The organism is Bordetella sp. 2513F2 (assembly GCF_054642735.1).
Map to the genome: position 1 here is coordinate 720,481 of NZ_CM137755.1, position 56,200 is coordinate 776,680.

At 64.5% G+C, this 56,200-nt stretch carries 49 protein-coding genes and 2 tRNA genes (1 of these 51 cut by a window edge); 36 read left to right on the top strand and 15 right to left on the bottom strand.

Annotation, left to right across the window (positions count from 1 at the left end; all coding sequences use genetic code 11):
- Positions 1 to 16 precede the first annotated feature (16 nt).
- The gene (locus tag ACYBYQ_RS03420) at positions 17 to 928 is read left to right on the top strand and encodes a LysR family transcriptional regulator (protein ID WP_459616980.1); all 912 of its coding nucleotides are present in this window, start codon (positions 17 to 19) and stop codon (positions 926 to 928) included.
- Positions 929 to 941: 13 nt separating this feature from the next.
- Here ACYBYQ_RS03420 and ACYBYQ_RS03425 read toward each other — a convergent pair whose 3' ends face one another.
- Positions 942 to 2,141: a M20 aminoacylase family protein gene (locus ACYBYQ_RS03425; RefSeq protein ID WP_459618700.1), complete on the bottom strand. Its 1,200-nt coding sequence runs from the start codon at positions 2,139 to 2,141 to the stop codon at positions 942 to 944.
- A gap of 75 nt (positions 2,142 to 2,216) precedes the next feature.
- On the opposite strand from ACYBYQ_RS03425, the gene ACYBYQ_RS03430 reads away from it, so the two are divergent.
- Positions 2,217 to 3,896 (top strand): AMP-binding protein, encoded by a 1,680-nt coding sequence (locus tag ACYBYQ_RS03430; RefSeq protein ID WP_459616981.1) that lies wholly within the window; start codon positions 2,217 to 2,219, stop codon positions 3,894 to 3,896.
- A 12-nt stretch (positions 3,897 to 3,908) separates the two neighbouring features.
- On the opposite strand, the gene ACYBYQ_RS03435 is transcribed toward ACYBYQ_RS03430, so the two are convergent.
- On the bottom strand, positions 3,909 to 4,796 hold the full coding sequence (locus tag ACYBYQ_RS03435; RefSeq protein ID WP_459616982.1) for an inositol monophosphatase family protein: 888 nt from the start codon (positions 4,794 to 4,796) through the stop codon (positions 3,909 to 3,911).
- 121 nt (positions 4,797 to 4,917) lie between these two features.
- On the opposite strand from ACYBYQ_RS03435, the gene mnmC reads away from it, so the two are divergent.
- The 8 genes from mnmC (at position 4,918) to ACYBYQ_RS03475 (ending at position 13,338) form a co-directional block, all read left to right on the top strand.
- Positions 4,918 to 6,771: a bifunctional tRNA (5-methylaminomethyl-2-thiouridine)(34)-methyltransferase MnmC2/FAD-dependent 5-carboxymethylaminomethyl-2-thiouridine(34) oxidoreductase MnmC1 gene (gene mnmC / locus ACYBYQ_RS03440; RefSeq protein WP_459616983.1), complete on the top strand. Its 1,854-nt coding sequence runs from the start codon at positions 4,918 to 4,920 to the stop codon at positions 6,769 to 6,771.
- Between the two features lie 187 nt (positions 6,772 to 6,958).
- Positions 6,959 to 9,184 carry a glycoside hydrolase family 31 protein gene (locus tag ACYBYQ_RS03445; protein WP_459616984.1) on the top strand — a complete coding sequence of 742 codons (2,226 nt, stop codon included), beginning with the start codon at positions 6,959 to 6,961 and terminating at the stop codon, positions 9,182 to 9,184.
- Between the two features lie 171 nt (positions 9,185 to 9,355).
- Entirely contained in the window at positions 9,356 to 10,441 is a 1,086-nt protein-coding gene (locus tag ACYBYQ_RS03450; protein WP_459616985.1) for a methionine ABC transporter ATP-binding protein, read from the top strand.
- On the top strand, positions 10,398 to 11,051 hold the full coding sequence (locus tag ACYBYQ_RS03455) for a methionine ABC transporter permease (protein ID WP_459616986.1): 654 nt from the start codon (positions 10,398 to 10,400) through the stop codon (positions 11,049 to 11,051). Before ACYBYQ_RS03450 ends, ACYBYQ_RS03455 begins: the two co-directional genes overlap by 44 nt.
- 82 nt (positions 11,052 to 11,133) lie before the next feature.
- On the top strand, positions 11,134 to 11,931 hold the full coding sequence (locus tag ACYBYQ_RS03460; protein ID WP_459616987.1) for a MetQ/NlpA family ABC transporter substrate-binding protein: 798 nt from the start codon (positions 11,134 to 11,136) through the stop codon (positions 11,929 to 11,931).
- Positions 11,932 to 12,003: 72 nt separating this feature from the next.
- Positions 12,004 to 12,795 carry a MetQ/NlpA family ABC transporter substrate-binding protein gene (locus tag ACYBYQ_RS03465; protein WP_459616988.1) on the top strand — a complete coding sequence of 264 codons (792 nt, stop codon included), beginning with the start codon at positions 12,004 to 12,006 and terminating at the stop codon, positions 12,793 to 12,795.
- Positions 12,796 to 12,851: 56 nt separating this feature from the next.
- Positions 12,852 to 12,927, top strand: a tRNA-Lys gene (locus ACYBYQ_RS03470).
- A gap of 129 nt (positions 12,928 to 13,056) precedes the next feature.
- Positions 13,057 to 13,338, top strand: coding sequence for a hypothetical protein (locus ACYBYQ_RS03475; RefSeq protein ID WP_459616989.1), 282 nt, complete (start codon positions 13,057 to 13,059; stop codon positions 13,336 to 13,338).
- Between the two features lie 30 nt (positions 13,339 to 13,368).
- Here ACYBYQ_RS03475 and ACYBYQ_RS03480 read toward each other — a convergent pair whose 3' ends face one another.
- Positions 13,369 to 13,842: a low affinity iron permease family protein gene (locus ACYBYQ_RS03480; protein WP_459616990.1), complete on the bottom strand. Its 474-nt coding sequence runs from the start codon at positions 13,840 to 13,842 to the stop codon at positions 13,369 to 13,371.
- A gap of 133 nt (positions 13,843 to 13,975) precedes the next feature.
- Here ACYBYQ_RS03480 and ACYBYQ_RS03485 point away from each other — a divergent pair, with 133 nt between their 5' ends.
- Complete coding sequence (locus ACYBYQ_RS03485; protein ID WP_459616991.1) at positions 13,976 to 14,884, top strand: manganese catalase family protein; 909 nt, start codon at positions 13,976 to 13,978, stop codon at positions 14,882 to 14,884.
- 48 nt (positions 14,885 to 14,932) lie between these two features.
- Here ACYBYQ_RS03485 and ACYBYQ_RS03490 read toward each other — a convergent pair whose 3' ends face one another.
- From ACYBYQ_RS03490 to ACYBYQ_RS03500, 3 genes are all read right to left on the bottom strand, one after another.
- Positions 14,933 to 15,460, bottom strand: coding sequence for a ferritin-like domain-containing protein (locus ACYBYQ_RS03490; RefSeq protein WP_459616992.1), 528 nt, complete (start codon positions 15,458 to 15,460; stop codon positions 14,933 to 14,935).
- Positions 15,461 to 15,781: 321 nt separating this feature from the next.
- Positions 15,782 to 16,243 carry a YkgJ family cysteine cluster protein gene (locus ACYBYQ_RS03495; RefSeq protein ID WP_459616993.1) on the bottom strand — a complete coding sequence of 154 codons (462 nt, stop codon included), beginning with the start codon at positions 16,241 to 16,243 and terminating at the stop codon, positions 15,782 to 15,784.
- A 157-nt stretch (positions 16,244 to 16,400) separates the two neighbouring features.
- Positions 16,401 to 17,582, bottom strand: coding sequence for an IS110 family RNA-guided transposase (locus ACYBYQ_RS03500; RefSeq protein ID WP_459616964.1), 1,182 nt, complete (start codon positions 17,580 to 17,582; stop codon positions 16,401 to 16,403).
- 233 nt (positions 17,583 to 17,815) lie between these two features.
- On the opposite strand from ACYBYQ_RS03500, the gene ACYBYQ_RS03505 reads away from it, so the two are divergent.
- From ACYBYQ_RS03505 to ltrA, 4 genes are all read left to right on the top strand, one after another.
- The gene (locus tag ACYBYQ_RS03505) at positions 17,816 to 18,427 is read left to right on the top strand and encodes a DNA-3-methyladenine glycosylase I (RefSeq protein WP_459616994.1); all 612 of its coding nucleotides are present in this window, start codon (positions 17,816 to 17,818) and stop codon (positions 18,425 to 18,427) included.
- Between the two features lie 129 nt (positions 18,428 to 18,556).
- Complete coding sequence (locus tag ACYBYQ_RS03510; protein ID WP_459616995.1) at positions 18,557 to 20,749, top strand: AsmA family protein; 2,193 nt, start codon at positions 18,557 to 18,559, stop codon at positions 20,747 to 20,749.
- A gap of 81 nt (positions 20,750 to 20,830) precedes the next feature.
- Positions 20,831 to 20,906, top strand: a tRNA-Lys gene (locus ACYBYQ_RS03515).
- A gap of 503 nt (positions 20,907 to 21,409) precedes the next feature.
- A complete protein-coding gene (gene ltrA, locus ACYBYQ_RS03520) occupies positions 21,410 to 22,807 on the top strand; it encodes a group II intron reverse transcriptase/maturase (protein WP_459616217.1) in 1,398 nt (465 codons plus the stop codon).
- Positions 22,808 to 22,947: 140 nt separating this feature from the next.
- Here ltrA and ACYBYQ_RS03525 read toward each other — a convergent pair whose 3' ends face one another.
- Complete coding sequence (locus tag ACYBYQ_RS03525) at positions 22,948 to 23,580, bottom strand: cupin domain-containing protein (protein WP_459616996.1); 633 nt, start codon at positions 23,578 to 23,580, stop codon at positions 22,948 to 22,950.
- A gap of 156 nt (positions 23,581 to 23,736) precedes the next feature.
- Here ACYBYQ_RS03525 and ACYBYQ_RS03530 point away from each other — a divergent pair, with 156 nt between their 5' ends.
- The 3 genes from ACYBYQ_RS03530 (at position 23,737) to ACYBYQ_RS03540 (ending at position 26,257) form a co-directional block, all read left to right on the top strand.
- Entirely contained in the window at positions 23,737 to 24,723 is a 987-nt protein-coding gene (locus ACYBYQ_RS03530; RefSeq protein WP_459616997.1) for a Bug family tripartite tricarboxylate transporter substrate binding protein, read from the top strand.
- 94 nt (positions 24,724 to 24,817) lie between these two features.
- A complete protein-coding gene (locus ACYBYQ_RS03535) occupies positions 24,818 to 25,522 on the top strand; it encodes a DUF1028 domain-containing protein (protein WP_459616998.1) in 705 nt (234 codons plus the stop codon).
- Between the two features lie 24 nt (positions 25,523 to 25,546).
- Entirely contained in the window at positions 25,547 to 26,257 is a 711-nt protein-coding gene (locus ACYBYQ_RS03540) for a DUF1028 domain-containing protein (protein ID WP_459616999.1), read from the top strand.
- Between the two features lie 88 nt (positions 26,258 to 26,345).
- On the opposite strand, the gene ACYBYQ_RS03545 is transcribed toward ACYBYQ_RS03540, so the two are convergent.
- Positions 26,346 to 27,569: an ABC transporter substrate-binding protein gene (locus ACYBYQ_RS03545; protein ID WP_459617000.1), complete on the bottom strand. Its 1,224-nt coding sequence runs from the start codon at positions 27,567 to 27,569 to the stop codon at positions 26,346 to 26,348.
- A 269-nt stretch (positions 27,570 to 27,838) separates the two neighbouring features.
- Positions 27,839 to 29,560, bottom strand: coding sequence for a sigma-54 interaction domain-containing protein (locus tag ACYBYQ_RS03550; RefSeq protein WP_459617001.1), 1,722 nt, complete (start codon positions 29,558 to 29,560; stop codon positions 27,839 to 27,841).
- Positions 29,561 to 29,770: 210 nt separating this feature from the next.
- Between ACYBYQ_RS03550 and ACYBYQ_RS03555 the strand changes: the two genes are divergently transcribed.
- From ACYBYQ_RS03555 to ACYBYQ_RS03640, 18 genes are all read left to right on the top strand, one after another.
- Positions 29,771 to 30,937: a CaiB/BaiF CoA transferase family protein gene (locus ACYBYQ_RS03555; RefSeq protein ID WP_459618701.1), complete on the top strand. Its 1,167-nt coding sequence runs from the start codon at positions 29,771 to 29,773 to the stop codon at positions 30,935 to 30,937.
- Positions 30,938 to 30,976: 39 nt separating this feature from the next.
- Complete coding sequence (locus ACYBYQ_RS03560; RefSeq protein WP_459617002.1) at positions 30,977 to 32,683, top strand: class I adenylate-forming enzyme family protein; 1,707 nt, start codon at positions 30,977 to 30,979, stop codon at positions 32,681 to 32,683.
- Complete coding sequence (locus ACYBYQ_RS03565; RefSeq protein ID WP_459617003.1) at positions 32,680 to 33,450, top strand: enoyl-CoA hydratase/isomerase family protein; 771 nt, start codon at positions 32,680 to 32,682, stop codon at positions 33,448 to 33,450. The genes ACYBYQ_RS03560 and ACYBYQ_RS03565 overlap by 4 nt, the downstream gene beginning before the upstream one ends.
- 3 nt (positions 33,451 to 33,453) lie before the next feature.
- Entirely contained in the window at positions 33,454 to 34,200 is a 747-nt protein-coding gene (locus ACYBYQ_RS03570; RefSeq protein WP_459617004.1) for an SDR family NAD(P)-dependent oxidoreductase, read from the top strand.
- Between the two features lie 97 nt (positions 34,201 to 34,297).
- The gene (locus ACYBYQ_RS03575; protein ID WP_459617005.1) at positions 34,298 to 35,419 is read left to right on the top strand and encodes an acyl-CoA dehydrogenase family protein; all 1,122 of its coding nucleotides are present in this window, start codon (positions 34,298 to 34,300) and stop codon (positions 35,417 to 35,419) included.
- Entirely contained in the window at positions 35,416 to 36,291 is an 876-nt protein-coding gene (locus tag ACYBYQ_RS03580) for a 3-hydroxyacyl-CoA dehydrogenase family protein (protein ID WP_459617006.1), read from the top strand. The genes ACYBYQ_RS03575 and ACYBYQ_RS03580 overlap by 4 nt, the downstream gene beginning before the upstream one ends.
- Positions 36,292 to 36,296: 5 nt before the next feature.
- Positions 36,297 to 36,950: a 3-hydroxyacyl-CoA dehydrogenase family protein gene (locus ACYBYQ_RS03585; RefSeq protein WP_459617007.1), complete on the top strand. Its 654-nt coding sequence runs from the start codon at positions 36,297 to 36,299 to the stop codon at positions 36,948 to 36,950.
- The gene (locus ACYBYQ_RS03590; protein WP_459617008.1) at positions 36,947 to 38,080 is read left to right on the top strand and encodes a CaiB/BaiF CoA transferase family protein; all 1,134 of its coding nucleotides are present in this window, start codon (positions 36,947 to 36,949) and stop codon (positions 38,078 to 38,080) included. Before ACYBYQ_RS03585 ends, ACYBYQ_RS03590 begins: the two co-directional genes overlap by 4 nt.
- Positions 38,077 to 39,066, top strand: a complete 990-nt coding sequence (locus ACYBYQ_RS03595) for an NADPH:quinone oxidoreductase family protein (protein WP_459617009.1) — start codon at positions 38,077 to 38,079, stop codon at positions 39,064 to 39,066. The genes ACYBYQ_RS03590 and ACYBYQ_RS03595 overlap by 4 nt, the downstream gene beginning before the upstream one ends.
- 254 nt (positions 39,067 to 39,320) lie before the next feature.
- Entirely contained in the window at positions 39,321 to 40,145 is an 825-nt protein-coding gene (locus tag ACYBYQ_RS03600) for an SDR family oxidoreductase (protein ID WP_459617010.1), read from the top strand.
- 74 nt (positions 40,146 to 40,219) lie between these two features.
- Positions 40,220 to 41,164, top strand: a complete 945-nt coding sequence (locus ACYBYQ_RS03605) for a Bug family tripartite tricarboxylate transporter substrate binding protein (RefSeq protein WP_459617011.1) — start codon at positions 40,220 to 40,222, stop codon at positions 41,162 to 41,164.
- Positions 41,165 to 41,240: 76 nt separating this feature from the next.
- A complete protein-coding gene (locus tag ACYBYQ_RS03610; RefSeq protein WP_459617012.1) occupies positions 41,241 to 42,977 on the top strand; it encodes an FAD-dependent oxidoreductase in 1,737 nt (578 codons plus the stop codon).
- 148 nt (positions 42,978 to 43,125) lie between these two features.
- Positions 43,126 to 44,091 carry a Bug family tripartite tricarboxylate transporter substrate binding protein gene (locus ACYBYQ_RS03615; RefSeq protein ID WP_459617013.1) on the top strand — a complete coding sequence of 322 codons (966 nt, stop codon included), beginning with the start codon at positions 43,126 to 43,128 and terminating at the stop codon, positions 44,089 to 44,091.
- Between the two features lie 45 nt (positions 44,092 to 44,136).
- Complete coding sequence (locus ACYBYQ_RS03620) at positions 44,137 to 44,634, top strand: hypothetical protein (RefSeq protein WP_459617014.1); 498 nt, start codon at positions 44,137 to 44,139, stop codon at positions 44,632 to 44,634.
- 8 nt (positions 44,635 to 44,642) lie between these two features.
- Positions 44,643 to 45,692, top strand: coding sequence for an NAD-dependent epimerase/dehydratase family protein (locus ACYBYQ_RS03625; RefSeq protein ID WP_459617015.1), 1,050 nt, complete (start codon positions 44,643 to 44,645; stop codon positions 45,690 to 45,692).
- 29 nt (positions 45,693 to 45,721) lie between these two features.
- Positions 45,722 to 46,621: a LysR family transcriptional regulator gene (locus tag ACYBYQ_RS03630; protein WP_459617016.1), complete on the top strand. Its 900-nt coding sequence runs from the start codon at positions 45,722 to 45,724 to the stop codon at positions 46,619 to 46,621.
- A gap of 193 nt (positions 46,622 to 46,814) precedes the next feature.
- Positions 46,815 to 48,326, top strand: coding sequence for an FAD-dependent oxidoreductase (locus ACYBYQ_RS03635; RefSeq protein WP_459617017.1), 1,512 nt, complete (start codon positions 46,815 to 46,817; stop codon positions 48,324 to 48,326).
- 9 nt (positions 48,327 to 48,335) lie between these two features.
- Entirely contained in the window at positions 48,336 to 49,037 is a 702-nt protein-coding gene (locus ACYBYQ_RS03640) for a maleate cis-trans isomerase family protein (protein ID WP_459617018.1), read from the top strand.
- 74 nt (positions 49,038 to 49,111) lie between these two features.
- On the opposite strand, the gene ACYBYQ_RS03645 is transcribed toward ACYBYQ_RS03640, so the two are convergent.
- From ACYBYQ_RS03645 to ACYBYQ_RS03670, 6 genes are all read right to left on the bottom strand, one after another.
- On the bottom strand, positions 49,112 to 49,921 hold the full coding sequence (locus tag ACYBYQ_RS03645; protein WP_459617019.1) for an enoyl-CoA hydratase/isomerase family protein: 810 nt from the start codon (positions 49,919 to 49,921) through the stop codon (positions 49,112 to 49,114).
- Positions 49,922 to 50,024: 103 nt separating this feature from the next.
- The gene (locus ACYBYQ_RS03650; RefSeq protein ID WP_459617020.1) at positions 50,025 to 50,846 is read right to left on the bottom strand and encodes a short-chain dehydrogenase/reductase; all 822 of its coding nucleotides are present in this window, start codon (positions 50,844 to 50,846) and stop codon (positions 50,025 to 50,027) included.
- Between the two features lie 31 nt (positions 50,847 to 50,877).
- Positions 50,878 to 52,905, bottom strand: a complete 2,028-nt coding sequence (locus tag ACYBYQ_RS03655; protein WP_459617021.1) for an oxidoreductase — start codon at positions 52,903 to 52,905, stop codon at positions 50,878 to 50,880.
- Positions 52,905 to 54,089, bottom strand: a complete 1,185-nt coding sequence (locus ACYBYQ_RS03660) for an acetyl-CoA C-acyltransferase (RefSeq protein ID WP_459617022.1) — start codon at positions 54,087 to 54,089, stop codon at positions 52,905 to 52,907. The genes ACYBYQ_RS03655 and ACYBYQ_RS03660 overlap by 1 nt, the downstream gene beginning before the upstream one ends.
- Before the next feature lie 30 nt (positions 54,090 to 54,119).
- Positions 54,120 to 56,192 carry a 3-hydroxyacyl-CoA dehydrogenase NAD-binding domain-containing protein gene (locus ACYBYQ_RS03665; RefSeq protein ID WP_459617023.1) on the bottom strand — a complete coding sequence of 691 codons (2,073 nt, stop codon included), beginning with the start codon at positions 56,190 to 56,192 and terminating at the stop codon, positions 54,120 to 54,122.
- Positions 56,189 to 56,200: the 3' end of a long-chain-fatty-acid--CoA ligase gene (locus ACYBYQ_RS03670; RefSeq protein ID WP_459617024.1), read on the bottom strand. It continues 1,626 nt past the right edge of the window; only the last 12 of its 1,638 coding nucleotides appear in the window; its start codon lies off the right edge, out of view; it ends in the stop codon at positions 56,189 to 56,191. Before ACYBYQ_RS03670 ends, ACYBYQ_RS03665 begins: the two co-directional genes overlap by 4 nt.

Consider the following 56,200-nt stretch of genomic DNA (forward strand, 5'->3'; position numbering starts at 1 on the left):
AATCTGGATATCTACCATGACGCCGGACCAACTGCTCACCTTCGCCTGCGTGGCCGATACCGGCAACATCAGCCGCGCCGCGACCCAGCTGCACCTCTCGCAACCTGCCGTGTCGGGGCAACTGCGCGCGCTGCAGGACTGGTTCGGCGAGCCTCTCTACCATCGCAAGGGGCAGGGCGTGGCGCTCACTGCGGCCGGCGAGCGCCTCGCCGAGCAGGCGCGGCAACTGCGCCAGGTGTATCTGCGCGCGCAGGCGGTGCGGGAGGCGTGGCGCGGGCTGGAGGCCGGCAGACTGCGCCTGGGCGCGAGCACCACGCCGGCCAGCTACCTCCTGCCCGCCCTGGTGGCGGATTTCCGGCGGCGCCACCCCGCCGTCGGACTGCATCTGTCGGACGGCAACACCCTGCAGATCGTGGAGAGGCTGCCGGCCCTGGACCTGGCTTTCATCGAGGGCGATGTGCCGGGCGGCCTGCCTCCGGATACGGCGGTGCATCCATGGCGCCAGGACGAGGTGGTGGCCATCGTGCGCGCCGACCACCCCCTGGCGGCTCCGGCCGAAGCCAGCCTGGCCGAGCTGGCGGCCTGGCCGCTGGTGATGCGCGAGCCCGGGTCGGGCGTGCGCCGGCTGGTGGAGCGGGCGTTCGAAGGCGCGGGCCTGGCGCCGGCGGTGGGTCTGGAGCTGGCCGGGGTCGAGGGCGTGAAGCAGGCGGTGCGCGCCGGGCTGGGGGTGGGCTTCGTGTCGATCATGTCGATGCGCCACGAGGACGGCACGCTGGCGGCGGTGCGGCTGCAGCCGGGCCGGCTGACCCGCACGCTGAGCATCCTGGTGCCGCATGCCGATGCCGCTGCGCGGGCCGCGCAGCGCTTCCTGGAAACCTGCCTGGCGCTGCCCGGGACCTTGCCGGCAGCGGGCGCCGGGGGCGGCTGACGCGCCTGGCGGATCAGCGGGGGCGGGCCAGCCATTGCCGCGCCAGCTCCACCCAGTAGGTGGCGCCCAGCGGCAGCAGCTCGTCGTTGAAGTCGTAGCTGCCGTTGTGCAGCATGCACGGGCCGGCGCCGTGGCCGGCGTCGCGGTGGCTGCCCGTGCCGTTGCCCAGCCAGACGTAGCAGCCGGGGGTGGCCTGAAGCATGAAGGCGAAGTCTTCGGCGCCCATGGAGGGCTGCACGTGATCGTCGAGATTGTCCGGTCCCACGATGCCGCGGATCACCTCGGCGCAGAACGCGGCTTCGGCGGCGTGGTTGATGGTGGGCGGGTAATTGCGCTGGAAGTCGAACTCCATGTGGCAGTCCAGCGCGGCGCAGGTATGGCGGGCGATCTCTTCCATGCGCCGCTCGATCAGGTCCAGGGTTTCCAGGGTGAACGTGCGCACCGTGCCGCGCAGCTCGGCGTCGCCGGGCACCACGTTGTCGGCGCTGCCGGCGTGGATCTGGGTGATGCTGAGCACCGCCGCGTCGAGCGGATTGCGATTGCGCGTGATGATGGTCTGCAGCGACTGGGCCAGCTGCACCGCCGTCATCACGGGATCCACGCCCAGGTGCGGCATGCCCGCATGGCTGCCCTTGCCCTGGATGCGGATGCTGAACTCGTTGCTCGAGGCCATGATGGGCCCCGCCGTGAGCGCGAACCGGCCGGCAGGCAGCCCCGGCCAGTTGTGCATGCCGAAGACGGCCTCCATGGGGAAGCGCTCGAAGAGCCCGGCCTCGATCATGCGCTGGGCGCCGCCGCCGGCTTCCTCGGCCGGCTGGAAGATCACGTAGACGGTGCCGGCGAAATCGCGGTGCGACGCCAGGTAGCGCGCCGCGCCCAGCAGCATGGCGGTGTGGCCGTCATGGCCGCAGCCGTGCATCTTGCCCGGCACGCGGCTGGCATGCGCAAAGGTGTTCACTTCCTGCATGGGCAGGGCATCCATGTCGGCGCGCAGGCCCACTGTGCCGCTTCCGGGCTGGCTGCCCCGGATGACGCCGACCACGCCGGTGCCGGCGAGGCCGCGGTGGACTTCGACGCCCCATGCCTCCAGGCGGCCTGCGACCAGGTCGGCGGTGCGGAATTCCTCGAAGGCCAGTTCGGGATGGGTGTGGATGTCCCGGCGCAGGGCGGCGATTTCCTGTTGCCAGGCGACGATGGGTTCGAGGAGCTTCATGGCGATGGGGGCAGGCTGGGATGGGTGGATCAAGCGTATCATCAATCAAAACATCCAATAATGGAGACAAACGCCATGCAGCGTCCGTGGCTTGCCCACTATCCGCCGGGCGTGCCTGCCGAGATATCGCTGGACGGCCATGCCTGCCTCACCGACCTGCTGGGCCAGGCCTGCCGGCGGCATGCCGGGCGCATTGCCTGCACCGCCATGGGCGTGGACATCCGCTACGCCGCCATCGATGCGCACGCCCGTGCCTTCGCGGCCTGGCTGCAGCGCCGCGGCCTGAAGCCGGGCGCGCGCGTCGCGCTGATGCTGCCCAACGTGCCGGCCTACCTCGTCGCGCTGCTGGGAACGCTGCGCGCAGGCCTGGTGGTGGTGAACGTGAATCCCTTGTCGCAAGCCGCCGAGCTCGAGCGCCAGCTGCTGGACTGCGGCGCCGAGGCCATCGTGATCCTGGAGAATTTCGCGCATACGCTGCAGCAGGTCCCGGCGCGCGCCGTTCCCCGGCACATCGTGGTCAGCGGGCCGGGCGATCTGCTGGGCCCGGCGCGGTCATGGCTGGTGAACCTGGCCGCGCGCCACCTGAAGCGCGTGGTGCCGCCATGGCGGCTGGACGGCGCGCAGCGGCTGGAGCAGGTGCTGCGCGAGTGCGCGCGCGCTGCGCATGCCCCCGTGCCCAGGGGCCACGACGACCTGGCCGTGCTGCAGTACACCGGCGGCACCACCGGCACGCCCAAGGGCGCGATGCTGTCGCACGGCAACCTGATCGCCAACGTGCTGCAGACCGAGGCCGTGGCGGCCCCCGCATTGCGCGACCTCCAAGGCCAACCGCTCACGATACTGGGGGCGCTGCCGCTCTACCATGTCTTTGCCATGACGGTCTGCGGCCTCTATGCCATGCATGCCGGCATGCGCAACCTGCTCGTCATCAACCCGCGCGACCAGGCTGCGCTGATCGCGGCCTGGCGCCGCACGCCGGTGAACATCTTTCCCGGCGTGAACACCCTGTTCAATGCGCTGGCCCACAATCCCGATTTCGCGCGCCTGGATTTCTCGGGCCTGCGGCTCACGCTGGGCGGCGGCATGGCGGTGCAGCCGCATGTGGCCGAACGCTGGCTGGCCCTGACCGGGCGGCCGCTGATCGAAGGCTACGGCCTGTCCGAGACCTCGCCGGTGGCCACGGTGAATCCCACCGATGCCACGGCGTATTCGGGTTCGATCGGCCTGCCCGTGCCGTCGACCGACCTGGCCATCCTGGACGACGCGGGCCGGGCGCTGCCCCAAGGCGAACGCGGCGAGATCGGCATACGTGGCCCCCAGGTGATGCTGGGCTACTGGAACCGTCCGGACGAAACCCGTGCAGCCATGACGGCCGACGGCTTCTTCCGCACGGGCGACATCGGGATCATGGACGAGCGCGGCTATACCCGCATCGTCGACCGCAAGAAAGACATGATCGCCGTCTCGGGCTTCAAGGTGTATCCGAACGAGGTGGAGGCCGTGCTTGCGGCCCATCCGGGGGTGCTGGAGTGCGCCGTGGTCGGCGTGCCCGACGCGCATTCCGGCGAGGCGGTGCAGGCCTATGTGGTGAGAAAGGACGGCGGCCTCACCGAGGCCGACTTGCTGCAGTGGTGCCACGACAGGCTGGCCGGCTACAAGCGGCCGCGCACGGTGGTGTTCCGCGAGGAACTGCCCAAGACCAGCGTGGGCAAGATACTGCGCCGGGCCCTGCGCGGGGATGCGGCGCCGGTGTGATGCCCCGGCGGGCTATTCGGCGGGTTCCGCCGGCGGCCGCAGGTGCGGTTCCACCATGGCCTGCAGCGCCGCGTGCACGCCGCGGTTGCCGGCCACCACGTTGCCGTCCACGGGCCAGGGCGACCTGCGGTACATGTCGGTGCAGACGCCGCCGGCTTCGCGCAGGATGACGGTGCCCGCGGCCACGTCCCAGGGTGCCAGGCCCATTTCCCAGTAGCCGTCGTAGCGGCCGCAGGCCGTCCAGGCCAGGTCCAGGGCGGCCGCGCCCATCCTGCGCACCCCGCGGGTGCGGTTGATGGCGTCGTCCAGCATGGGCATGTACTGGTCTGCGAAGGAGAAGTCGCGGAAGGGCAGGCCGGTGGCGAGCACGGCGTCGTCGAGGCCGGTGGTGCGCGAGCACGAGATGCGCCTGCCATTGAGCCAGGCGCCGATCCCGTATACGGCGGTGTACAGTTCTTCGCGGCTGGGGTCGTAGACCACGCCCACGACGGGGGTGTCCTGCTCGGGCGATTCGCCGCCGCGCAGCCTGGCGCCGGCGTGCGCCACCAGGGCGATGGAAACCGCGTAGTGCGGGATGCCGTGCAGGAAATTGGTGGTGCCGTCGAGCGGGTCGATGTACCAGGTGGCCACGCCTTGCGGCTTGCCGCCGGTTTCTTCGGCGACAATGCCGAAGTCCGGCGTGCGTGAGCGCAGCACTTCGAGGATGGCGGCTTCCGCCTCGCGGTCGGCCTGCGATACCAGGTCGTTGCGGGCCTTGCGGTCGATCACGAGGTCGGCGCGATGGTGCGCATAGGATTGCAGGACGGCTGCGCCGGCATGCGCGGCGCATACGGCAACGTCGATGGCGGCGGCGAGGTCCAGCGCGCCGCCGGTGGCGGGGCGGGTATCGGTCGTAGACATGACCCGAGTGTAAGCCCATGCGCGCGCGCCGCCCTGCAACATGGACGATTCGAGCCTCCTGCGTGGCGCGCAGCCAACGCCGGAGCAGGATTTCTCGCGGAATGTCCGCAAAGTTGATGTCATGTCTTCGTCTCATCTGCTGCAGCCTGCAGACATCACCGTCGATGCCGACGGCCGGCTCTACAGCCCCCGCTACGGCGATATCTACCACTCGCGCGCCGGCGCGCTCGGCCAGGCCCGGCACGTGTTCCTGCAGGGCAACGGGCTGCCCGGGCGCTGGCGCGGCCGCGGCCGGTTCACGGTCTGCGAGACCGGTTTCGGCATCGGCCTGAGTTTCCTGGCGCTGTGGCATGCCTGGCGCGAGGATCCGCAGCGACCGCGCCGCCTGCACATGCTTTCGATAGAGGGATATCCTCTGGCGCGCGAAGCGCTGGAGCGGGCGCTGCGCGAGCACCTGCCCGCGCCGCTGCGCCCGCTGGGCGAAGCCCTGGCGACGCGCTGGCCGCGGCTGCTTCCCGGCCTGCACCGGCTGGAGTTCGAAGACGGCGCCGTCACGCTGACGCTCGCCTTCGGCGATGCGGCGCAGGTCGCGCCCCGCCTTGCCGCGCGGGTGGACGCGTATTTCCTCGATGGCTTCGCGCCCAGCCGCAATCCGGAGATGTGGGCGCCGCCGTTATTGGCGCAGCTGGCCCGGCTTGCCGCGCCCGATGCGACGCTGGCGACCTGGACGGTGGCGGGCCACGTGCGCCGGGCGCTGGCGGCCGCAGGCTTCGCGGTGCGGCGCGTTCCGGGTTTCGGCGGCAAGTCGCAGATGAGTGTGGGTGTACGGGCACAGGAGGCTGCCCAGCAGGCGCCGGATCTGCCGGATGACGATGGCGCGGACGTGGTGGTGGTGGGCGGCGGGCTGGCCGGCGCCGGCGTGGCGCAGGCCCTGGCGCTGCGCGGCCGGCGCGTGACGGTGCTGGCCTCGGATGGCGGAGTGGAGGCCCATGCCGGCCATCCTGCCGCCGCGCTGACGCCGGTAGTGGCGCGCGACGACAATCCCCGCGCACGCCTCTCGCGTGCCGGCAGCCAGCGGGCGCTGCAGCGCTGGGCGGGCCTGGACGACGCCGTGCAGCGCTGCGGCACATTGCAGCTGGAGCGTGACGCCGGCCGGGCCGTGGCGCTGGCGCAGGCACTGGATGCCTGCGGCCTGCCGCCGGACTGGGCGCGCGCCGTCGAGCGCGAGGAAGCCTGCGCCCTGGCCGGCATTCCGGTGGCGCGTGGCGGCGTGTTCTTCGCCGACGGACTGCTGGTGCGGCCCGGCGCCCTGATCGGCGGCCTGCTGGCAACGCCCGGCATAGATTGCCGGCGCGCCTCGGCGGCGGCCGTGCAGCCGGCAGCCGCCGGCTGGCGCGTGCTGGACGCGCGGGGGGCCGTGCTGGCCGAGGCGGCACAGGTAGTGCTGGCCAATGCCACCGGGGTGCTGCCGCTGCTGGCGGCAGGCGGCTGGCTGGCGGCGCTGCCCCGGCTGGCGCAGATGCATGCCCTGGCAGGGGAGATCACGCTGCTTCCTGCGGCCCGTCTGGGCGGCGGCCCCCGCTGCATCGTGGGCGGAGAGGGCTACCTGCTGCCTGCGCTGCAGGGCTGGTGCGTGGCCGGCAGCACTTACGTGCACGGGGCAGCCGATGCGCGGATCGGGCCCGAAGGCCAGCGCGTCAACCTGGACAAGGTGCAGCGATTGCTGGGCCGTCCGCTTCCCGACATGGCTGCCGACGGACTGCTGCCGGGCTGGGCCGGATGGCGCGCGGTAATGCCGGGGCGCCTGCCCGCCGTCGGGCCCGTCCCCGGCGTGCCGGGACTGTGGCTCGCTACGGGTTATGCCTCGCGCGGACTGAGCTGGTCGGCGCTGGCAGGCGACCTGATCGCCGCGCAAATGTGCGGCGAGCCGCTGCCGCTGGAAACCGACCTGATCGCGCAGATTGCTCCCCGTTGAGCCCCCGGCAGGCCTGCATTCAAAGGCGTTAGTGAGCGCTCTGGCCCCTGCCCGCATGCACTGAGCGTCCCGTCCGCGGACCCGGTTCGGAGCCAAAAAGGGGACCGAGTTTATTTCATAGGCCAAATCCGTCAAAATAGCGTCTTTTGAAGCTTTTTGGCTTAAAGCTTAAGCCGGGGGATGCTCTGTGCCGCCCAAGTTCGACTTTGCCCATACTAACCAGCTCGAACACGTCGAGCTGTTGACGTCGCGCCCGAGTCGCATCGATTTCGACGCGGGCGACGGCCTGCATCTGGTAGTCGAAGCGCATGCGCCGGGCGTGTTCCGGCTTCGCTGCGGCGAAGCCGCGCTGCTCGCCGACGACAAGGCCGGCCCCCGGGCCCGCGCCGTGGCCGAGATGCTGCTGGCCCGCCAGGAGGCCGTGGGCGAAGCGACTGTCGCGCCGCGCGACGACGGCGGCGGCTGGCGTATCGTCCAGGGCGACGTCGTCCTGGAACTGCTGTCGGATCCGGTGCGCATCACGCTCACGCGCGGCGACCACGTCGTGCTGTCCTCGCACGTGTCGGCGCACGCGCCGGCGTTCGGCCACGTCGGGCTCGACGAGCCTGGGCAATCGGTCTGGACGGCGAGCTTCGGCCTGGAGCCCGAGGAGGGGGTCTACGGCCTGGGCGAAACGCCCGGAGACCTCAACCGCCGCACCGAGGCCGTGGTGTCCGACGACCCCGAGCACCGTGCCCTGCCGCTGGCCTGGAGCCCGCGCGGCTGGGGCATCTACGCCAACACCATGAAGCGGGTCGAGCATGCGCCCGGCATCGGGCCCGCGGACGATGCCTACGTGCTGTCCATCGACGATACGGTGCTCGACCTGTTCCTGTTCGCCGGCGAGCCCGCCGAGATCCTCAACCAGTACACGGCCCTCACTGGCCGCGCCGGCCAGCCCGTGCTGTGGGCCATGGGGGCGTGGCTGCAGCAGGCTCCCGGCGAGATGGCCACGCAGACGGCCGCGCTGGTCGAACAGATGCGCGAACGCCAGATCCCGCTGGACGCCGTTTCGCTGGCGCTGCCCTCGGCCTGGCGCTTCCAGGCCGACAAGCCCGTGCTCGAATGGGACCCGCAGCGCTTCCCCGACGCGCGCCAGATGCTGGCCTTGTTCCACAAGCACCATGTGCACGTGGCCGCGCCGGGCTTTCCCGGCGTGCTGAAGAGCAGCCCGCTGTTCGAGGAGCTCGAAGACCGGGGATGGCTGCTCATGCGCGACGACGGCAGCGCCCAGGTCTTCGACGGCAATGCCTACACGGGCGGCCAGCCCTATGGCCTGCTCGACCTCACGTATCGCGACGCCTACAACCTGTGGGTGGAAAAGCATCGCCTGCTCGTCGAGGACGGCCTGGACGCGCCGGTGTGCGACGCGCAGATCGCCATTCCCGACGACGTCAGCGCGCGCAACGGCGAGGCCGGCCCGGCGCTGCGCACCATGTATCCGCTGCTCGCGCGCCGCGCCTTGTTCGACGCCGTGGCCGGACACAAGGTGCCGCCCGAGGGCGTGGTGCCCGGCACCGACCTGTTCCCCGCAGCCCAGCGCCTGCCGTGGCAGGCCGGACCGCGCGTCACCAACGATTGGGCCGGGCTCGAGCACAGCCTGCGCACCGCGCTGTCGATCGGCGCGAGCGGCGTGCCCGTGCAGGTGCACAACATCGGCTGTGTCGACGCCGCGCTCGACGCCATGACGCCCGAGCTGTACGTGCGCTGGGTGGCCGCCGGGGTGTTCTCGGCCAACCTGGCATTCCAGGGCGTGCCCGGGCTCATGCCCTGGGCCTTCGGCGAGGAAACCCTGGGTCATGTGCGCACCTGGATGAACTGGCGCTACCGCCTCATCCCGTACGTGCTGGGCGCCATCGAGGATTCCGTGCGCACCGGCCTGCCGGTGCAACGCTCCATGGCACTGAGCTTCCCCAACGACCCGCACGCGCATGCCTGGGACACTCAGTATCTGCTGGGGCCGGCGCTGCTGGTGGCCCCCATCCTGCGCCCCGGGCGCGAAGTGCGCGTCTACCTGCCCAAGGGCGACGCCTGGTGGGATCTGGCCACGGGGCATCGCTACGAGGGCGGCACGACCTGGACCATGCAATGCGGTCCCGAGCAGTATCCCGTGTTCGGCCGCGAGGGCCACATGCTGTGCCTGGGCCCCGCGGCCCAGCATGCCGGCGAGTTCAATTCCGCGCGGATCCTCGACGAAGTCTGGATGTTCGGCATGCCGGTCCACAACCCCGTCGTCATGCGCAATAAAATCCGCGTCATGCAGATGCAGGGGTCCAGCTACATCAAGGGCCTCGAAGGACTGCGCATCCTGCCTTCCGAAGGCCTGGAGGTCAAACGCCGAGGCGCCGAAGTGCGCATTTCGCGCGCCCGCTGATCCTGCCCCGGGCCGGTGCTGACCGGCCCGTCGTTTCGCTGCAGCGCCGTTTCCGGCGGCCCCCGATGGGGGAGGGCCGCGCCTGCCCGGCATTTCATATATCCAAAAGTGATTAAGAGAGGAATAAACGGTCGTTCTCTTTAGAAAAGAGGCGATAGACAATCGCATCCCATGATTCATATTGAAAATCTATCCAAGACGTACGCCACGCCGCATGGCCGCTTCGAAGCCCTGCGCGGCATAGACCTGCGCATCGAGCAGGGCGAGGTGTTCGGCATCATCGGGCCGAGCGGCGCGGGCAAGAGTACGCTGGTACAGTGCATCAACCTGCTGGAGCGTCCCGACAGCGGCCGCATCACGCTGGGCGGCCAGACGCTCACCGGCCTGGACGAGGCCCAGCTGCGCGCCCAGCGCCGGCGCATCGGCATGGTGTTCCAGGGCTTCAACCTGCTGGCGCGCCGTACCGTGTACGGCAACGTGGCGCTGCCGCTGGAGATCGCCGGCGTGCCCGGGGCCGAGATCCCGGCGCGCGTGGAGCGCCTGCTTGCCCTGGTGGGGCTGGAGCACCTGCGCGACCGCTATCCCAGCCAGATCAGCGGCGGGCAGAAGCAGCGCGTGGGCATTGCCCGGGCCCTGGCCAATGATCCCGACGTGCTGCTCAGCGACGAGGCCACCTCGGCCCTGGATCCCGAGACCACGCACAACATCCTGGCGCTGCTGCGCGAGATCAACCGCGCCACCGGCATCACCGTGGTCATGATCACGCACCAGATGGAAGTGGTGCGCGAGATCTGCGATCGCGTCGCCGTCCTGTCCCATGGGGAAGTGGTGGAAATGGGCCGCACCCAGGACATCTTCGCCGCGCCCAGGCACGACGTGACGCGAGCCATGGTGTCGGCCGCCACGGCCTCCGATCTCACCGACGCCACGATGGCCGCCGTGCGCGAGCGCATCGCGCGTCTGTCCGCGGCGCGGCCCGACGCGCCGGTGCGCTTGCTGCGCCTCTCATTGGCGGGCGCCGGCGCCGACACGCTGCTGTCGGACCTGGCACGCGAACACGCGCTGGACCTCAGCCTGGTGCAGGCGCGCGTCGAAGACATCCAGGGAGTGGCCGTCGGCACGATGTTCGTGCTGGCGCAGGCCGCCCCGCGGACCCTGCAGAATGCGCTGGCCGCCATGGCACGGCGCGACATCATCGTGGAAGAAATCGCTCATGAGCCCGCAACTGATAGACCTGCTGCTCACTTCGCTGCTTGAGACGCTGCTGATGGTGGGCGTCTCCGGCGCCATCTCCGTGCTGGTGGGCATTCCGCTGGGCGTGATCCTGGTCGTGACCGCGCGCGGCGCCATGCTGCAGAACCTGGGCGTGAACCGTGTGCTGGGCCTGATCGTCAACGCCACGCGCTCGGTTCCCTTCGTGATCCTGATGGTGGCCATCATCCCGTTCACGCGCTGGGTGGCCCAGACCTCCATCGGCACCACGGCCGCCATCGTGCCGCTGTCGGTGGCGGCCATTCCCTTCATGGCGCGCATCGCCGAGAACGCCATGCGCGAGATCGACCCGGGCCTGATCACGGCGGCGCGGGCCATGGGCGCATCGCCGCTGCAGATCATCGCCAAGGTGCTGCTGCCCGAATCGCTGCCCGGCCTGGTGGCCGGGGTCATCGTCACGCTGGTCAGCCTCATCGGCTACTCGGCCATGGCCGGCGCCATCGGCGGCGGCGGCCTGGGCGACCTCGGCATCCGCTACGGCTACCAGCGCTTCCTGCCCGAAGTGATGCTGGCCGTGGTGGTGGTGCTGATCCTGCTGGTGCAGGCGGTGCAAAGCCTGGGCGACTGGCTGGTGCGCCGCATGTCCCACCGCTAGGCGCCGCGTTCCCCAACCATGCCCGTCGCCGCGTGAGCAGGCGCGGCCGGGCCGTTTCTCCGCTCTCTCTGGAATCCGCAACATGAGCATCAAGTTCTTCAAGGCCCTCGGCGTCCTGGCCCTGGGCGCCGCCACGCTGTTCCAGCCCGCGCTGGGCGCCGACAAGCCGTTCAAGGTGGGCGTCACCGCCGGTCCGCACGCCCAGGTGATGGAAGCCGTCAAGCAGGAGGCTGCCAGGCATGGGCTGGATATCGAGATCGTGGAGTTCAGCGATTACATCCAGCCCAACGCCGCGCTGGCCGCGGGCGACCTCGACGCCAACAGCTACCAGCACAAGCCTTTCCTGGACAGCGCCAATGCCGATCGCGGCTACAAGCTGGTGGCCGTGGCCAAGACCGTGATGTTCCCCATGGGCATCTTCAGCAAGACGCTCAAGAGCCTGGATGCGCTGCCGGAAGGCGGCAGGATCAGCCTGCCCAACGACCCCAGCAACGAAGGCCGGGCCCTGATCCTGCTGGAGCAGCAGGGCATCATCAAGCTCGATCCCAAGGCCGGCCTGCGCGCCACGCCGCTGGACGTGGTGGAGAACCCCAGGAAGCTGCGGTTCGTGGAGCTCGAGGCGGCACAGCTGCCGCGCTCGCTCGATGACGTGGACGCCTCCGTCGTGCCCACCAACTACGCCTTGCCGGCGGGCCTGAATCCCACCACGGACGCCATTGCCAGGGAATCGGCCGACTCGCCCTATGCCGGCATCCTGGCCGTGCGCGAAGCAGACAAGGACAGCCCCAGGGTGCGCCAGCTGATCGAGGCCTTCCACAGCCAGCCGGTGAAGGACTACATCGACCGTGAATTCAAGGGCGCCCTCACCGCCGCCTGGTAAGCCCCTGTTGTGCCACGCGGGCGGGTGCAGTCCCGTTCCCGCGGGCGCCCTCGTTCCATCTGGAGACATGCAATGATCATCGCCAAAACCCTGGCCGCGCTGGCCCTGGGCCTCACCGCTTTCGCCCAGCCTGCCCTGGCGCAGGACAAGCCGCTGAAGGTGGGCGTCACTGCCGGCCCGCACGCGCAGATCTTCGAAGTGGTGAAGCAGGAGGCCGCCAGGCAGGGCCTGCAACTGCAGATCGTCGAATTCAGCGACTACGTGCAGCCCAACATGGCGCTGGCTGCGGGCGACCTGGACGCCAACAGCTACCAGCACCAGCCTTATCTCGACAACGCCAATGCCGACCGGGGCTACAAGCTGGTCAGCATCGCCAAGACGGTGATCTTCCCCATCGGCATCTACAGCAAGAAGATCAGGCAGCTGGACGAACTGAAGGAAGGCGCGCGCATCGGCATCCCCAACGATCCCACCAACGGCGGACGCGCGCTGCTCCTGCTGCAATCGGCGGGCCTGATCAAGGTGAGCCCCGAGGCGGGCCTGAAGGCCACGCCGCTGGACGTGACGGAGAATCCGAAGAAGCTGCGCTTCATCGAGCTCGACGCGGCCCAGCTGCCCCGTTCGCTGGACGACACCGATGCGTCGGCCGTGAACACCAACTTCGCGCTGGAGGCCGGCCTGGACCCCCGCAAGGACGCCATCGCCCAGGAAGCGCCGGACTCGCCCTATGCCAACGTGCTGGTGGTGCGCGAGCAAGACAAGGGTCGCCCCGAGCTGCAGCAGCTGGCCCGCATCTATCGCAGCCAGCCCGTGAAGGATTTCATCCTCGGGAAGTACAAGGGCGCCGTGGTGGCGACCTGGTAACTGCGGCTAATTTTTGACAACCCCCGCGAAACCGTGCATAATCGCGGGCTTGGTTTGGGTCGTTAGCTCAGTTGGTAGAGCACCGGACTTTTAATCCGTTGGTCGCGCGTTCGAGCCGCGCACGACCCACCAAATTCCATTCGATACGCTGCAACGCTGCGCGCCGCTACTCACAGCGGCGTTTTTCATGGCCGCGCATTCCGTGCTTGGGGCCTCTCCCCGTGCGGGGCGGGCGCCGCGAGCAGCGGTTAAAATGCCGATATGGCTTTTCTGCATTCCTCAAGCGGCGACCCTGGCACCAGGGGTGACACCAAAGGTGACACCAAAGCCCGCCAGGGCGCCCCGATCGCCCGCGAAATCCAGGTCGAGCAGTTCGGAGTCTGCGACTTCGCCTGGACCATCATTTCCACCGACACCGCCAGCGGCAAGGTCAGCGTTCGGCATGGACGGCGGGGATTCAAGTCGGAGCGCATGGCCCGCGAAGCTGCGGAGGCCGTGCTCCGGGGTTGCAGCCAGGCGCCGGCCGCACGCCGGCGTAGCTGATCGGCTGCTTCGGCCTGCTGCCCATCCCCCTCACTGCGGTGCTGCGCCGCGCCGGTCTTCCGGCGGCTCTGGAGCGTCCTTCTGGCCGGCGCGCTGCGCGAGGCGCTTGTAGCGTTCCGCCAGCTTGCGCAAGGTGTCTTCGTCCAGTTCCTCGATATCCACGATGCGGTCGTCTGCGCCCTTCATGGCCTTCAGCAATTCGTCCAGCTTCAGGTGCAGCGCGCGCGCGTCCTTGTTCTGGGCCTGCTGGATCAGGAACACCATCAGGAAGGTGACGATGGTGGTGCCGGTATTGATCACCAGCTGCCAGGTCTCGGAGTAGCCGAACAAGGGGCCGCAGGCCGCCCATACCAGCACGGCAAGCAGCGCCGACCCGAAGGCGTAGGGTGACCCCGCGCCGCGCGTCGCGCCCGCGGCAAAGTGGTCGAACATGCTGCGCAGGTGCCGCTTCCCGCGCGCCGGGGCATGGTGTCGGGATTCTTCCGGATGGGGTGTGGCCTGCATGGCAGTGAGCCCTTGCTGCTTCGACGCAGCGGTGTGCGCAAGTTCCGTACCGCGGCCGCGGGTATGGCGTTTGCGACAGCGCCGCCGTGCGTCGCCGATCCGCGGGGCGCGCGTCACTGCCAGGAGGTCATTCATGTTCGCGCACAACAAACGCTTGCAGTACACCGTCAGGGTGGGCCAGTGCAATCCCGGCCTCGCCAACCTGTTGCTGGAGCAGTTCGGCGGCCCGCAGGGAGAGCTCGCCGCCGCGTGTAGATACTTCACCCAGGCCATCGCCGAAGACGACCCGGGCCGCAAGGACATGCTGTTCGACATCGCCACCGAAGAGCTCAGCCACCTGGAAGTGATCGGCTCGCTGGTGGCCATGCTGAACAAGGGCGCCAAGGGCGAGCTGGCCGAAGCCACGGCGTCGGAGGCCGAGCTCTATCGCAGCCTCCAGGGCGCCGGCAACGATTCGCATGTGACCCAGGTGCTGTATGGCGGCGGCCCAGCCCTGACCAATTCCGGCGGCCAGCTCTGGAATGCCGGCTATATCGACACCATCGGCGATCCGTCGGCCGACCTGCGCTCGAATATCGCGGCCGAGGCCCGGGCCAAGATCATCTATGAGCGTCTCATCAACGTCACCGACGATCCCGGCGTGAAGGAGGCGCTGGGATTCCTGATGACGCGCGAGGTGGCGCACCAGCGCTCGTTCGAGAAGGCCCTGTATTCCATGCAGCCGAACTTCCCGCCGGGCAAGCTGCCGGGCGACCCGCGCTTTGCCAATGTGTACTTCAACATGTCGCAGGGGGAAGGCGACGCCCGGGGCCCCTGGAATTCCGATACGGGCTTCGAGGTGGTATCGGACCGCGAGGAGCAGTGCGCGGTCGACGGCGGAGACGGCATGCCCTCGGTCGGGCTGTCGGAAACCGAACTCGATGCCGTGCAGGCCATGGCCACGCGTACCGCCTCGGATCCCAACTCCGATCCGCTCACGGGGGCGGAGCTGGGGGCGGGCGACGGCACGGCCGCCAGGGCTGCGTCCCCGAAGAAGAAGTAGCGGCTCGGGCGAACGGCTGGACGGGTGCCCCGCACCCGTCCAAGTGCCTCAGCGCTTCGCGTCCATGCCGGGTGTTTCGCTGCGCACCAGGTAGCGGCGCACCACCGCGCCCATGTTGTTCTCGAGCCATGCCGCCATGGCAAGCTCCTCGGCGAGGATGCGTTCGCAGACCCGCTGCGTCTCGGCGTCGCCCAGGACCCGGGCGCCTTCTATCAGCGTGCGATAGGCGGCAATCTCCATGTGCTCGAAGGCGTAGCTGAACATTCCGCCCTTGACCACTTCGTCGGAGGCCAGCGCGCCGCTGAACGCCTGCATCGTGGCCATGAATTTTCCGGTCATGTCCTTTACCACGGAGGTATCGCCGCCGCGGCGCTCGATGCAGCTGCGCACCAGGCGCGCCTGTTCGCGCGTTTCCTCGATGTGCTGTTCGATGCGCTGCCGCACGTCGGGATAGTGCTCGAGCCGCCCGGCCATGCCCTTGAGCATGGTTTCGGCCTGCTCCTCCATTGCGTGCGCGTCGCGCAGCCAGTCCATGAAGTGGTCGGCGGCTTCCTGCATGTCGGGATTCGGTTCCATGGATCTCGCTCCTGTGAAGGGTTGTGCGGAACCCGTGGATCCGCACGCCTCGTGCCCATGCGGCGGCCGCGCCAGGCACGTGCCGTGCGTAGCGAGGCGGGCCACGGCACGGCTCGGTGTCGCGTGACGACCCCGGGGCGGCGGATATTGGCGGCACGCGCTGTGTGCGCGGCGATCACGCCGCCGTCTCCCGCGCTGCGCATGCCTCAGGGCGCGGACCGCCATCCCGCTCGTGCCGTGGCGCCTCTTGGGTGCAGCGCCGCTTATTACAAGAACGGGCAGGTTTTGCGCGAAAGCGTGGCGCTTCGCCGCGGGGCGGGTTCAGGCGGCCTTGGGCTGGTCCGGATGTGCCGGGCCGTCCGGATCGTTCTGCGCGTCGGGGCGCGGCGCCAGGGCCGGCAGGCCGAGGGCGAGGCGCAGGCGCTGGCAGTCGGGGTTCACGCTGCCATCGGCTTCCCAGACGTCGAACTCGCGGCAGGGCGTGGGGCGCTGCGCATAGATGGCGCAATGGATGCCGGGCTGGCCGAGTTCGCCGCGCAGCGCCACGCAGCGCCCGCTTCCGAGTTCGGTGCCGCGCATGCAGGCGCGCAGCGGCCCGACCTGCGTTACCAGCTCCCCGGGGACGGTGCCGCCGTCCGGCCCGGCGATTTCCCCGCAATAGAACGACACCCGGAAATGGGCGCAGCACGCCCCGCAGCTCAGGCATGGGTTGGCGTCGGGCTGGCCGGCGGCCAGCGTGGCGGGCGAGATCCGGGCAGGCGGATCGAGCGGGAGATCGGGCATGGACACATGCATCGGCGATGCGCGCCGTCGGCCCCATGCCGCGGCGCGCGGCGATATTAGATCGCGGCCCGCATGCCGGCAAGGCCATGGAGCGGCGGCCCATCCCGTAGTAGCATCGGCGCCACATCCACCGGCAGGAAGCAGCCTAATGTTTTTGTCAAGCGTTCATAGCCGACGTACGAAGGCTGAATGGCGTGCGGTCGCGCAGCACGGCCCACAGGACATTGACGCGCCGTCGCGCCAGCGCGATGACGGCCTGGTGGTGGCGCTTTCCTTCTTGTCGTTTGCGCGCGTAGAAGGCTCGGCTGTCGGGGCTTCGCAGCGAGGCGAAGGCCGCCTGGTAGAACACGCGCTTGAGCCCCTTGTTGCCACCGTGGGGCCGCTGCAAGCGGCGGGATTTGCCGGACTGCTTGAGTACGGGAGCCAGGCCGGCGGCAGCGGCCAGGGCATCAGCGGATCGGAAGCGCGCGATGGAGCCTGCCTCGGCGATGAACTGGGCGGTCATCAAGGCCCCCATGCCCGGCAGGCTTCGGATGAGGGCCGCATCAGGGTGCGCGCAGAGGCGTTGCCCGATGTCGAGATCGAGTCTGGCCAGTTGCTCCAGAGTATGCCTGGCTTCGGCGGCGAGCTCCTTGATCAGCCGGGCGGTCAGGGTTTCTCCGGGCACGGTAATAGTTTGCCGGGCTGCGGCGCCGCGGGCTGCGGCGATGAGCTTGTGCGCGTAGCTGCGGTTGGCCATCGCCCCCAGGGCCACACGCAGCTGCTCGTCACTGGCTTGGCGCCACTCCAGTGGCGTGACGAACTGGCAGAGCAGAACCAAGGCCGTCTTGCTGGTGAGGTCCAGCGCATGTTCGAGTTCGGGAAAGATGCTTACCAGCAGGTCGTGCATGCGCGCCAGGCGGCGCGTCTGTTCGGCGACCAGATCGCCGCGCCGCGAGACGAGCAGCCGCAGTTCGATATCCAGCTCGCTCTGAGCCGTCACGGGCCGCAGATCCGTGCGCGTGCGCACTTGATCGGCGATGACGCGCGCATCACGCGGGTCGCTCTTGGACTCGCCGCCCACCGTGCCCTGGCGGGCACGATTGACGGCCAGGCCGCTGACGTGAACGAGCTCGAAGCCGGCATGCAGCAGCATCGCCTGGGCCAGCGAGGCGATACCACCCAGCACATCGATGCCGATACGCCACGGCGCCGGCAGCGCTTGCAGTTCGGTCACCAGCCGTTGCAGGTCTTCGGGAGTGTTGAGCAACTTGCGGTTAATAAGTGCGTTGCCGCCAGGGTCAATGGCGCAGACCCAATGAACCTCCTTGGCGACATCGATTCCGACGAAGGTCGTCATGATCAGTCTCCTTGGCTATCGGTCAGGCATCCCTTGCACGCCAACTTCGCCCTACACAGCGATCAATCGCAAAGCCTAATCAGTGGTCGACAAGAGAGGGTGCAGAGGGGGGAAATGCCTCCTGAGCCATCAAGGGCAGCCAGCATGAAAACCATCCCCTCGCACCGCCTGGAACCTAACTTGGCATGCTATCCCAGGCACCGATTCCTCGGTAACGAGAAAGGTAGGGCCACATGAGCACCCGCACCGACTTTCCCGATGGCCTGGCGCGTTGCAGCTGGGTCGACGGTTCGGCGGCCTATGCCGCCTATCACGACCAGGAATGGGGCCGGCCGCAGGGCGACGACCGTGCCCTGTTCGAGCAGCTGTGCCTGGAAGGATTCCAGTCCGGGCTGAGCTGGCGCACCATCCTGAACAAGCGCGAGGCGTTCCGGGCCGGCTTCGCCGGTTTCGAGATCGAGCGCGTGGCGGCCTACGGCGACGGCGACGTGGCCCGGCTGCTGGCCGACGCCGGCATCGTGCGCCATCGGGGCAAGATCGCCGCCGTCATCAACAACGCCCGTCGCGCGCTGGCGCTGCGGGAGGAGGCCGGGTCGCTCGCCGCCTTCTTCTGGCGCTATGAGGCGCCGCCGGCGCCGTCCGGGGCGCCATGGGCCGTGCCAGCCGAAAGTGCGGAATCGCGGGCCTTGTCCAAGGAGCTCAAGCGGCGCGGCTGGGCGTTCGTGGGGCCCACCACGGTCTACGCCTTCATGCAGTCGGTGGGCATGGTCAACGATCACAGTCCGGCGTGCCACTGCCACGCCGCATGCGAACAGGCACGGCGGTCTTTCCGCCGTCCGGCCTGAGCGCGCAAGCGTGCCGGTTCTTTGCCTTTTGTATCGACTGCATGCGGCGGGGTTCCGCCCCGTGGCTTCCCGCGCTAATCTGAGCCTTTAAAGCGGGGCCAGATAGTTTCCGCAACGGGAAGGATCGGCATGTCGCGCACAAAGAAAGTTCTGATCGGAGTCCTGGCTGGGGTGGTCCTGCTCGTCGGCGCCGGCATCGTGGCCGTGGCCACGCTGGACTGGAACCGCTTCAAGCCCATGATCAACGAGCGGGTTTCCGCGGCAATGGGCCGGCCCTTCGCCATCAACGGCGACCTGTCGGTGCGCTGGGCCCGCATGCCTACCGAGCAGGGCTGGCGCGCATGGGTGCCCTGGCCGCACGTCAGCGCGCGCGATCTCACCGTGGGCAACACCGAATGGGCCCGTACGCCCGTCATGGCCCGCCTGGACGAAGTCCGGTTCAGCCTGGCGCCCGTGCCCTTGCTCGCCCGGGTGGTCAGCCTGCGCGAGATCCAGCTCACCGGCGCGCGCGCCGACCTGCAGCGCCTGAAAGACGGCCGGGCTAACTGGGAATTCACCCTGCCGGAATCGGGCGAGCCCTCGCCCTGGCGCGTGGACATAGACCGGATCGCTTTCGATCAGGGCGTGGTCGCGTATGCCGACGAGGTCGTGCAAGCCGACATGGAGATCCAGGTGAACCCCCTGGGCAAGCCGGTGCCTTTCGCGGAACTGGCCGGCAAGCCCGACCCCGCCGCGGCTGCGGCTGCCGACGCGAAGCTGGAGGCCGGCAAGGAGGGAGGGCAGCCGGCCAATGGCGAGGCCGGCAAGGAGACCGAGCCCGACGAGGACGACAAAGCGCTGGCCCAGGCGGAGGACGCCACGCGGGCCAAGCCCGACGCCATGCCGGGCGATTATGTCTTCGGCTGGTCGGCGAAGGGGCGTTATCGCGACCTGCCGGTCAAGGGCGAAGGCAAGGTCGGGGGCATGCTGGCCCTCAAGGACGCGAGCCAGCCCTTTCCCGTGCAGGCCGACGTCTCGGTGGGGCGCACCCGCGCCGCAGTCACCGGGACGCTGACCGATCCGCTGAACCTCGGCGCGCTGGACCTGAAGCTGGCGCTGTCCGGATCGTCGATGGCCAATCTCTATCCGCTCACCGGCATCACCCTGCCCGACACGCCGCCCTACGACACCCAGGGCCGGCTGATCGCCAACCTGCGCAACAGCGCCGGCGCGGTGTTCGAATACCGTGGATTCAGCGGCAAGGTGGGGCGCAGCGACCTGAGCGGCACGCTGCGTTTCGCGCTGCGCGCCCCGCGTCCCAAGCTCACCGGCACGCTGCGCTCGGACCAGCTGCGCATGGCCGACCTCGGGCCGCTCATCGGCGTCAAGCCCGAAGGCCAGGCCGCAGCGTCGGAAGACCGCGAATCCGCGTCGGCCGAGCGCCGGGACAAGGTGCTGCCCACCCAGGAATTCCGCACCGAACGTTGGGCGGCCATGGACGCCGACGTGCGCTTCACCGGCAAGCGCATCGTGCACAGCAGCCGACTGCCGCTGTCGGACCTGGACACGCACGTGGTGCTGGACGGCGGCAAGCTGACCCTGGACCCGCTGCGATTCGGCATCTCGGGCGGCACCATTGCCTCCACGCTCAGCCTGGACGGCTCGGTGCACCCCATGAACGGACGCATCCAGGCAAATGCGCGCGGGCTGCGCCTGAAGCAGCTGTTCCCCGACGTCGAATCCATGCAGCGCGCCCTGGGCCAGCTCAACGGCAGCGTCGGCCTGGCCGGACGCGGCAACTCCGTGGCCGCCTTGCTGGGCTCGGCCGACGGCGACCTGCGGTTGCTGGTCAACGACGGCGTCATCAGCCGCAGCCTGATGGAGATCGCAGGGCTCAACGTGGGCAACTACGTGATCACCAAGCTTTTCGGCGACGACGAGGTGCAGATCAATTGCGCCGCCGCCGACCTCGGCATGAAGAACGGCCTGATGCAGACCCGCGCCTTCGTGTTCGACACCGAGAACGCCGTGGTCACCGTGGACGGCTCGGTGAACTTCAAGAACGAGACCCTGGACCTGGACATCTCGCCCGAGAGCAAGGGCTTTCGCATCTTCTCGCTGCGCTCGCCGCTGTACGTGCGCGGCACCTTCGCCAAGCCCGATGCCGGCGTGCACGCCGGCCCCCTGGTGGCGCGCGGCGCCGGCATGCTCGCGCTGGGGGTGGTGCTGACGCCGGCCGCCGGCCTGCTGGCTCTGATTGCGCCGAGCTCTGACGAGCCCGACAACCAGTGCGCGCAGATGCTGCAGCAGGCCCGCAAGCCGGCCAAGGCCCCCGCGCGCTAGGGCAGAGTCAAGCCCTGATCGCGGCAGTCGGCTTGCAGGGTTCGGGGAAAACGTGTATAGTATTCCGTCTTGCAGTTATGCGGGCTGTTAGCTCAGTTGGTAGAGCAGCGGACTCTTAATCCGTAGGTCGAGTGTTCGAGCCACTCACAGCCCACCAAGAATTCAAGCAGTTAGTTAGGCAACTTAGTTAGGCCAATCCTTCGGGGTTGGCCTTTTTGCTTTGGTGCGCCCGGCAGGGCGCACCCACTTGGAGGTGGAAGTCCTCTACTCGCCCGACAAGGGGAAGAGTTAGCCGAAGGCAAGGGTTTCGCGGGCGACTGCGAGTCTGAAGGAAGCCGGATGGCAAAGCGCTGGCCTGACGCACAGGAAGCGGATGAGGCGTGTCAGCGGGGTAAGGCGGCCAAACTCGTCAAAGCCCGATACTTGTCCGGAACGCTGGGACGTATATCCGACAGGCATAAGCGTGAAGGTGGGTGTGCAATACCCGGGGAGATCTGACCGCGTGCTGGGCTGGCCCAGCTACCGAAGCCGCAAGGCGAGGGGACGCGCGATCAGAAGTCAGCCGAGGGCATAGTAGGTCGATGGCGAAGGCGGCGAGCCGATGAGGACCATGACCGAAGGCCCGAACAGAGGATACCGAGAGTAGGACGGGTGATCTTGATGCGAGCTGTGGATGCAGAAGCTCTGGAGACAGGGGCCTTGGAGGCGGGAGGCGGCCGGAAGCTGTCCGAGCGCGGCCGGGGTGCGCAGGCCCGCACAGCGACACCCGGGCAAACGAAATCGGAGGGCGACTCGCTGATGCGGCGGGTCGTGGAACGCTCGAACATGAGCCAGGCGTACAGGCGAGTGCTGGGGAATAAGGGGTCGGCCGGCATAGACGGCATGACCGTGCAAGACCTTGGCGGCTGGCTGAAGGCGCACTGGCCCAGCGTAAGGGCGGCGCTGCTGGCGGGGACGTATATGCCGCGGGCGGTGCGCCGGGTGGACATACCGAAGCCGCAAGGCGGGGTACGGACACTGGGCGTGCCGACCGTGGTAGACCGGCTCATCCAGCAGGCGTTGCATCAAGTGCTGCAACCGATCTTCGAGCCGACGTTCTCGGCGAGCAGCTTCGGGTTCCGTCCTGGCAGGAGTGCGTTGGACGCGGTGCGTCAGGCGCAGGCCCATGTGCAGGCGGGACGGCATTGGGTGGTGGACCTGGACTTGGAGAAGTTCTTTGACCGAGTGGACCACGACGTGCTGATGGCCCGGGTGGCGCGGCAGGTGCAAGACAAGGAGGCCCTGAAGCTGATTCGCCGCTTGCTGCAAGCGGGGATGATGGCCGATGGGCTGGCGCAGGCGCGTACAGAAGGCACGCCGCAAGGCGGACCGCTCTCGCCGCTGTTGTCGAACATCCTGCTCAGTGATCTGGACCATAGACTGGAGCGCCGAGGCCTGGCGTTCTGCCGCTATGCGGACGACTGCAACATTTACGTCGCAAGCAAGCGGGCGGGCGAGCGGGTGATGCGCAGCACCAGGGCCTATCTCGAGAGGGTCTTGAGGCTGCGCGTGAACGAGGCCAAGAGTGCGGTGGCCCGGCCGGGGGCACGCAAGTTCCTGGGGTACCGGGTGGCCGTACGGCTTGGGCAGGCGCACCTGCGGATCGCCCCGGAGAGCATCGAGCGATTGATGAGCCGGGTGCGGGAGGTGGTGCGCGAAGGCCGGGGTTGGTCCGTTGGTTACACGATCCAGACGCTGAACCCGCTACTGAGGGGTTGGGCGAACTACTTCCGGCTGAGCCTGCAGCGACGCCGGATGCAGGGACTGGACGGCTGGATAAGGCGGCGGTTGCGCTGCCTGATCTGGCGGCAATGGAAGCGGCCACGGACGCGAAGACGGCACATGATCGTGCTGGGGCTAGACCCGGCACGCGCGGCGAAGTCCAGCGTCAATGGCCGTGGGCCTTGGTGGAATGCGGGCGCCTCACACCTGACGCACGCGTTGCCCAACGCGTACTTCCAGGGGCTGGGGCTGATCTCGATCCGCGATACCGTGGATCGCCTCCAGCGTATCAACTGAACCGCCGTATGCGGAACCGCACGTACGGTGGTGTGGGAGGGCCGAGGGGGTGACCCCTCACCCTACCCGATGGGTTTCGTGTAGGCAGCAGATCGGGAGTCAAAGCAGGCGCCCTTGGGCGGGCAGCTTACCCCCCTTCTCTACACGTAGGCTGGTGCGGCGATTGACCAGAGAACTTGTGTGTCCCCATCCGCTGCATTCTCGAATCTATGTGGCAGTGTGCTTTTGAAGCTGAATGAGTCCCCGGCTTCCAGGACGAATGCCTCCGATTCAACCACCAGCTTCAGTTTCCCAGTAATCACATATCCGGCTTCTACGCCCGGATGCGTATACGGTTCGTCACCGGACGAGGCGCCGGACGCCATGTTTACGAGAAAAAGCTCGAGTTCCTGGCCGGGATGTGTCAACGCGTGCTTGGTAATCCCGGCGGCGAAGTGAACAATGTGCTGCGTGTTGCGTCGCAGGACTATCTTCGGGTGTTCCGGCGCCTTGACGTTCTGTTCGAAGAAATGGATTGGCTCCACGCCCAGCGCATCACTGATTAAACGAAGCACCCGGACAGACGGTGACGAGATGTCCCGTTCAATCTGGCTCAGAAGGCCGAGGGAGAGCCCTGTTGCATCCTTGAGCTGCTGAAGCGAAAGTTTCTTCTGCCGCCTCAGGGCGCGTACACGGAATCCAACCGAGTCCGTTGCCTTGGTCGTGGAGTCGGCGGATCGCAATGCCCGGGCCGCCGGTACGGGGATTTCCTTAGGCGCAGGTATTTTTTTCATAATGGTGAAAATATAAAAGGGTGTTCGGTTCCCGCTTGAAAAACGGGAACGGAATAGGAACGGGGGGCTCGGGTTGGTTCGTGTGGTTCACAAAATTTTTCATAAAAATGAAAAATTGCTGCTAGAGTTCAGGAACCGTCATGAAAGGACTTGATCATGCTGAAGCTGTTCTTGAGTCTGTTTGCTTTGGTAGCGTTGGCTGCCGGGTCGGCGCCGGGGTATGCGGAAGACTATCCGTCGAAGATGATCAAGATCATCGTCCCGTTTCCCGCGGGCGGGGACCTGGAGCCTGTGGCGCGGGCGCTCGGTGAACAATTCCGAGCTGACTGGAACCAGCCTTACCTGGTTGATTTCAAGGCCGGTGCTCAAGCCATGATCGGCACGGGATACGTGGCCAAGTCTCCTCCGGATGGCTACACGCTCATGATCTGCTCCGTCGGGGCAATGACGATCAATCCGAGCTTGTACGAAACGGTTCCCTATACAGTCGGGAAAGATATCATTCCTGTCTCTCTCGTGGCGACCACGCCGATGGTGTTGGTGGCCGGGCCGGCTTTGCCGGTCAAGAACTACGATGAGCTGATTGCCTATGTGAAGGCTCATCCTGGAGAGGTCTCCTTCGCCTCTGCAGGAGTCGGCAATGTCACGCACCTGGCCGCAGAGTTGTTTGCCCGCGAGGCGGGCCTGTCCATGCTGCATGTCCCGTACAAGGGGGCGCAGGCTGTCATCACTGATTTGATGGGCGGACGGATCGGGCTGTACTTCAATCCCTTGCCGTCGGCGCGCGGCTATCTCGGCAAGGATGGCCCGTACTCGGACAAAGTCCGGGCGATCGCGATTACGTCGAGCAAGCGCTCGCCGCTGTTGCCTGACGTTCCTACATTGGATGAGCTTGGCTTGAAGGGCGTCACCGTCAACTCCTGGTATGGCCTCTGCGCTCCGGGCGGGACACCATCAACCGTGCTTGAAAAGTTGAATGCAGGGGTGATGCGGGCCGTCCGGAACGAGGACTTCGTTGCACGGTTGAGCGGTCTGGGGATGAACCCGCAAGCAAATACGCGTGAACAATTCGCCGAAGACATCCGCAAGGAAACCGAGCAGTGGGCCAAAATCATCAAGGAAAACGGCATCAAGCCTCAATGAGAGGGATCGGCCTTCCGCGTCGTCAGCCTCCTGGTGGCCGCATCCGGCGCAGCGTCCTCCCGAGCACGACCTTAAAAGCAGGGGTATCTGAAACATGACTTTCACAGTACTTGGACATTGCCGCAGGACGGGAAAATACGGTTTCTGCATAGCGACCAGTACTCCGGCCGTAGGCTGGCGGTGCGCTGACGTCGTCCTGGGACGCGGTGTGCTTACCGTGCAAGCTTTCTCGGATTATCGGCAATTGCAGAAGGCCAAAACCCTGATGGCATCCGGGCTTGCCCCGTCTGACGTGATGCATGAGTTGCAGGACGGCGATGAGTATTTCGAGTACCGTCAGATCGCCATCATGGACTTCGATGGAAACGTCGCAGTCCACACCGGCGCAAAGGCCCGGCCATGGGCAGGGGAAGTTGTGGGTTCTGACTACGTGGCTACCGGCAATGTGCTGGTGGGCCAGGGAGTCGTGGCGGCGATAGCCTCTGCTTTCGAGAGCGGAAGCGGCCTCGACCTGGAAGAGCGCCTGCTACGCGCCATCGAGGCTGGCCGCGACGCGGGTGGTCAGGAGGAAGGGCAGACTTCTTGCGCACTCGTGGTTTACGACAAGCATGAGTTCCCCATCGTCAATCTCAGGGTGGACGTCGCGCTGGAACCTATCGGGGAGATGCGAAAAATCCTGAATTGGTTCAAGCCGCTCATTCCCTACTATGTCAAACGGACCTTGGATCCGACATCCGTCGAGCCCAAGAAAGCCGTGCTAGAGGCGATGGGGCTGCCGGTGAATCCCTATGCGGCCTGAGGCTCGGGTTGGAGGAGCTGAATCATGACTTTCTGCGTTATAGGACGAGACCCCAACAATGGTCTTCTGGGGCTGGCGCAGGCTACCAGCCCCCTTGCAGTTGGATCGAGATGCCCATTCATTCGGGCGAATGTCGGAGCCGTCAGTACACAGGCCTATACCGACCCTGAGCTCGGGTCTCTTGCTATCCAGCTTCTCACAATGGGGTATTCGCCTGAGAAGGTTCTCAGGGAGTTGCGTGAGAGCGATAGTCACTTTGAGTGGCGCCAGGTCGGCATTGTCGATCGCCATGGCCGAACGGCCGTGCATACCGGCAAGGAGTGCCAGGGCTTCAGCTCAGCTATTACGGGTGACGGATACATTGTGATGGGCAATTATCTATCGACGGATCAAGTCGTGCCCAAGATGGATCAGACCTGGCAAGCAAGCGAGGGGTTATTGCTGGAGGACCGGCTCATGGCCGTTGTCATTGCGGCGCGGGATGCGGGTGGAGATATGGCCGGACACCGCTCGGCTTGCATGCAAGTGCATGAGACCGAGCCTTATGCCAGAACAGACCTGCGAGTTGATTTCATGCCTAAACTTCCCGGGCAGCCTGACGCCGTCGATGCGCTTCAGGAGCTTCTCGATCGCTGGAAACCGATGATCGAGTTTTACAAAGCCAAGCCGCATAATCCCGCGATGCCTGGTTGGATGGATTGGCTAGCAGCCCAAGGGACGCCCTTCCAGGATTAGGCGGCCTGAGGTTGTCCCGGACGAGGAGGCATCCGACGTCCGCTTGCGGCGCGCCGTTTGAGAAGCGTCGGACCCCCTCTACATCCTGCTACTTGGCGGCAGATTTGTTCGTCACCAGTGGGCAATCGCTCTTCGACAGCGGGCGATAGGCCTCGTCGCCCGGGATGGTGCCCAGAATCTTCAGAAGATCCCAGTCCCCCTTTGACTCAGCCGGTGTTTTGGCTTGCGCCAAGTACATGTCGTAGACCATACGACCATCTGCGCGGATCTTGCCGTTCTTGGCATAGAAGTCATTGATGGGGGTCTCCTTCATCTTGGCTGCCACGGCGTCAGCTTCGTCGGAGCCTACGGCTTGCACTGCATTCAGATAATGTAGTGTGGCGGAGTAGGCGCCAGCCTGCACCATGGAAGGCATGGATTTCTGTCGCTCGAAATAGCGTTGTGACCACTTCCGAACTTCATCATTGCGATCCCAGTAGAAACCGGTGGTGAACTGCAGTCCTTGAGCCGCTTGCAGACCCAGTCCTTTTATGTCGTGCAGGAATACCAGCAAGGTGGCAAGCGCCTGTCCGCTTTGCGTGATGCCGAACTCGGATGCTTGCCGCACGGCATTCTGGGTATCGGTGCCGGCATTGGCCAGGCCGATGACCTTGGCGCGAGACGCCTGCGCCTGCAGTAGGTAGGAAGAGAAGTCAGGGCTGGACAACGGTGCGCGGACCTGGCCCAGAACCCGGCCGCCATTTTCTTCGATCACAGCTTGAGTGTCGCGCTCCAGGGAATGGCCAAACGCATAGTCGGCAGTGATGAAGAACCACGTGTCGCCGCCGGCTCGCGTTACGGCACGTCCAGTACCATGCGCCAGGGCGTAAGTGTCGTATACATAGTGAACGCCATAGGGCGAACACGACTTGCCAGTCAGGTTCGAGGAGGCTGATCCAGCGAAGATCGTGATCTTTTTCTTCTCCTGTCCCAGGGCTTGCAGCGCCAGCGCCGACGCCGAGTCGGTGGACTCGATGATGGCGCTGACGTTGTCGCGGTCGTACCATTGGCGCGCCCGGGTGGCGGTGATGTCGACTTTGTTCTGATAGTCCGCCGACAAGACTTCGATGGGCCTGCCCAGCACTTTGCCGCCGAAATCCTCTACGGCCATCTTCACGGCCGTAACCATGCCGGGCCCGCCATGAGCGGAATAGACGCCAGTCATGTCGACGATGGCTCCCAGGCGAAATGGCTGGATATCCTCGGAGTAGGCGGTCATTGCCACCAGCATGCCGCCCGTCAATGCTCCCAGGCGCGAGACTCCCTTCTTCATGGTGTTGCTCTCCTCATCGTGGCGTTGTTCTTGCTTTTGCTTTGGGCTGGATGCCAGGGTATGGCTGCCATTCGGTCATCCAGGCGGAAAATACCGCTGGGCCAAGTCATGCAACTTCCATGCCAGTTCGGGGCGGAGGCGGTTTCGCCAGGGGAGGGCGCACGCGAAGGCGCGGGCCGGCGTGCGCAGTGTCTCTGGAATAGACACTTATCCTACACGCGGACACTTATCAGGACAGACGGCAGAAAGCCCGGGGACGCTGGTTCAGCCTACAGCGGGGAAGCATCCAGCTCTGCCAGCTTCTTGTACAGGTGCGAGCGCGAGATGCCAAGGTACTCGGCAGCCTTCTTCTTGTTTCCTTCGAAACGCTGCAGTGCATCCCGGATCATGCCGAGTTCGATGCGCGCTTTCGCCTCGTGCACGTTGGGCAGTTCCGTGGGAAAACCGGCCGCGTCCGCAGGGCTTATTTCTCGGAGCGTTTCGGCCATCTCGTCCATATTGTTGCCGTAATTGGCTTCCAGGGGTACCTCGCAATCTTCGCAGGTAATCTCGTCCTGTTCCGAGAAGATGGCGGCGCGTTCCACGGTGTGCTGCAGCTGCCGAACGTTGCCGGGCCAGGGCAGCGATTGCAGATAAGCCATGACACCCGGGCCGAAGCGCTTGCCCTGAACATTGTGGCGAAGCATGAATCGGTCTAGGAAGGTCTGTGCCAGCAGGGGCACATCTTCCAACCTTTCCCGCAGCGGGGGGACTCTGATGGTGACGGCGCTGATGCGGTAGAACAGGTCCAGCCGGAAGTCTCCCGTGGCCAGCATGCGCTGGAAGTCGCGGTTGCTGGCGGAAATCAGACGGAATTCCGAGTGGCGCTGCGTATTGCTGCCCACACGCTGAAAGGTGCCGTCCTGCAGCGTACGCAGGACCTTGACCTGAATATCGAGCGGCATGTCGCCGATCTCGTCCAGGAAAAGCGTCGTATGGTCGGCCTGCTCAAATTTTCCGGTGCGTCCGCGCTTGTCCGCGCCGGTGAAGGCCCCGCCTTCATAGCCGAACAGTTCGGCCTCCACCAGGTTTCCCGGGATGGCCGCGGCGTTGACCAGCACCATGTTCTTGCTTGCGAAAGGGCTCAAGAGGTGGATGGCGTGCGCAACCAAGTCTTTGCCTACCCCGCTTTCGCCTACCAGCAGCACCGACACGTCGAGTGGCGCAATTTTTCTGATGCGCTCCTTCAGCTTGCGGATGGCTTCGCTTTCGCCGACGATGGATTCCATTCCCTGCACATTTCCGCGCAGGCGCGGCAGGGTGCGCTGATAGAAGCTGATTTCCTGGTGTAGCCGCTTGATCTCGTCTCCCAGGGCGTCCACGGCGGCCGGGCTCTTGAACATTACCTGTCCGATTGCCCCCACGATACGGCCTTCTGGGTTGACGATAGGGGTACGGCTGACCACGCGGCTCGTGCCCCGCATTTTCTGTATCTGGCCGATTTCCGCCTTGCCTGTGCGCAGCACTGCCCCCAGGCGGCTGTTCTCGATGACCGTGGTGACTTCGGCGCCGGTGGCTTGTCCGCGCTGGATTCCGAAGAATTTCTCGTGCACCGGGCTCATGTAGCGAATACGCGCCTGCTCGTCGACCACGGTGATGGCTTCGTAGGGGTCGGTCACGAAGTGGCGCAGGATGTCCGCGGAGAAGTCCACGCTGCTGACAAATTCGTACAGCGGATCGCCATGGTCATGTCGGTACAGAACAAAACAGCCTGTTCCCGCTGACGCAAAGGACACCACCGTCATGGGTTCGCTCGTGTTTTCGAGCGTGAACATGGCCGACAGGGGGCGCAAGTCGCGGTTGCGCCACAGTGCGCCAAGTTTTTCCTGGACATGGATGTCGAGCCCGGTGCCGGAGGCGAAGGCCACGCTTCCTTCCGGGTCGAGTACCAGGACGCCGCCGCGCATGTCCTGAGCTTGTCTGCCTCTCTTCATATACATGTCTTCGCTCAACACACGATGGACAATTTTTGGACACTTTACCACTCGGATTCGAGATGGCAGTAGGGGAAAGTACTTGGCATGGATCCTGCTTAATACTCAAACCAGAAATCGAGTCAACAACCGGGCAAGGTGACAAGCATGTGGAGAGAGTCGGGTAGCTTGCCGTACACCGTGTTGCCGAGTGCGGATGAAGGGAAGAGGCACGCGCTGGTCGAAGGCATGTGCGTCTTGGACCTGAGCACGTCCATCGCGGGTCCGTACAGCACCCAATTGCTGGCCGACCTGGGCGCCACCGTCATCAAGATCGAGAAGCCCGGTACCGGCGACGATGCGCGCCACTGGGGGCCTCCCTTCATTCATGGCGAGTCACCCTGGTTTCTCAGTGTCAATCGCAACAAGCACAGCCTGGGGCTGGACCTCACGAAGCCGGGCGGGCTGGAAGTACTCGAAAAACTGTTGTCGCGGGTTGACGTGCTGGTTGTCAACCTGAACGAGCGGGTCCAGCAAAAGCTGGGCATCGACTATGCACGCCTGCAGCCGAAGTTTCCCCGCCTGATCCATGCCTCGCTGACCGGCTTCGGACTGCGTGGCGCCCGCAGCCATTTGCCGTGTTACGACCTCATCGCAGAAGGCTATTCGGGCGTCATGGACCTGACGGGGGAGGCATGCAATGATCCGCAGAAGGTGGGAACGCCGGCCGCCGATCTGCTGGCGGGGCAGGACGTTGCCATGGCGGTGCTGGCCGCCTACGCCGCGCGCGAGCGAACCGGGCGCGGTGCGCAGATCGATGTATCCATGCAGGCCAGCATGACGCGCTTCATGGCGCCGCGCCTGGTGTCTTACCTGAGTTCCGGCGAAGTGCCCCGACGTTCCGGTGGCAAGGATTCTGTCATCGCTATCTACCAGGTCTTTGACACGGCCGACCGACAGATCTCGCTGGGCCTGGGTAACGATGCCATTTGGCGCCGGTTCTGGGCAGCGGTGGGCGTGCCCGAAGTCGGCGAGGATCCGCGCTATGCATCCAATGCCGATCGTCGAGCACACCGGGAAGAAATTGTCGAGAAAATCGCCTGCATCCTGCGCGCCCGGCCGCGGGACGAATGGCTGGAGCTGCTCGCGGCGCACCGGATCCCGGCAGGTCCTATCAATGAACTCAACGAAGTCGCCGCAGACGACGAGCTGCTGCGACAGCGATTCCTGTACCAGGCGCAGGGAGCCAGCGGTGCGGTGCCGCAGGTCGGGTTGGGCATTGTCATTGACGGCAGCGTTGCCGTGCATCGGAAGTCGCCGCCCATGCTTGGGGAAGACACCGAAGCCATTTTGATGGAGATGCTGGATCTTTCGTCCGATCAGATCGAACGGCTAAAGGATGCCGGCACAGTGTAACTATCGCAACGCGCTACATCATATTCACGGAGAAGCGTGGTGAACACCATTCTGACATTGCATGACCCCCAGACTGCGCGGGAAAACTATCTGAGTGGCGTTTGGCATCAGGACACCCTGTATTCTCTGGCCCGCGAGCACGCGCGCATACGTGCCAATGCTTGCGCGGTACGCGATCCGTATCGTCGCCTGACCTGGCGTGAAGTGCTGGCAAGCGTCGACACGATCGCCGAATACATGTATCAGGGAGGGCTGCGGCGTGGCGACCGGGTAGCCATCTGGTTGCCGAACCGGGTCGAATCCGTGCTCATTTTTCTGGCATGCTCGCGCAACGGCTATGTGTGCTGTCCGTCGCTGCACCAAAACTACACGAATGCCGAGATAGTGAAGCTGCTCTCGCGCATCCGCTGCAAGGCGCTTTTTGCGCAGCCGGGCTACGGCGCGGATTCCGACCGCTATTCGATCTTCAGGGAATCGGCGGGTGTTGCGACGCTGAAGCAGGTATATGCCCTGGCGCCGCAAGGCGCCGACTCGGGGAATAGCATGCTGCCCGAGGGGGCCTTGCGGTTCCCGGACCATGCCAGCAACCTCGGCATTACCAGCGCGCCGGTGCCCGATCCGGACAAGGTGGTGTATCTGGCGTTCACGTCCGGCACGACGGGCGAGCCCAAAGGCGTCATGCACAGCGACAATACGCTGCTTGCCAACGGCCGGGCGCTGGTCGCCGACTGGAAGCACGATCCCTCGACCATCCTTCTGGCGCTCAGCCCCATGAGCCACCATATCGGCACGGTGGCCCTGGAGCAATCGCTGGTCGCAGGCATGGAGCTGGTACTGCACAGCCCGGCAGCAGGCCGATCCGCGCTGGACTGGGCGCTCGAGACCGGCGCAACCTACGTCATGGGTGTGCCCACCCATGCCATGGACATGCTGGCGGAGTTGCGCGAGCGGGGACTCAGCCGCCTGGGCAACGTGAGCGTGTTCTACATGGCGGGCTCGCCGATCCCCCGCGAAGTCGCCCAGCGATTCCTGGACCTGGACATCAAGCCGCAGAATGTCTACGGCATGACCGAGAACGGCTCGCACCAGTACACCCTGCCTAGCGACGACGGCAATACCATCGTTGCCACCTGCGGGCGCGCCTGCAAGGGCTACGAGATCCGCATCTTCGATCAGGAAAATCCCGACGTCGAGGTCGGCCCCGGCGAAACCGGTGAGATCGGCGGAAAAGGGGGCGTGCTGACGCTGGGTTACTACGACAACCAGGATGCCACTGAAAAATCCTTCAACTCGTCGGGCTGGTTCCTCAGCGGCGACCTGGGCAGGCTGGACGAGAACGGCTGTCTGCAGGTCATGGGGCGCAAGAAGGACCTGATCATCCGCGGCGGCCACAATATTTATCCTTCCCGTATCGAAGACCTGGCCCATCGCCATCCCGCCATCGTCAAGTCGGCAGCGTTTCCCGTTCCCGACGAACGGCTGGGCGAGAAGGTCTGTCTGGCGGTGATTCTGGCGACGGGAAGCTCGCTCGATGCCAGGCAGGTGTTGCGGCATTTGTATGACGCGGGTCTGTCGAAGTACGACATGCCCGAGTATTTCATCACGATGGAGGCTTTTCCCCTTACGCCCAGCGGGAAGATACTCAAGCGCGAGCTGATCGAATGGCTGAAAGACGGGCGCATCGTACCCGAGCCCGTGCGCTGGAAGGCAACGGAAGAGTCCAATAATGAAGGAGTGTCGGCATGAGCATCCGGCTTGAATACGATGATCGGTACGCGCATCTCACGCTCGACCGCCCGCAAGTGCTGAATGCGCTGAGCTTCGACGTGCTGGTCGAGATCGGCCAGGCGCTGGAGCAGGTGGCCCGGTCCGATGCGCGCGGGCTGATCGTCACCGGTGCGGGCGAGAAGGCGTTCTGCGCGGGCGCGGATATTCCCGAATTGATGGATCGGCCGCTGATGGGGGAACTGGAAGGGGCGGAAGCAGGCCAGGCCGTTTTCAACCAGATCGCCGGCCTGAAGATCCCTTCCGTGGCCGTCATCCATGGCTACGCCTTCGGCGGCGGCCTGGAACTGGCCTTGGCCTGCACCTTCCGCGTTGCCACCGATCGCGCCCGCATGGGCCTGCCCGAGGTCAAGCTTGGCCTGATCCCGGGGTACGGCGGCACGCAGCGCCTGCCCCGGCTGGTCGGCGAAGGGCGCGCGCTGGACATGATCATGTCCGGTCGCACCGTTGCCGCCGAGGAAGCCGAGCGCATCGGCCTGGTCAACCGCATCGACAACGAGGGCACGCCCCTGGAGATCGGCAAGCGGTTCCTGGAACCGTACCTGAAGCACAGTCTGTGCGCCCTGTACTTTGCGCGCGAAGCGGTGCAGCGCGGCGGCCGGGTCGCCATCGACGACGGGCTGCGCATCGAGCGCGACCTGTCCACGCTGGCGTATCGCAGCCAGGACGCGGCCGAGGGCCTGCGCGCGTTCGTGGAAAAACGCCCCGCCACTTTCAAGGACTGCTGAAGCATGAGCCGAGAACTCATCTACGTGACAGGCGCCAGCCGCGGCATCGGCGCCATGATTGCCTATGAGCTGGCCCTGCGCGGGTTCGAAGTCGGCTGCCTGTCTCGTTCGGGCCAGCTGCCGCAGATCGAGAACGTGCCGCAAGAGGCCGCCGCGCGTTGGCACGCCGTCGCCTGCGATGTGATGGACGGCGATGCGCTGGCCGCCGGCATGTCGGCATTGCAGCGCCAATTGGCGATCCCGGTTCGGGGGCTGGTCAACAATGCCGGCTTGCACACCGAGGAGCCCACCATCGGCCTGCCCATGGACGAGTTCCGCAGGTTGATGGAGGTCAATGCGGTGTCGCTGCTGCGCGCCTGCCAGATCGTCCATCCCTTGCTCAAGGATAACGGCGGTGGCTTGATCGTCAATATCGGATCCTTCTACGACAAGTTGGGCGTCAAGCGCAACGTGGCGTATTGCGCTTCCAAGGCAGCAGTAGGGGCCATCACGCGCTGTCTCGCGGTGGAATGGGCCAGGGATGGGATCCAGGTGATCGACGTGGCCCCCGGCTACATCGCTACGGAGTTGAACCGCGAGGCGATGGCAGCCGGCCCGCTGCGCGAATACCTGGAAAAGCGCATTCCGGGCAGGAAGCCGGGCCAGGCCCGGGAAGTGGCCGTGCTGGTGTCCAGCCTGTTCCAGCCGGGCATGGCCTTCCTCAGCGGAGAAACGATCTACATCGACGGCGCGCAGAGCGTGTCGGTATGACGCGAAAACCGGCGTATGGCCGGGCAAGCCCAAAGGAGAAACTGTGAACATACTGGAACGCCTGGACGCCGGGCTGTCCCTTGCCGACGAAGAGCGCATGTTGCTGGATTCCGTTCGGGAGCTGGCCGTCGCCGAACTGGCGCCGAGGGCGGCCGCCTACGATCGCGACAGCCGGTTTCCCTGGGAAAACATCAAGGCGATCAACGCGCTGGGGCTGAACGCCATGTTCATCCCCGAAGCGTATGGCGGCATGCCGCTGTCTTACCGCTGCTACCTGGCCTGCGTGCGGGAAGTATCGAAGGCATGCGCATCGACGGGCATCATCTGGGCCACCAATTTCCATGCGATCAAGCCGGTCATCCAGTACGGATCGGAAGACCTGAAGTCGCGCATCCTGCCCCGTATTGCCGAGGGCGGGCTGGCCTCGCTGGTCATCACGGAGCCCACCGCCGGGTCGGACGCCACCGGCATGAAGACGCAGTTCCGTGAAGACGGCGACCACATCGTGGTGGATGGCCAGAAGATCTTCATCAGCAATGGCGACGTCGCCGACGTCTACGTAGTGTTCGGAAAATGGGCCGGAGTGGAAAGCGCCAAGGAAGCCATTGGCGCCGTCATCATCGAAAAGGGTGCGCCCGGACTGATGGTGACGGGCACCGAGAGCAAGATGGGCACCCGCGCGTCGGGGACGGCCTCGCTCTCATTCGAGGGGTGCCGCATCCCGCGCGCAAACGTGTTGGCCGGTGTCGGACAGGGGCTGCCTGTTCTGCTGGCGTCACTGAACAAGTCCCGGCCCAGTGTGGCGGCGCATGCCCTGGGCATCGCCCGCGCGGCGTTCGAGGATGCCATCGCCTACATCAACGACCGGCGCCAGTCGGGTCGGCGCATTCTTGAATTTCAGGGTATCCAGTTCATGGTGGCGGACCTGGCAGCCGAACTGGCCGTGTGCGAGAACTGGCTCTGGCATGTCGCGGATCTGGTCGACCAGGGCGTGGACGACATGGGGGTGGAGGCGTCCGTATTGAAGCTGAAGGCCACCGACCTGGCGATGCGCATGGCAACCGATGCCGTGCAGCTGCATGGCGGTTACGGCTACTGCCAGGATTTCCGGGCCGAACGGCTCATGCGCGAGGCCAAGATCACCCAGATCTGGGAAGGCACCAACCAGATACATCGGCAGCTGATCGGCCGCAGCTTTCTGAATAAGGAGAGGAAATGAGCGAGATAAGAACGGTAGGGGTGGTCGGCAGCGGAACGATGGGAACCGGCATTGCCATTGTCGTGGCGCGCGCGGGCCTGAAGACGATCGTGCTGGACGCCCGCCAGGATGCGCTCGACCGCGCGCGCGAACAGGCCGCTGCATTCCTGTCCAAATCAGTCGCACGCGGCAAGCTGTCCGCCGGACAGGACGAGGCCATCATGGCCCAATGGCAGGGCACGACGCAGGTGCAAGACCTGAAAGAGTGCGACCTGATCATCGAGGCCGTGTTCGAGGACCTGGGCGTCAAGCATGATCTGCTCTCGAAGCTGGACAAGGTCTGCCCGCCGCATACGATCTTTGCCTCGAATACGTCGACCATCTCCATTACCGAGATTGCCGGCGGCAGCGGGCGCGCCGACCGGGTGGTAGGCATGCACTTCTGCCTGCCCGCCCAGCTGATGAAGCTGGTGGAGATGTCGCCCGGGCTGGCCACTTCAGAAGAGACCTTCGCCAAGGCCTGGGCCTTTTGCGAAGCGCTGGGTCAGAAGCCCGTCAAGACGCGCGACACGCCGGGATTCATCCTGAACTATTTCCTGATTCCCTGGCATAACGACGTGATCAACCTGATTGACCAGGGCGTGGCGGAACCCGCCGATATCGACCTGGCCGTCAAGACGGCGCTGGGCTATCCGCTGGGGCCGCTGGAACTGTTGGACATGGTGGGCATGGATACGCAGAAGCTGCTGTCCGAAGCGATGCACGGCCTGACCCACGAGCCCAGGGCTGCCTGCCCGCCCTTGGTAAAGCGCATGATCGGTGCCGGCAAGCTCGGCAGAAAGAGCGGGGCGGGTTTCCATGTCTATGGCGACAACAAGATCTTCGGAGCATGATGGCGATGAGTTATCAGATCATTCAGCGCGGCGAAAGCCTGTCCTTTCCCGAAGCGCACGATTTCCTGAAGGCAGCCAGCGGGCACGGCGAGGGGGTGGTGCTGATCGGCAGCGAAGCTGGCCAGTCCTGGCAGGACGGCGTCGAGCGGGCGGCGGGGCGTCCCTTCATTGCCATCGAACTGGATACCGAATGCCTGGGCATGCATATCGGGGATGACGATGGTCCCGCCAATGTCGTGGGCTTTGCCCGATTCCGAATGGGTGAGGACGCGCCGACCTCGCTGGTCGAGTTGGTGAAGAAACCTTTCACCGATGCCGCGGCCGTGCAGGCAGCGCGATCCGCTTTCGAATCGGTGGGGCTGAAAGTGGCCCTGTGCAATGATTTTCCCGGGCGCATCTTGAACCGCCTGGTGCGGCCCTACTACAACGCTGCGTTGCGGCGCCTGGACGAAGGGCTGGCCACCGCGTCGGACCTGGACAAGACCCTGTGCCTGGGCCTGGGGTATCCGGAAGGGCCTATCTCGCTGCTCAAGCGCACCGGTTTGCATCATCACTACCGCATCTCGCAGGCGCTATACCAGGCGTTGGGTCAGGAGTCCTACGCTCCCGCACGCCGCGCACAGACAGCTTGGATCCGTCATCAGAAGGGTACGCCATGAGCCAGCCGCTTGCGGGTATCAAGATCCTGGATTTCAGCACGCTGCTGCCGGGCCCGATGTGCACGCTGATCTTGGCCGAGGCTGGGGCGGACGTGATCAAGCTGGAACGCGCCGGTGGCGACGAGATGCGCAGCTACGACCCCAGGTTCGGCGAGGACAGCGTGAATTTCGTATTGCTCAACCGGGGCAAGCGTTCGATTTGCCTGGACCTGAAAGCCGAGGCAGACCACGCGCGCGTACTCGAACTGGTGCGGGATGTCGATGTCGTGGTCGAGCAGTTCCGGCCGGGTGTCATGGCGCGGCTGGGCCTGGATTACGAGACGTTGTCGCGGATCAATCCGAGGCTGATCTATTGCTCCATCACCACGTACGGACAGTACGGGCCGAAGGCATTGCGGGCTTCGCACGACCTCAATTTCCAGGCCGAGACAGGCATGCTTGCGTTGTCGGCGGACGCCAACGGCGCGCCAGTTGTGCCGCCGACGCTGACGGGGGACCTGGCGGCGGGCGCCTACCCTGCCGTCGTCAATATCCTGCTGGCGCTGCGCCAGCGTGATACCCAGGGCAGCGGGCAGCACCTCGACATCTCGATGACCGACAATCTCTTCACGCTGATGTACTGGGCGCTGGGCAATGGATGGAGCCAGGGGCAATGGCCTAGGCCGGGCAAGGAGCTCGTGACCGGCGGATCGGTACGGTATGCCATCTACCGTACGTCGGACGGCCGGTATCTTTCCGCCGCCCCGCTGGAAGATCGCTTCTGGCGCAATTTCCTGGCGTTGATCGGCGCGCCGGCGCTGGCCGACGAGACAGACGAAGAAATGGTGCGCTCGGAAGTGACGCGCATCATCGCGTCGAAGCCGGCATCCTACTGGCTGCAGACGTTCGACGGGCACGACGTGTGTGTTTCGGAGGCCGTGAACATCGAAAAGGCGGTGCTGGACCCGCATTTCAAGGCGCGCGGCATTTTCGATCGCGAAGTGGTCAACAGTGAGGGTCAGTCCATGCCGGCGCTGCCCGTGCCTGTGTGCGCGGCGTTCCGATCCAGCCAGCTCCGGGTTGCCGCCCCGGCGCTGGGCGAGCATACCGATCAGGTAGTCGGCAACGAACAAGGAGGCGCCCAGCGATGAAAGCCGTCGTCATTCATCAGTTCGCGGAGCCGGAAGATCTCAAGGTGGAAGAGATTGCCGAACCCAGCCCGGGCAACGGGGAAGTCTTGATCGCTGTCACCCATGCCGGTATCAATTTTCCCGACATGCTGGTCATGACCGGAAAGTACCAGAACCTTCCCGACCGTCCGTTTGTCCCGGGCAAGGATGCGGCGGGCACTATCGTTGCGGTCGGCCCCGGCGTGCGCGGGCTTGCGAAGGGCGACAGAGTCGTCGCCCAGGTCGAGTTCGGTGCATTCGCCGAATGCATGGTTGCTCCGGCAGCTTCGTGCTACCCGCTGCCGGATAGTATTTCCGACCGCGATGCCGCCGCGATGGGTTTGGTCTACCAGACGGCCCATTTCGCTCTGGTGGAGCGGGGCCAGTTCAAGAGGGGGGAGACCGTTCTGGTAAACGGCGCTGCGGGCGGCGTGGGCGGTGCCGCGATCCAGCTGGTCAAGGCATTGGGAGGAACGGCGTTGGCGGGGGTAGCCGGGCCGGAACAAGCCGAGGCGGCGCGTGCCCTGGGGGCCGATCACATAATCGACTTGGCTGCGCCGAATCTGCGTGATTCGCTCAGGGAGCAGGTATATGCGTGCACCGGCCGGAAGGGGGCCGATGTTGTCCTGGATCCGCTCGGCGACGATGTCTTCGATGCGGCGATCAGGGCATTGGCCTGGTGCGGGCGCCTGGTATGCATTGGTTTCGCGGCGGGCCGGATTCCCACGCTGAAAGTGAATTACCTGCTGGTTAAGAACATCGCGGTGTCTGGTCTGCAATGGAGCGATTACCGCGACCGCCAGCCGGAGAAAGTGCGGGAAGTTCAACAGCGCCTCTACGAATTGCATGCCAAGGGCGCTTTGCGGCCGCAGGTCACCGAAGTGCTGCCGCTGGCCCGGTTCGCCGAGCCCTTGCGGGTGCTGGCCAACGGCAAGGGGCGTGGGAAGTATGTCCTGAAAATCTCCTGAGCCGTCCGAGCATTCGGTCGAACCGTGCTGCCGTGAAAGCCGCGGTACGCCGGTACATCGAGAATCATCGCCAGCTTGCCGGCGATGATTGATTTTGCTTGCCGGGCACGCGTGTTTTTTTGGAATCACAAACGACCGCTTTGACAAATCCAAATTGCCGTACCGGGGACGATGCTCGAAGCTACCCATACCTAGTACCGATTCATCGCCGACCGATGGCCGGTCGATGAGCAGCCTAGTACGCGGGAGCAAGCATGAAACGCAACGATGCCCGATTTGCGGACAAGGTGGTGCTCGTAACCGGGGCGGGCGGCGGTCTTGGAAGCGCCCAGGCGAAGGTGTTCGCCGCCGCAGGCGCTTCGGTGGTAGTGGCGGATGTGGCTGCCGACCGTGGCGAGGCTGTCGCCGAGGCCATTCGGCGTGGCGGCGGCCACGCCGGTTTCATCAGGCTGGATGTTGCCTCTGCTGCGAGCTGGTCGTTGCTGGTGGAGTACGTCACGCGCGAATTCGGATCGTTGCATGTGCTGGTCAACAATGCCGGTATTGTCAGCCGCACCGGCGTATCGACCATCTTCCTGGAAGAATGGCAGCGTGTAATCGACGTGAACCTGACGGGCCCGATGCTTGGAATCCAGGCGTTGGCGCCGCTGATCCGCGATTCGGGCGGCGGGTCGATCATCAATATTTCGTCCACGGCGGGCCTGGCCGGACACCCGGGCGTGGCCTATTCCGCAAGCAAATGGGGGTTGCGCGGCATTACCAAGAGCGCGGCGCTCGATTTGCTGAGCTGGGGCATCCGGGTGAACTCGGTCCATCCCGCGCAAGTTTCCGATACGCAAATGACTTCCGAAGCGACGGCTGGGTGGCGGCATGCCAATGAGCGGGTCATGCCGGCGGGTCGGGCTGCCGAGACGGTCGAGGTCGCGCAAGCCGTGTTGTTCCTGGCTTCGGACCATTCAAGCTACATCAACGCGTCAGAGATCGTAGTGGACGGGGGCGCGATGTCTATCGGGATGGCACGGGTGCGTGCAGTGCTTGAAGAAGACTTCAACCTGTCCGACTACGCAGCGTCCGGATGAGCGCTCGCCGCCAGTCTGGCTGGATGAGTGGGTCTGACCCGGAGGAGACAACATTGATAACACGTAGAAGCTTCATGCTTGCAGCGGCGGCGATCTCGGTTCCGAAGATTGCCTTCGCGCAAGGCTATCCATCCCGTCCGGTGACGATCATCGTCGGTTTTTCCCCTGGAGGTGGCACAGACGTCACTGCCAGGATCGTCTCGAAAAAAATGTCGACTTTGTTCGGACAGCCGCTGGTAGTGGAAAACAAGCCCGGAGCAGCCGGCACGCTGGCTTCCGGACAAGTGGAGAGGGCTGCCGCCGACGGGTACACCATTCTGATGAACGCCAGCGGCGCCTTTATTCACTCCATCTTGAAGGCCGGCCACAGCTACGATCCGCTCGCGGTATGCACCCCTATTGCCGCGGTCACCAAAACCCCCGTCGTGATGTTGGTCAACAATTCCGTGCCGGTGAGCAATGTCAGCGATTTCGTGGGACTCGCGCGCCAGAAGGAGCATCGACTCAGCTACGGATCGGACGGGATCGCCGGTACGACCCAGCTTTGTGGCGAGTACTTCAGCAAGCTGGCAGGAATAAAGCTGCTGCATGTGCCTTTCAAGGGGGCGGGCGACAGTGTGGTCGCGGCGGTGTCCGGACAAGTCGATGCCAATTTCCCCACGCTGCCTTCTGCCCTGCCGATGTTGCGCGCCGGCAAAGTCAAGGCGTTGGCAGTCAGCGGCCAGCAGCGGTCGAAGACCCTTCCCGATATCCCCACCTTCGAAGAGCTGGGCTACCCCGATTTTGATTTCCTGTGTTGGTTCGGGTTCGTCGGACCCAAGGGGATGCCACAAGAGGTGATTGCCAAACTGAACAATGTTACCCAGCGGTCGATAGAAGATGAATCGGTCCGGCAGTCCATCGAAAGCCAGGGTATGGAAACCATGCCCGGCAGCGCGGAGGAATGGCTGGATTTCATGGTGAAAGATGCGGAGAACATCAAGCGTATGGCCAAGCTTTCGAACCTGAAGATCTCATGATGGCGGCGAGCCCGGTGTCTTGGTGCTCCATGACCGCATATGGCTCCAGCGAGCGTGATGTTCCGTTAGAAACGCGATGAGTGATGATCCCTTTCTTCCCGATCTGGTCATCGTCGGCGGCGGCCTGGCCGGTCTGACCGCGGGCGTGCGGGCCGCTCAGCTGGGCTTGCGCCCGCTGGTGCTGGAGCAGGGCGATGGCGAGGATTATCCATGCAATTCGCGCCAGTCGGGCGGGATCCTTCATATCGCCTTCCACGACCCTTATCGGCCTGCCAAGGAACTTGCCGGCGTCATTGATCAGCTAACCGACGGCGAGGCCAAGCCCGAGCTCGCTCATGCACTGGCGAAGACGGGCGCCCGCCTGATTGTCTGGCTGCAGGAGCAGGGCGCCAGGTTCATGCGTTTCAACCTGCAGGAAGGCTACCGTTGGTGCCTGTCGCCGCCACGGTCGCTGCGCGCCGGCCCGGACTGGAAAAAGCGCGGGCCGGACCTGCTGCTGCGTCAGCTGGCGCGCAGCCTGGTCGAGATGGGTGGAAAATTGCAACTGCGGGCACGTGCCGATGCGTTGCTGATGAATGAAGGCCGTTGTGTGGGGGTTCGTGGCCTATGCGACGGCCTGCCGGCCGAATGGCCGGCCAGGTACTGTGTGCTTGCCGATGGCGGCTTCCAGGCCAGTAGGCTACTGGTAGAGCAACATATCGCGCCATTCTTCGATGCGCTTTTCCAGCGTGGTGCGGGCAATGCCCGCGGTGACGGTCTGCGCATGGCGCAGGCGGCCGGCGCGGCGTTGACGGACTGCAGTCGTTTCTACGGACACTTGCTGTGCAGCGATGCCTGGCACAACGATCAGGTCTGGCCGTATCCCGAAATCGATGCCATCGCCACGGCTGGAATCGTGGTCGACGTTTCCGGCTGCCGCTGTGTAGACGAGGGCAGGCCTGGGGTCTGCGTGACCAACGAGCTGGCCGCACGGGCGGGACAGGAAAAGCTGTACGCGGTGTTCGATGCAGCGATCTGGCAAGGGCCCGGGACCTCGGCGCGCATTCCGGCGAACCCTTTGCTGGAGCGAGCCGGCGGAACAGTCCTGCGTGCGAATTCAGTGGAGGAGCTGGCGCGGCAAATGGGTGTCCCGCCCACGGCGTTGTCGCGCACGCTGGATGACTACAACCACGCGCTTGAAGCGGGGACCCTGTCGAGCCTGGATATTCCCCGGTCGGATCAGATCCCGGCCCATCGCATCCATCAGCTTCCGCTGATGGCGATCCCCCTCTGCATGGGGATCACCTACACGATGGGCGGCATAGATATCGACGAAAACTCGCAAGTGCTGGATACCCACCGACAGCCGATTCCCGGTCTGTTCGCCGCAGGCGCTACCACGGGAGGTTTGGAGGGCGGAAAACGGGCGGCTTACCTAGGCGGCCTGATAAAGGCGGGCTGCTTCGGCTTGCTGGCTGCGGAGCGCATCGCCACGCTGGAGGGGAAGGCATGCGCTATCGAGCATCCCGAAGCGGTGGTCGTGAACCTGCGCCCTGGCGTCAAAGATGCGTCAGGCGAACTTCGCGCTGCCCCGCAGGCAGCAGCCTCCAGCAAGGTTCGGTTTCCCATTTTGAATATGGTCGCTCGACACGGCAAGGTCATTGCAGTGGCTTCGGCCGTGCTTATGGGGGCATTGGTAACGGCGCTGGGTTGGGGCCTGCTGGCGTGGTACGTGTTGCCTATTGCATTGGCCGTTGCTGGTATCACCCTGGTCGTCATTCTTGGCGTGGGCGAGCTGGTTACGCTGATAACGGAATTCCTGGCACCTGACTAGGGAGGAAGATCGCACCTCTGAAGATTGCCATGCATGTCGCCCGCGTGGGTTCAAGCAGCAGTCTTTCGCGGCGCTAGCCTGATCAAACTCATTAGAAGAAGGAGGTGTCGTGGTCTGTCCCGGCACTCAAAATCAAAGGAGACAACCCATGAAGCAGATCTGGAAACCCCTTTTGCTGCTGACGGCAACCCTGTTCTCGCATGCTGTATGGGCGCAGGGCTACCCTGATCGGCCGATCAAGTGGATCGTTCCCTGGCCGGTGGGAGGCGGCGCAGATGTCGTGGCCCGCATGTTCAGCGACAAGGTCGCGAAAGAGCTGGGCCAGCCCGTCATCATCATCAACCAGGGCGGTGCGGGCGGAAATATCGGCGCTCGTGCGGGGGCTGATGCCGCGCCAGACGGATACACCATCGTTTTTGCCTACTCGGGAACGCATTCGGTGAATCCACATATCTACAAGAAGATGCCATTCACCCAGAGCGACTTCGCACCGGTTGTTTTCCTGACTTCGGTGCCGCAGCTGCTGGCAGTCAATGCAGCGGTCCAGGCGCACAGCGTGAAGGATCTTATCGCGTTGGCGAAGGCGTCTCCGGGCAAGCTGCGATTCGGCTCCAGCGGCAACGGCGCCATCAATCACCTGACGGGGGAGTTGTTCGCCACAATGGCAGGCGTCCAGTTGATGCATGTGCCCTACAAGGGGGGTGGGCCGGCCGCCATGGCCTTGCTCAGCGGGGAGATCGACATGGTTTTCGGCGAACCGTCGACGATGCTTGCCAATATCGAGGCCGGAAAGCTGCGCGCCATTGCCACTACCAGCGAGAAGCGTTCGCTGAGCCTGCCGGACCTGCCGACGATATCGGAATCGGGGGTGCCTGGCTACGATGTGACCTCGTGGAATGGCGTACTCGCGCCGGTGGGTACTCCCGCCGACAGAATCGGCCGCCTGAACGAGGCCTTCAATCGGGTTCTGTCCGATCCGGACATGCGGGCGCGCCTGTTGGCCGTCGGCTATGAGCCTGTGGGAGGGGCGCCCGAAGACTTCTCGAAGAAGATCCAGGATGAGCTCGACAAGTGGGGCCCTGTCGTCAAACGGACTGGCCTGCAGCTCAACTGAGCCATAAGGCCGAAGTCGGCCATTTTTATCGCGTGGAGGACGGGGATGATATTCATGAGTCAAAGCGGGCTGCTGGATCGAGACCGCGAGCCCGAGTGGGACGTATGGTACGTAGAACACCTGCGTATCATGGAAACTGTAAATGGCATCCATTCGGCACGCCGCTTCAAGACCGACAGCCCCGGTCATCCAGCGTCGTTGGCTATGTATTCGGTGGATAGCGCAGCGGTATTCGACGACCCCTATTACCAGAAGATCAGGGGTATGGGGCCATGGCTGCCGCTGATCGACAAACGGTTCTACCGGCGCAACCTGTTTGAGGGGCTGCGGACGGCGCCGGATGTTCCGGCGGACCACGTGCTGTACCTGGTCGACCGAGATGTTCCGGACCTGGTGCTGCCAGGCATCACCTTTTCCTGGCTGAAAGCCGTCGGGTTGGACCGATCCACCATGTATCGCGGCATCGCCACAGTGCCGATGAACACGAACGCGAAACGGGTGCAACAGGCCGGCGTGGCGGTTTATAAACCTTTCAATCCATAGCGAACTCCATGGCTCAAAAACAGGTACTGATAGCAGGTGCGACGGGGCAGATAGGCGCCAGTGTCGCGCGTCATTTCATGAACCGCGGCGACTGGAATCCCATTGGCCTGTCCCGAGGGGCAAGGAGTGGCGCGGGGTTGCCCATGCTGGCGGTCGACTTGCTCGACGCCGTTGATTGCCGCGAGAAGCTGGCCGCCTTGCCTGGGATCACGCACATTGTCTATGCAGCGCGCCATGACCATGCTGGAGGAAAGCAGGAATCGGCCGACATCAACTTGCAGATGCTTGCCAACCTGCTCGCGGCGGTCGGTGACCGGCCCGATCTCGTCCATGTCCATCTCGTGCATGGCACCAAGTACTACGGGCATTATCTGGGACCTGGACGGGTGCCTTACCACGAAGACGCGCCACGCCACGACGGCAAGCTGTTCTATTATCCACAGCAGGATCTCCTGGTGGCGCAGCAACGTGGGCGTCCATGGAACTGGAGCATTTCGCGTCCTCATACGTTCTGTGATCTGAGCATGTCAGAGCCCCGGAGCATCACGCTGCTGATTGCCATCTATGCTTCCATCCAGAAGGAGCTGGGCCTGCCTTTGCAGTTTCCCGGAACCCGCAAAGCCTTCGAGGCCAGAACGCAGTTCACTTGGCTTCCGATGCTGGCGCGAGCCATTGAGTGGCTGCTCTCTGAGCCGGCGTGCGCCAATCAGGCGTTCAATATCGTGAACGACGATCCGGAACCCTGGAGTGCGATGTGGCCTGAATTGGCTGGCTACTTCGGCATGGATTGGACGGTGGGCGAGGCGCAGCCGCTGGTCGGATATCCGGACCGTCACGCGGAAGTCTGGAATCGCATGATTTCCGCCCATGGCTTGCGCCGCTCCGACTTGCGTTCGGTCGCTCAGTGGGCGTATGGCGATTATGTCTTCGCGCCCCAGTGGGACGTCGTTTCTTCCATGGAGAAGGCTCGCGCTCACGGGTTCCAGGACAGGGTGGACACGTTGCGAATGTGGCAGGAGAGCTTCGACTTCTACCGGGCCAACAGGATCATTCCATAGTGAACCCTCTCTAAGCTGCGATTCCGGTAATGTCGAACATCCCCCGCTTCGATCTGGTCGACCTCAGGCTGTTCATCATGGTGGTGGAAAGCCAGAGCCTGACCAAGGGCGCAGAGAAATCCTTCCTGTCGGTCGCTGCGGCGAGCTTGCGCATCAAGAGCTTGGAGGAGCGGCTGGGCGCTCAACTGCTATATCGGAACAAGCGCGGCGTGTCGCCCACGCGGGCGGGCGAAGTGCTGCTGACACACGCGCTGCGTATGCTCGACGAGGCGGATTTGCTGCAGAACGAGATACAGCCTTTTACGCAGGGCGTCCGGGGGCATGTCCGCCTGTTTGCAAACGCCACGGCCATCTGTGAATTCTTGCCGGAGGTGCTTGCCAGGTTCTTCGACATTCACGCGGCCATTACTGTCGACCTGCAGGAGCGCCTTAGCGCCGAGATCGTGCAGTCTGTATTGGAAGGGGCAGCGGATATCGGCGTCATTTCGGCTCGCGTACCGGCCGACGGCCTGGAAACGCTGCCTTACAAGAAAGACCAGATGGTTATCGTTGCTCCGCAGGATCATCCGCTGGCGCGGGCGCAGCCCATCCATTTTGCCGACGCGCTCGAATACGAATTCATCAGTCTGGACTCGCGCAGTGCTTCGTACTCGTACTTACAGCAGGAAGTGAAGCTGTTGGGCAAGGCCATGCACCAACGTATTCATGTCTGCAGTTACGACGCTATGTGCCGCATGGTGGAAGCGGGCGTCGGAATCGGCGTGTTGCCAGAGATGGCTGCGCGCCGTCATGCCAGGTTGGCGCGCATCGCGATCGTGCAGCTGCTCGATGAATGGGCGACGCGCGAGCTGCGGATCTGTGTGCGCACGCAGGCCGGGCTGCCTGCTTATGCGCGCGAGCTTATTGATTTCATCTTGCAAAGCGATTGACGCCACGCGAGCCTTTCAGGCGAGCACAGGGATCGTTCTTCGATTCTGTTTCTTCGCTTGAAGGCTGAAATTTGGGAACAGCAAAGCCCTGCTTTGTCTTTTTTAAATTGTCGCGCGCAACGTAAGAACGCAAACTGTCGATGTCATCTTCTTGCCGCTCCGGCGCAGCACCAATGCATGGATTTCAGGGCGAATGACAGAGACTGTTACGGATGTCCTGGTGATCGGGGCAGGCGGAGCCGGCCTGGCAGCCGCCTACGAAGCCGCCAAAGCTGGCCGGCGCGTGGTGGTACTGGAGAAAAATCCCCAGCCGGGCGGATCCACGTCGTGGTCGGTCGGGTCTGTCACGGCCGCGGGCACACCGCACCAACGGGCCGCGGGCATCCAGGATACCGCAGACGCGCATTTCGATGATCTGGCATTGCATGCCGGGAAACTTGTCTCGCGCGACAACCTGAGCCTGCGACGGATCCTGGTCGACAACAGCAGTGAAGCGCTGCAATGGCTGATGGACCTTGGCGTGGTTTTTGTCGGGCCCGAAGAGGAGCCTCCGCATAGGGTCGCACGCATGCACAATGTCGTGCCCAATTCGAAATCATTTGCGTATCATTTGTCGCGTCACTGCAGGGCCCTGGGAGTGGAAATCCGCCTCTGCACGGCATCGACCCGTTTCATAGTCGAGAATGGCCGGGTGATGGGCGCGATGGCCACCGGGCCAGATGGCCGCGAACTACGATTCATGGCCAGGTATGGTGTGGTCCTTGCGTCAGGCGACTACAGTGGTGCGGCGGACCTCAAGAGCAGCCTGGCCACGCCGGGTGTCGTGCCCGTAGAGCCCGTCAACCCGACCGCTACAGGCGACGGCCACCGGATGGCGTTGGCCATCGGTGCGCGCGTCATCAACGGAGATATCGTACGGGGCCCTATCATGAGGTTCATTCCTCCGGTGCGCCGCAGCTTCGTTCAGCGTCTGCCGCCGTCCCGTCTTTTTGCCCGCATGATCGCCTGGTCGATGGGGCACATCCCACCAGCCATTTTGCGGCCTTTCCTGATGAGCTTCCTGACCACGGCGTTGGGCCCATCCTCCGGTTTGATGCGTCAGGGCGCAATTCTGATCAACAAGCAGGGACGGCGCTTCACCAACGAGCTGGATGGTCCCGCCGCCGATGTTGCGTTGCAGCCAGGGAAAGTGGCATGGATCGTCATGGACGAAGCGCTTGCCGGCCGATTCAGGAAGTGGCCGCATTTCATATCGACCGCGCCCGGTGTTGCCTACGCCTATCTGAAGGATTATCAAAGAAACCGGCCAGACATTTTCCATCGGGGTGATACCTTGCCGCAACTTGCCGTCAGCATGGGAGTTCCCCCTCAGGAGCTACGCGACACCATCGACCAGTACAACACTTCCGAGGACCGGGGCGTCCGGCCGGCGATCGGACCAGGTCCATACTACGCGCTCGGTCCGGTCAAGAGCTATGTCGTGTTCACCGACGGCGGCTTGTCCGTCAATGAGCGCCTGGAGGTGCTGAACGTCGACGGACAGCCTATCGCGGGCTTGTACGCGGCGGGTTCGGCTGGCCAGGGAGGCCTGCTGCTCGAAGGCCACGGACATCACCTGGGCTGGGCCTTCGTGTCCGGCCGCATCGCCGGCCGCCATGCCGCGCAAACCTCGGTAGTCCTTTCCGATCATCCGTCACCTCAGTGAGCCATCAACATGAGCCGAATTGGTTTGTTTGTGCCCTCGTCGAACACTACCATTGAACCGGAGTTCTATCGCGCCTTGCCTGCGCACGTAACGCTGCATGCGGCCCGTCTGTATTTGACGCAGATAGCGACGGATTCGATCGAGAATGTCGTGGGTGACATCGAAACGCAGGCACGCAACCTGGCCAGCGCGGATGTCGATGTGTTGGTGCTCGGCGCGACGGCACCGAGCTTTCTCAAGGGCCTGGGTTACGATGTCGAAGTCACGCGGCGTATAGAGCGGGCCTCTGGCAAGCCGGCGACAACGACCTCGACGGCTCTGGTCAATGCCCTGAAGAAGCTGGGCATATCGCGGGTGGCGCTGGGTGCTGCATACGACGACAAGGTGAACAGCATTGCAAAGGGCTTCCTGGAAGCCAGCGGTTTCGAGGTGGTCCGCGTCAAGGGCCTGGGTCTTGTCGACAACTTGGTGGTCGGACGCCTGGATGGCAGTTCCGCGCGCGATCTTGCGCGCGAGATAGACTGCCCGCAGGCCCAGGCAATTGTTCTGGCCTGCACCAACTGGCGCACGATGGATGTGTTGGAGCAACTCGAGCAGGAGCTCGGAAAACCGGTCCTGTCGACCACGCAGGTAAGTATCTGGGCCGCCTTGCACATGATTGGAGAAACCGGACCCCTTAATGGTTACGGTCAGTTGCTTCGCCGGATCTAGGCGTTTGCCGTACGGGTAGGGGACCAGTTTCGGCCCCAACCCGCTGTACCTCTTTCACCCAACTCGAAAGCGCATCAGAAGGGGCAGTCAGGATTGAAGTCAGGGCTGCGTTTCTCCAGGAAGGCGTCGATTCCTTCGGTACCTTCCGGCCCGGCAAAACCGGTGAATTCCAGGGCCAGCGACGCGTCAAAAATGGGCTGGGCCTGCTTGATCCAGTGATTGAGCATCATCTTGGTCCAGCGTTGCGCAGCGGGCGCACCCTGGGCGAGGCGGGACGCGATCTCGACGGCGCGTGCCTCTACTTCTTCATCGGGCAGGGCAAGGGAAACCAGGTTCATTCGTTCGGCGTCCTCGCCGGTGAAAGTTTCCGCCGTCAGCAGGTAGTACTTGGCCTTGGCCATGCCGCACAGGATGGGCCATATAATCGCGGCGTGGTCTCCCGCTGCGACGCCGATCTTCAGGTGACCGTCGGAGAACTTGGCGTCCTTGGCCACGATGGAGACGTCGGCCAGCAGCACAGTCGCCAGTCCGGCGCCCACCGCCCAGCCGCGGGCCGCGGTGACGATGGGTTTGCGGCAGTCGAGCATGTTGGTGACCAAATCGCGCGATTCCTTCATCGCTCGCATCCTGAGCGCGTAGTCGTCACAGACCTTGCGCTCGTGTTTGAGGTCGCCGCCGGCCGAGAATGTCTTGCCGTCACCGGTGAAGATGACGACGTTCACGCTGTCATCGGCGTCGACATCCCGCCATATCTCGGACACCTCCCGGTGCATGAGGGCATCCATGGCGCCCATTTTCAATGGCGAACGCATCGTAATGCGCAGCACCCTGGGGCTGGGGCGGTCAAAGGCTAGTCTTGCGTAGCGCGCGTAGAGGTCAGTCATGTCTTTCTTCCGTCAGAGATGGATAAACGTCGATTCGACGTGATCGAATGAAGCGAGGTGCAGCGGACAAAAAAGCATGGCGGATACCGTGTTGACAAGAAAGTTACGTCCGTCCGTCTAGCTCGGGGGCTGGCTGTGCCTTGATATGTGGATAGCCCCGGGAGGTGAAACCCGCATCCACGGTAATGATGGTTCCGGATATGGCGCTGGCTCGGGGCGAAACCAGGTACGTGACCGTGTCGGCAATTTCCTGCGGCTGAATCAACTGGCCGCGAGGCCAATCTTTGATGAGTTCAGGCCAGCGCCGTTCGTCGCCCAACTCCAAGGCCGCGCGTTTCGTCAATGAACGCTTCGACTTGGCCGTCTCGACCCAGCCGGGGTGCACGCCCAGCACGCGCACGCCGTAGTCCAGGCTGACGCTTCCGACGATACGCGTCAACGCCGCCAGCGCTGCGTTCCCCGCCCCCCCTGCGGCATAGGCATATTCAAATTTCTCGGCGCCGATGCCGATGACATTCAGAATGACGCCGTCTCCGCGTGCCTGCATCAGTCGATAAAACTCACGTGTAACGTTGATATAGCCATACACCTTGAGATCCCAGCCTTGCCGCCAGGCATCCTCGTCCAGCGCTAGGATGTCGCCACGCGGGATGCTGCCTGCATTGTTGATGACGATGTCCGTGTCGGCCCATTGCATTACCAGCGCGTCGGTGGCGCCACGCTGAGACAGGTCGATGGCATGGAGCGTCACGACTACGCCGTGTCGTGCGGTGATCTCTGCAGCCACCGTGCGTAGTTTTTCCTCGTCACGCGCCACCAGTCGGAGCTCGCAACCTTCACGCGCCAGCGCTTCGGCAACAGCGCGGCCAATGCCCTGGGAGGCACCGGTTACCAGGGCCTTCTTTCCTGTCAATCCCAAGTCCATATCAGTCTCCGTCAGAGCCCCGTTCCTTCAATCAGAATAGATAGGCAAGCCGTGTCCCCTCATCGATGGCCCGTTTGGCGTCAAGCTCGGACGCCAGGCGGGCACCGCCTATCAGGTGTACGCCTACACCCCACCGGTCAAGTCGATCCGCCAGATCCCGATTCGGAAGTTGTCCGGCACACAGCACGATATGGTCGACTTCACATAGTCTTTCTTCTCCATCAGCCAGGTAATGCAGGCCGGCGTCGTCGATGCGGTGATAGGTGCAGTTCACGATTGTTTGCACCCCCCGCCGGGCCAGTGCAGCGCGGTGTATCCATCCGGTGGTCTTGCCCAGGCGCGTAGCCGGTTTGGCTGAGCTTCGCTGAAACAGCGTGACGTGGCGCCGTGGTGCTGGTGCCTGCGGCACGCGGAGGCCGCCACCCTCAGTGATGGCCGGGTCGACTCCCCACTCGGCCAGGAATTCCGTGATGGATTGCTCGCCCGCGTGGTCGGCGGTCAGTAGATTGGCGATGTCGTGGCCAATTCCTCCCGTGCCGATGATGGCCACCCGTTCGCCTACTTCTACATGGCCGAGGATCACATCAAGGTAGCTTACGACCTTCTGATGCGCGATGCCTTCGATCTCCGGCACACGCGGGCGTATGCCTGTTGCGATGACCACATGGTCGAAGTCCTGGCCGGCCAACATGTCCACATTGGCCGGCTTGCCCGACAGAACGGTTACGCCACCGCGCTTCAGGCGCTGCGTGTAATAGCGCAGAAGCTCCCTGAATTCGCGCTCCTTGCCAGGTATCCGGCATGCCAGATTGAGTTGCCCGCCGAGCTCGTCCTGGGCTTCGAACAGCACGACTTCGTGCCCTCGTTCCACCGCTGTTGCGGCGCAGGCCAGCCCGGCCGGGCCGGAGCCCACCACCGCGATGCGGCGAGGCCTGGCCGGGGGGCTGCAGGTGAACTCGGTTTCGTGGCAGGCCACGGGATTGACCAGGCAGGAGGCCAGTCTGCCGGTGAAGATGTGATCCAGGCAAGCCTGGTTACAGCCGATGCATACGTTGATTTCGTCCTCGCGCCCGGCTTCGGTCTTGTTGACGAAACCTGGGTCGGCCAGCAGAGGACGAGCCATGGAAATCAAATCCGCCGCACCGTCCGAAAGAATTGCTTCGGCGATGGCTGGGGTGTTGATGCGATTCGAGGCGATGACAGGTATGCGAATCGCCCTTTTCAGGCGGGCCGACGCAAAAGCGAATGCGCCGCGCGGCACCAGCGTGGCAATGGTCGGAACGGCAGACTCATGCCACCCGATGCCGGTATTCAAGGCGTCGGCGCCAGCGTGTTCGACAGCCTGTGCCAATGTGTCGATCTCCTCGGCCGTCATGCCGCCTTCGACCAGATCGATGGCTGAAATACGGTACACGATCATGAACCCCGTGCCCAATCGGGCCCGGATGCGGCGCACGATTTCCACAGGAAGCCGGATCCGGTTTTCAAGCGGCCCGCCCCACTTGTCGTTGCGCCTGTTGGTGCGCGGCGCGACAAACTGGTTCAGCAGATAGCCTTCGGAGCCCATCACTTCCACGCCGTCATAACCGGCCTTGGCAGCGAGTTCCGCGCAGCGGACGTAGTCGTCGATGGTGCGCGCAACCTCTGCTGTGGTCAACATGCGCGGCATGCGCCGGTTGATGGGCGAAGCCGTGGCGCATGGGCCAACCAACTGCGGGTGCTTTGCGTAGATGCCCGCGTGCAGGACCTGCATGAGCATGAGGGAACCAGCCGCATGCACGGCATCGACAATGGGCTGGTGTTCGGCGATCGCCGCTTCCGTATCGAGGACTGCGCCATCTTCTTCCACGCGGCCCTCAAAGCTCGGCGACACGCTACCGCTGATAATCAGGGAAACGCCGCCGCGCGCCCGCGCCGCATAGAAGGCGGCGAGTTTCTGCACCCCGTTGACCTCGTTTTCGAGGCGGGTGTGCATAGACCCCATGATGACGCGGTTCTTCAGTTCAGCCGCGCCAACCTGCAGGGGCGACATCAACAGTGGGTAGCGCTGTGTTCGCATCAGGCGACTTCGAACAGGCCCGCCGCGCCCATGCCGCCACCGATGCACATGGTGACGACGACATAACGCACACCACGCCGCTTGCCTTCGATCAGTGCATGGCCGGCCAGGCGGGAGCCTGTCATGCCATAGGGGTGGCCGACAGAGATGCTCCCGCCATTCACATTGAAGATTTCCGGGTCTATTTCAAGAAAATCCCGACAATACAGCGCTTGGCAGGCGAACGCTTCGTTCAGTTCCCACAGCCCGATATCCGAAACCTTGAGGCCATGTGCCTTGAGAAGCTTGGGCACAGCGTAGATGGGCCCCAGTCCCATTTCTTCTGGGGCGCAGCCGGCCACCGCCATGCCGCGGTAAATGCCGAGAGGCGTCAGCCCGCGTTGCTCCGCCAGGCGGCCGTCCATGACGACACAGGCGCTCGCACCATCGGAAAGCTGGCTGGCGTTGCCCGCGGTAATGACGCCGCCCTCTATTACCGGCGCAAGTTTTGCCAGGGACTCGTAGGTGGTTTGCGGGCGGTTTCCTTCGTCCCTGGCAAGTTGGATATCCTGTTCGGTAACTGCGCCGGTCTCCTTGTCGGTGACGGCCATGCGTGCCTTGATGGGTACGATTTCTGCATCGAATCGTCCCGCCGTTTGGGCCGTCGCAGTGCGCATCTGCGATTGCAGCGCATAGCGGTCCTGCGCTTCTCGGCTGATGTTGTACTTCCTCGACACGTATTCGGCGGTTTGCAGCATGGGCATGTAGATATGCTGCGCGGCAGCAATTGCATTGGGATCTTGCGCTTCAGTGGCCAACTTGTAGAACACGTTCTGCACCGCGGAGATGTTTTCCTGACCGCCGGCGATGACGACTTTCATGTCATCGACCATGATTTGCTTGGCCGCCGTGGCAATCGCCATCAGGCCCGACGCGCATTGCCGCTCCATGGTCTGGGCCGCGACGCTGACGGGCAGCCCGCCTACCAGCGCGGCGTGGCGGGCGATATTCATACCTGCCGTGCCGGCAGTCAGTACGGTTCCCACGATGACGTCATCGACTTCGTCGGGTGCCACGCCTGCACGCGTTGTCGCGTGAGCGATGGCATGCCCCATCAGCGTGGGCGACTTGATGTTATTGAGCGACCCGCGAAAAGCACGGCCGATGGGTGTTCGGGCAGTGGAAACGATAACGGCGTCTTTCATTTTCTGAAGAGTTCCTGGTTGAGTGGGGCGTCATGCGCCACGGAACCGTGCAAGTGGCTTACCCGACTCGGCGCTGCGCGCCAAGAGAGGCGAAACTGCCCAGTAACCATGGGCATTGCCGCGCGCGGATGCGTAGTGCTCAAGCCGGGCGACGATGTGAGCCGCCCCGATGTGATCGGCCATGAACATGGGCCCGCCCCGGAAATCGGGGAAGCCGTAGCCGCTGGTCCAGACGACGTCGATGTCGCCGGCCCGGTAAGCGATGCCTTCTTCGAGGATCCGCGCCCCCTCGTTGATAAGCGGATACAGGCAACGTTCGATGATCTCATCGTTGCCGATGTTCCCCCTGCGCTCGATGCGGTGCTCGGTGGCCAGCGACTCGAACAGCTTCAGGGCTTCGGGATCGTCTATGGCATCCCGGCCTTGATAACGGTAGTAGCCGCATCCGGATTTTTGCCCGTTCCGGCCTGCCTCAAAGAGTTGGCCCACCACGGCCCGGTAAGCAGGGTCGTTTGGCAACAGGCCGCTCTTGCCCGCCTCGATAACGATCTTGGCCGCGACATCGATGCCAGCCATGTCCAGCATGCGGCATGGGCCCATGGCCAGCCCCAGTGCTTCGATGGCGCTGTCGATCTGCCTTGGACTGGCGCCCTCCATGAGCAGGAAGTCCGCTTCGCGGAGGTAGCTTTCCAGCATGCGGTTGCCGATGAAGCCATAGCAGACACCTGATACGACGGCGGTCTTCCGTATGATTTTTGCCAAGCGCATGACCGTGGCCAGCACCTCGTCTGACGTGTCCTTGCCGCGCACAACTTCGAGCAGGCGCATGATGTTGGCCGGGCTGAAGAAATGCATGCCTAGAAAGTCGGCAGGGCGCCCGCTGGCCTGGGCCAGTACGTCGATGTCGAGCGTGGAGGTGTTGCTGGCCAGAATGCACCCGGGTCTAAGAATCGCGCCCAGTTTTCGGCACACCGCAAGCTTGATGTCCATGTTTTCAAAAACTGCCTCGATCACCAAGTCGCAGTCCGCCAGGTCTTGCTCGTTCAGCGTAGGCTTCAGGCGAGCCAGGTGGCTGGCGGCCTGGTCGGCGGTCAGCCTGCCTTTCTGGACCTGAGCATCATAGATCCGCCGTATTTGTTCCACGCCTGCATTGAGAGCTTCGGAGCTAGTTTCGAGCAGAATCGAGTCCAGGTTCGCATTGAGGAAATTGATGACAATGCCGCGTCCCATGGTCCCGGCGCCGATTACGGCTATTTTCTTGATAGGGCGGATGTTGCTAGGCAGGCTGGGTAGTTTGGCGGCCTCGCGTTCGGCGAAGAAGATATGTCGCAGGGCTTTCGAGGTGTTGCTCTCAAGGCACTGTTCGAACATGCGGTGCTCAAGATCCAGGCCGTCTTCGAATGGCAGCTTGCTGGCTGCCTCTACGCATTTAACAATGGCCTGCCGGGCCGGGTAGTTGGGGTTGATGGCATCCTGCGCGCTCTGCGCGTCGATGCTGCCCCGCACGCTCATGGCGCCCGTGCGCCTGGAGGGATTCCCGACCAGTTCCAGGGCATAGGCCGTTGCGACGGCCAGCACGTCGCCGTCCGTGATCTTGTCCACGAGCCCGCGTTGCAGAGCTGCGCTGGCATTGATCTGCTTGCCGTTCACGATCAGGTCGAACGCAGCCTGTGCGCCTATCAGCCTGGGGAGTCTTTGTGTTCCTCCGGCCCCGGGCAGTATGCCCAACTTGACCTCGGGCAAGCCCATCGAGGCATTGCCCGATGCGACGCGCCCCTGGCAGGCCAGGGCGAGTTCCAATCCCCCTCCCAGGGCCAGGCCATGAATTGCCGCGACCACCGGTTTCCGGGAGGATTCAATCAGGGTCATGGTCGGCCGATACAGGTCAGCAGCTCCAGGCTGGCCGAATTCGGTGATATCGGCGCCGCAGGAAAAGTGACGGTCTGCGCCGGTTATGACGATGGCTTGGCAGGCCGGGTCCGTATTCGCCTGCTCCACGTGGGCGAGCAGTGCCTGCAGAACTTCGGTCGACAGGGCATTGACGGGGGGATTGTTGATCTCTATCAGTGCGACGCCATCGCGTATATTCAGTTTGACGTTCATTCTTGGTG

What these genes read in the sequence shown, in the direction of transcription:
- mnmC (WP_459616983.1), top strand. Translation starts at nt 4,918, where the DNA reads ATGTCTTCGTCTCATCTGCTGCAGCCTGCAGACATCACCGTCGATGCC.
- ACYBYQ_RS03460 (WP_459616987.1), top strand. Translation starts at nt 11,134, where the DNA reads ATGAGCATCAAGTTCTTCAAGGCCCTCGGCGTCCTGGCCCTGGGCGCC.
- ACYBYQ_RS03625 (WP_459617015.1), top strand. Translation starts at nt 44,643, where the DNA reads ATGGCTCAAAAACAGGTACTGATAGCAGGTGCGACGGGGCAGATAGGC.
- ACYBYQ_RS03610 (WP_459617012.1), top strand. Translation starts at nt 41,241, where the DNA reads ATGAGTGATGATCCCTTTCTTCCCGATCTGGTCATCGTCGGCGGCGGC.
- ACYBYQ_RS03455 (WP_459616986.1), top strand. Translation starts at nt 10,398, where the DNA reads ATGAGCCCGCAACTGATAGACCTGCTGCTCACTTCGCTGCTTGAGACG.
- ACYBYQ_RS03545 (WP_459617000.1), bottom strand. Translation starts at nt 27,569, where the DNA reads ATGAAGAAGGGAGTCTCGCGCCTGGGAGCATTGACGGGCGGCATGCTG.
- ACYBYQ_RS03630 (WP_459617016.1), top strand. Translation starts at nt 45,722, where the DNA reads ATGTCGAACATCCCCCGCTTCGATCTGGTCGACCTCAGGCTGTTCATC.
- ACYBYQ_RS03665 (WP_459617023.1), bottom strand. Translation starts at nt 56,192, where the DNA reads ATGAACGTCAAACTGAATATACGCGATGGCGTCGCACTGATAGAGATC.
- ACYBYQ_RS03600 (WP_459617010.1), top strand. Translation starts at nt 39,321, where the DNA reads ATGAAACGCAACGATGCCCGATTTGCGGACAAGGTGGTGCTCGTAACC.
- ACYBYQ_RS03620 (WP_459617014.1), top strand. Translation starts at nt 44,137, where the DNA reads ATGATATTCATGAGTCAAAGCGGGCTGCTGGATCGAGACCGCGAGCCC.
- ACYBYQ_RS03510 (WP_459616995.1), top strand. Translation starts at nt 18,557, where the DNA reads ATGTCGCGCACAAAGAAAGTTCTGATCGGAGTCCTGGCTGGGGTGGTC.
- ACYBYQ_RS03490 (WP_459616992.1), bottom strand. Translation starts at nt 15,460, where the DNA reads ATGGAACCGAATCCCGACATGCAGGAAGCCGCCGACCACTTCATGGAC.
- ACYBYQ_RS03525 (WP_459616996.1), bottom strand. Translation starts at nt 23,580, where the DNA reads ATGAAAAAAATACCTGCGCCTAAGGAAATCCCCGTACCGGCGGCCCGG.
- ACYBYQ_RS03595 (WP_459617009.1), top strand. Translation starts at nt 38,077, where the DNA reads ATGAAAGCCGTCGTCATTCATCAGTTCGCGGAGCCGGAAGATCTCAAG.
- ACYBYQ_RS03635 (WP_459617017.1), top strand. Translation starts at nt 46,815, where the DNA reads ATGACAGAGACTGTTACGGATGTCCTGGTGATCGGGGCAGGCGGAGCC.
- ACYBYQ_RS03640 (WP_459617018.1), top strand. Translation starts at nt 48,336, where the DNA reads ATGAGCCGAATTGGTTTGTTTGTGCCCTCGTCGAACACTACCATTGAA.
- ACYBYQ_RS03570 (WP_459617004.1), top strand. Translation starts at nt 33,454, where the DNA reads ATGAGCCGAGAACTCATCTACGTGACAGGCGCCAGCCGCGGCATCGGC.
- ACYBYQ_RS03660 (WP_459617022.1), bottom strand. Translation starts at nt 54,089, where the DNA reads ATGAAAGACGCCGTTATCGTTTCCACTGCCCGAACACCCATCGGCCGT.
- ACYBYQ_RS03585 (WP_459617007.1), top strand. Translation starts at nt 36,297, where the DNA reads ATGAGTTATCAGATCATTCAGCGCGGCGAAAGCCTGTCCTTTCCCGAA.
- ACYBYQ_RS03500 (WP_459616964.1), bottom strand. Translation starts at nt 17,582, where the DNA reads ATGACGACCTTCGTCGGAATCGATGTCGCCAAGGAGGTTCATTGGGTC.
- ACYBYQ_RS03485 (WP_459616991.1), top strand. Translation starts at nt 13,976, where the DNA reads ATGTTCGCGCACAACAAACGCTTGCAGTACACCGTCAGGGTGGGCCAG.
- ACYBYQ_RS03425 (WP_459618700.1), bottom strand. Translation starts at nt 2,141, where the DNA reads ATGAAGCTCCTCGAACCCATCGTCGCCTGGCAACAGGAAATCGCCGCC.
- ACYBYQ_RS03590 (WP_459617008.1), top strand. Translation starts at nt 36,947, where the DNA reads ATGAGCCAGCCGCTTGCGGGTATCAAGATCCTGGATTTCAGCACGCTG.
- ACYBYQ_RS03575 (WP_459617005.1), top strand. Translation starts at nt 34,298, where the DNA reads ATGTTGCTGGATTCCGTTCGGGAGCTGGCCGTCGCCGAACTGGCGCCG.
- ACYBYQ_RS03465 (WP_459616988.1), top strand. Translation starts at nt 12,004, where the DNA reads ATGATCATCGCCAAAACCCTGGCCGCGCTGGCCCTGGGCCTCACCGCT.
- ACYBYQ_RS03435 (WP_459616982.1), bottom strand. Translation starts at nt 4,796, where the DNA reads ATGTCTACGACCGATACCCGCCCCGCCACCGGCGGCGCGCTGGACCTC.
- ACYBYQ_RS03450 (WP_459616985.1), top strand. Translation starts at nt 9,356, where the DNA reads ATGATTCATATTGAAAATCTATCCAAGACGTACGCCACGCCGCATGGC.
- ltrA (WP_459616217.1), top strand. Translation starts at nt 21,410, where the DNA reads ATGCGAGCTGTGGATGCAGAAGCTCTGGAGACAGGGGCCTTGGAGGCG.
- ACYBYQ_RS03495 (WP_459616993.1), bottom strand. Translation starts at nt 16,243, where the DNA reads ATGCCCGATCTCCCGCTCGATCCGCCTGCCCGGATCTCGCCCGCCACG.
- ACYBYQ_RS03475 (WP_459616989.1), top strand. Translation starts at nt 13,057, where the DNA reads ATGGCTTTTCTGCATTCCTCAAGCGGCGACCCTGGCACCAGGGGTGAC.
- ACYBYQ_RS03645 (WP_459617019.1), bottom strand. Translation starts at nt 49,921, where the DNA reads ATGACTGACCTCTACGCGCGCTACGCAAGACTAGCCTTTGACCGCCCC.
- ACYBYQ_RS03605 (WP_459617011.1), top strand. Translation starts at nt 40,220, where the DNA reads ATGCTTGCAGCGGCGGCGATCTCGGTTCCGAAGATTGCCTTCGCGCAA.
- ACYBYQ_RS03535 (WP_459616998.1), top strand. Translation starts at nt 24,818, where the DNA reads ATGACTTTCACAGTACTTGGACATTGCCGCAGGACGGGAAAATACGGT.
- ACYBYQ_RS03565 (WP_459617003.1), top strand. Translation starts at nt 32,680, where the DNA reads ATGAGCATCCGGCTTGAATACGATGATCGGTACGCGCATCTCACGCTC.
- ACYBYQ_RS03480 (WP_459616990.1), bottom strand. Translation starts at nt 13,842, where the DNA reads ATGCAGGCCACACCCCATCCGGAAGAATCCCGACACCATGCCCCGGCG.
- ACYBYQ_RS03655 (WP_459617021.1), bottom strand. Translation starts at nt 52,905, where the DNA reads ATGCGAACACAGCGCTACCCACTGTTGATGTCGCCCCTGCAGGTTGGC.
- ACYBYQ_RS03555 (WP_459618701.1), top strand. Translation starts at nt 29,771, where the DNA reads ATGTGCGTCTTGGACCTGAGCACGTCCATCGCGGGTCCGTACAGCACC.
- ACYBYQ_RS03580 (WP_459617006.1), top strand. Translation starts at nt 35,416, where the DNA reads ATGAGCGAGATAAGAACGGTAGGGGTGGTCGGCAGCGGAACGATGGGA.
- ACYBYQ_RS03430 (WP_459616981.1), top strand. Translation starts at nt 2,217, where the DNA reads ATGCAGCGTCCGTGGCTTGCCCACTATCCGCCGGGCGTGCCTGCCGAG.
- ACYBYQ_RS03505 (WP_459616994.1), top strand. Translation starts at nt 17,816, where the DNA reads ATGAGCACCCGCACCGACTTTCCCGATGGCCTGGCGCGTTGCAGCTGG.
- ACYBYQ_RS03650 (WP_459617020.1), bottom strand. Translation starts at nt 50,846, where the DNA reads ATGGACTTGGGATTGACAGGAAAGAAGGCCCTGGTAACCGGTGCCTCC.
- ACYBYQ_RS03540 (WP_459616999.1), top strand. Translation starts at nt 25,547, where the DNA reads ATGACTTTCTGCGTTATAGGACGAGACCCCAACAATGGTCTTCTGGGG.
- ACYBYQ_RS03530 (WP_459616997.1), top strand. Translation starts at nt 23,737, where the DNA reads ATGCTGAAGCTGTTCTTGAGTCTGTTTGCTTTGGTAGCGTTGGCTGCC.
- ACYBYQ_RS03615 (WP_459617013.1), top strand. Translation starts at nt 43,126, where the DNA reads ATGAAGCAGATCTGGAAACCCCTTTTGCTGCTGACGGCAACCCTGTTC.
- ACYBYQ_RS03420 (WP_459616980.1), top strand. Translation starts at nt 17, where the DNA reads ATGACGCCGGACCAACTGCTCACCTTCGCCTGCGTGGCCGATACCGGC.